Origin of the sequence: Streptomyces sp. NPDC050625 (genome assembly GCF_040654755.1) — a bacterium.
GTDB lineage: Bacteria > Actinomycetota > Actinomycetes > Streptomycetales > Streptomycetaceae > Streptomyces.
In genome coordinates this window covers 283496-341166 of sequence record NZ_JBFAIQ010000007.1, presented here as the reverse complement: position 1 = coordinate 341166, position 57671 = coordinate 283496, and the positions used below count along the sequence as shown (strand labels likewise).

The window sequence follows — 57671 nt, the reverse complement described above, 5'->3', positions numbered from 1 at the left end:
AGCACCACCACGCCCCCGATGATCAGCACGATCCCGGCGACCTTCGCCACGCTCAACCCCTCGCCGAACAGCATCAGTCCGATGACCGCGATGGTCGCGGTGCCCACCCCGGCCCAGATCGCGTACGCCGTGCCGATCGCCACGGTCTTCAGCGTCTGGGCGAGCAGGGCGAACGAAAGCACATAGCCCACGGCCGTCAGCAGCGAGGGCCAGAGCCTGCTGAAGCCGTCGCTGTACTTCATCGCGGTCGTGGCCGCGACCTCGGCGGCGATGGCGCCGGCGAGCAAGAGGTATCCCATGTGTACAAGCGTACATAACCCGACGACGGCAGTACATCCATGAACGACCTCGCCGCATCCACAAGGGCTTCGATGACACGCGTAGCTGCCGTACGGGGAACACACTCCGTACATCCACGGGTAACTCTGAGCGAATAGAACTTCCGCGACCAGTCGCGCTCATGTACGTCCAGGCACCAACCAGCTCCACCCATCCGCTCGTTGAAGGGACGCACATGGACAGAAAGCTCGGGCTCACGGTCCGCGGGGCGGCAGCCGGGCTGCTCGCCTCGGCCTCGCTGATGGCACTGCCGTCCGCCGCGCACGCGGCGACCTACACGATCTCCGCGATCCAGGGCACGACCCGGATCTCGCCGTACAACGGCTCGACGGTCACCACGACCGGTATCGTCACCGCGATTCGTTCCACCGGCTCCTCGCGCGGCTTCTGGATCCAGAGCGCGAGCGGCGACGGCAACGCGGCGACCAGTGACGCGATCTTCGTCTACACGGGGTCCAGCACGCCGAACACGGCGGTCGGCAACAGCATCACGATCACCGGCAGGGTCTCCGAGTACATCCCCGGCGGCACCTCGTCCGGCAACCAGTCGCTCACCGAGCTGGGCAGCGCGAGCTGGAGCACCAACTCGACCGGGAACGCCCTCCCCGCGGCCGTCACGATCAGCGACGCGACCGTCCCGGCCGCCTACACCCGCACCAACAACGGCGGTTCGATCAACTCGTTCACGCTGGACCCGACGACCTACGCCCTGGACTACTACGAGTCCCTGGAGGGCATGCGGGTCAGCGTCGGCAGCACGCCGGTGGTCGGACCGACCAACGCGTACGACGAGATGTGGGTCAATGTGAAGCCCGCGCAGGTGAACTCGGCCCGCGGCGGCTCCCTGTACTCCTCCTACAACAGCCAGAACTCCGGCCGGCTGCAGATCACCACGCTGCTGTCCTCGGCCTTCCCGACGGCGACCGTGGGCGACACGATCTCCGGCGCCACCGGCGTCCTGGACTACAGCGCGTACGGCGGCTACTCCCTGAACGCCACTTCGGTCGGCACGCTCACCTCGGGCGGGGTCGGCAAGGAGACGACGGCGGCCCAGTCGCCGGGCCAGCTGTCGGTGGCCACGTACAACGTGGAGAACCTCGACCCGACCGACCCCGCCTCGAAGTTCAGCGCGCTCGCCCAGGGCATCGTGAACAACCTCAAGTCGCCCGACATCGTGGCGCTGGAGGAGGTCCAGGACAACGACGGCCCGACGGACAACGGCGTCGTCTCCGCCACCACGACCCTCTCCATGCTGACCTCCGCGATCAGGACGGCGGGCGGCCCGGCCTACTCGTACACCCAGATCAACCCGCGGAACGACTCCGACGGCGGTGAGCCCGGCGGCAACATCCGCCAGGTGCTTCTGTACAACCCCGCACGGGTGGGCTTCACCGCCCGCGGCAACGCCACCGCCAGCACCGCCAACTCGGTGACCAGCGTGGGCGGTGTGGCGCAGCTGACGTACAACCCGGGCCGGATCGCCCCGGCCGACTCGGCCTGGTCGGCCAGCCGCAAGCCGCTGGCCGCGGAGTTCACCTTCGGCGGTCAGAAGTACTTCGTGATCGCCAATCATTTCGTCTCGAAGGGCGGTGACTACGCGCTGCACAGCCAGTACCAGCCGCCGACCCGGTCGTCCGAGACGCAGCGGGGCAGTCAGGGTTCGGTGGAGAACTCGTTCGTGGACTCCATCCTGGCGGCACAGTCGGACGCGCATGTGATCGTGCTCGGCGACCTGAACGACTTCCCGTTCTCCACCGCCGTGTCCAATCTGGAGGGCGGCGTGCTGACCGACCTGGTGGACACACTGCCGGCGTCCGAGCAGTACACGTACGTCTACGACGGCAACTCCCAGGTCCTCGACCACACCCTGGTCAGCTCGTCGATCACGTCGCACGACTACGACATCGTGCACATCAACAGCGAGTTCTCGGACCAGACCAGCGACCACGACCCGCAGGTTGTACGCATCACCCCCTGAACACAGGGCGGGTGGCGGAGCAGGTAGCGGAGCAGTCCGGCCGGATCGGGCCGGACTGCTCCGCTCGTTCATGGAAACGGGTTTCTCCTCAGACGGTGATCCCCGCACAAGGGCGGCCCCGTTGCCCGGACCACGAATGTGGGTTGGTTTGATTTTCATAGAAAACGCTCGCTGAAATGGCTCCCAGCAGCCCCTCGGCTCCACTAGAGTTCCACCACTCGATCACCTCACCCTCACATCCCCGGCCGCCGCCCTGGGCGCCGCTGGAGGAACACGCATGCCCGAAACCACCCCCCACCCTCCCGGGAACCAGCCATGGCAGAACGGCTGGGTCCCCGACACCTCCCGGGCCCCCGGAACCCGAAGACTCTGGCTGGCCGGTGGGCTGGCCATCGCCACGATCGTCGCCTGCACGACCGCAATCGTCGTGAACCGCCAGGCTCCTGACGACACGGCATCCCCGGTGCGGTCCGCCGCGCCCACCGACGACGGACCCGGCCTGCTCTCCTTCGCCTCGCCCTCGTCGGGTACGACCCCCGCACCCAAGGGCAAGACCGGCATGTCGTCGGTGATGCCTCCCGCCGCCTCGGCCACCGCCACGGACGGCGACGGCGAACCGAAGTCCACGGCCTCCGCATCGCCCTCCAAGTCGCCTGCCTCACACGGCGGTTCGGGTGGCTCGGACGGCTCCGGAGGATCCGGGGACTCGGGCGGCTCGGACTCCTCCTCCGTCTGGTCGTCCGTCCGCTCGGTGAACTACCCCGACCGCTACTGGCACCTGAGCGGCGGTTACGTGAGGCTCGACCCGATCGGCTCCGTCTCGGCCCGCCGCGACGCCACGTTCAAGGTCGTGGGCGGCCTGGCCGACGGCTCCTGCTACTCCTTCGCCACGGCCGACGGCGGCTATCTGCGGCACCGCAACTTCCTGCTGCGCGCCGAGCGCAACGACGGCTCGTCCCTGTTCCGGCAGGACGCGACCTTCTGCCCCCGCGCCTCCGCCTACTCCGGCGCGGTCATGCTGGAGTCGGTCAACTATCCGGGCCGCTTCCTGCGCCACCAGAACTTCCGGCTCAAGCTGGACCCGTACCAGTACGGCGACCTGTACCGGGCCGACTCCGCGTTCCGGCTGGTCGACGGACTGGCCTGAGCGCGAGAGCGAGAACGCGAACACCAACGGGAACGCGAACACGAACGCGAACGAGTGACGGCGAGGTCCGGTGGACCTCGCCGTCACTGTTCGGCCGGTGGATCTCAGACGTTGAAGCCGAGCGCCCGCAACTGCTCGCGTCCGTCGTCCGTGATCTTGTCGGGGCCCCACGGCGGCATCCAGACCCAGTTGATGCGCAGCTCGTTGACGAGGCCGTCGGTGGCGGACTTGGCCTGGTCCTCGATGACGTCCGTCAGCGGACAGGCCGCGGAGGTCAGGGTCATGTCGACGGTCGCGATGTTCGCGTCGTCGACATGGATGCCGTAGATCAGGCCGAGGTTCACGACGTCGATGCCCAGCTCGGGGTCCACGACGTCCATCAGGGCCTCGCGGAGTTCCTCCTCCGAGGCCGGCTTCGTCTCCACGGTGTCGCTCATGCCGTCTTCCTTTCGGCGTCGGCCCCGCCCAGAGCCTGGGCCGTCGCGTCCTTCCACGCCATCCAGCTGAGGAGGGCGCACTTGACCCGGGCCGGGTACTTGGAGACTCCGGCGAACGCGACCGCGTCCTCCAGAACGTCCTCCATCGCGTCGTCCGGCTCGATCTTGCCCTTGGACTGCATCAGCTCCAGGAAGGTCTCCTGGATCTTCTGCGCCTCGGCCAGCTCCTTGCCGACGAGCAGTTCGTTCAGCACGGAGGCCGACGCCTGGCTGATGGAGCAGCCCTGGCCCTCGTACGAGACGTCACTGATCGTCGTGCCGTCGTACTTCACACGAAGGGTGATCTCGTCGCCACAGGTCGGGTTCACATGGTGCACCTCGGCGTCGCCATCCCTCAGACCACGCCCGTGCGGGTTCTTGTAGTGGTCCAGGATGACTTCCTGGTACATCGAATCCAGCTTCATGCGATCGCTAGCCAATCCCTCAGCCGAAGAAGTTCCGGACGTGCTCCAGCCCCTCGACCAGTGCGTCGATCTCGGCCGGCGTGGAGTACAGATAGAACGACGCTCGCGTGGTCGCAGGAATTCCGTACCGCAGGCAGACCGGGCGGGCGCAGTGGTGGCCGACCCGGACCGCGATGCCCTGCTCGTCGAGGACCTGACCCACGTCGTGCGGGTGGATGTCACCGAGCGTGAAGGAGATCGCCGCGCCCCGGTCCTCGGCCGTGGCCGGGCCGATGATCCTGAGGTCGGGGACCTCGCTCAGCTTCCGCACCGCGTACTCGGTGAGCGCGTGCTCATGGGCGAGGATCCTGTCCATGCCGATCGAGTTGAGGTAGTCGATCGCCGCGCCGAGACCGACCGCCTGGGCGATCGGGGGCGTGCCCGCCTCGAACTTGTGCGGCGCCGGGGCGTACGTCGACGAGTGCATCGACACGGTCTCGATCATCTCGCCGCCGCCGAGGAACGGGGGCAGGTCCTCCAGCAGCTCCTGGCGGCCCCACAGGACGCCGATGCCGGTCGGGCCGCACATCTTGTGGCCGGTGAAGGCCACGAAGTCGGCCTGGAGAGCCTGGACGTCCAGCGGCATGTGAGGAGCCGCCTGGGAGGCGTCGATGCAGACCAGGGCGCCGACCTCCTGGGCGCGGCGCACTATCGCCTCGACCGGGTTGACCGTGCCCAGGATGTTGGACACCAGCACGAAGGAAACGATCTTCGTCTTCTCCGTGATGATCTCGTCGATGTTGGAGAGGTCGAGCCGGCCGTCGTCGGTCAGCCCGAACCACTTCAGCTTCGCGCCCGTGCGCTGCGCCAGCAGCTGCCACGGCACGATGTTGGAGTGGTGCTCCATCTCCGTGATGACGATCTCGGTCTCGTGGTCCACCCGGTAGGGCTCCTCGGCCCAGCCCAGCATGTTCGCCACGAGGTTGAGCGACTCGGAGGCGTTCTTGGTGAAGATCACCTCGTCGCGGCTCGGCGCGTTGATGAACGCGGCGACCTTGTCGCGCGCGCCCTCGTACAGCGCCGTGGCCTCCTCCGCGAGCACATGCACACCGCGGTGGACGTTGGCGTTGTAGCGCTCGTAGTACTCGCTCAGGACGTCGAGCACCTGGCGCGGCTTCTGCGAGGTCGCCGCGTTGTCCAGGTACACGAGCTTCTTGCCGTCGTGGACCAGCCGGTCCAGGACGGGGAAGTCCTTGCGGATCGCCTCGGTGTCGAGGAGGCCCGGCAGCTGTGTCACGCGGATACGCCACCCTTCGTGTAAGCCTCGTAGCCCTCGTCCTCCAGCTTGTCGGCGAGCTCGGCACCGCCGGACTCGACGATCCGCCCGCCGGAGAAGACGTGGACGAAGTCGGGCTTGATGTAGCGCAGGATGCGCGTGTAGTGCGTGATCAGCAGGGTGCCGACCTCGCCGGTCTCACGGACGCGGTTGACGCCCTCGGAGACGATCCGCAGAGCGTCCACGTCGAGACCGGAGTCCGTCTCGTCGAGGATCGCGACCTTCGGCTTGAGCAGTTCGAGCTGGAGGATCTCGTGGCGCTTCTTCTCACCGCCGGAGAAGCCCTCGTTGACGTTGCGCTCGGCGAAGGCGGGGTCCATGTTGAGGCGCTGCATGGCCTCCTTGACCTCCTTCACCCAGGTGCGCAGCTTGGGGGCCTCGCCGCGGATCGCGGTGGCGGAGGAGCGCAGGAAGTTGGAGACCGAGACGCCGGGGACCTCGACCGGGTACTGCATCGCGAGGAACAGACCGGCGCGGGCGCGCTCGTCGACGGACATCTCCAGGACGTCCTCGCCGTCGAGCAGCACGGTGCCCTCGGTGATCGTGTACTTCGGGTGACCCGCGAGCGAGTAGGCGAGGGTCGACTTGCCGGAGCCGTTGGGGCCCATGATGGCGTGCGTCTCGCCCTGCTTCACGGTGAGGTCGACGCCCTTGAGGATCTCCTTCGTGGCGTTGTCGGCCTCGACGGTGACGTGCAGGTCTCGGATTTCAAGCGTTGCCATGGGTGCCTCAGGACTCCTGGGTGAGGGAGACGAGCACGTCGTCCCCTTCGATCTTTACGGGGTATACGGGGACGGGGCGCGTCGCGGGGAGGCCGGACGGCTTGCCGGAACGCAGGTCGAAGCTGGAGCCGTGCAGCCAGCACTCGATCTGGCAGTCCTCCACCTCGCCCTCGGAGAGCGAGACGTTCGCGTGGGAGCAGATGTCGTAGATGGCGAACACCTCCCCCTCGGTCTTCACGACCGAGACCGGCGTGCCGTCGAGTTCCACCCGCTTCGGGGTGCCCTCCTCCAGCTCGCTCAGCCCACAGGCGCGTACGAAGGGGCTCATGCGACCGACGCCTCCAGCTCCTCTTCGATCTTGGCGAGCAGCCGCTCCTCGATGTCCGCGACACCGATCTGCTGGACCAGCTCGGCGAAGAAGCCACGGACGACGAGGCGGCGGGCCTCGTGCTGCGGGATGCCGCGGGCCATCAGGTAGAAGAGCTGCTCGTCGTCGAAGCGGCCGGTGGCCGAGGCGTGGCCGGCGCCGACGATCTCGCCGGTCTCGATCTCCAGGTTCGGCACCGAGTCGACGCGGGCACCGTCGGTGAGGACCAGGTTGCGGTTCATCTCGTACGTGTCCGTGCCCTCGGCCTTGGCCTCGATGAGCACGTCACCGATCCACACCGCGTGCGCGTCGTCGCCCTGGAGCGCGCCCTTGTAGACGACGTTCGACTTGCAGTGCGGGGTGTTGTGGGTGACCAGCAGGCGGTGCTCCTGGTGCTGCCCGGAGTCGGTGAAGTACAGGCCGAACAGCTCGGCCTCGGCGCCGGGGCCCGCGTAGGTGACGCGCGGGTGCAGCCGGACGAGGTCGCCGCCGAAGGTCACGACGACCGACTTGAAGGAGGCGTCCCGGCCGATGAGGGCGTTGTGCTGGGCCACGTGCACGGCCTTGTCGTCCCAGTCCTGGACGGAGACGACGGTGAGCTTCGCACCGTCGCCCAGGACGTAGTCGACGTTGGCGGCGAGCACCGCGTCACCGGTGTGGTCGATGACGACGACGGCTTCGGCGAAGGCGCCCAGCTCGATGACCTGGTGGCCGTAGGCGACCCCGCCCTGGCCGTGCACGGCGATGCGGATCGGCTCGGTGAGCACCGTCTCCTTGGGGACGGTGACCACGCCGGCCTGCTCGAACGCCGAGTACGCCTGGGCGGCGACGCGGTCCACCGGGGTGCCCGCCCGGCCGATCCGCGCGTCGTCGCGGCCGACGGTCTCGACGGTGACGCCCTCGGGGGCCTCGACGGCGACCTTCACGCCCGTGCCGTTCGCGACGGCGGTGCCGTCGTGCAGCCCGCGCAGGCGCTCCAGCGGGGTGAACCGCCACTCCTCCTCGCGGCCGTGCGGGACCGGGAAGTCCGTCACGTCGAAGGACGGGGGCGCGCTCATGCGCGTGGCGACGGTCGACTCGGCGGCCACCGCGATCTGGCCCGCGGTGGTGGAGCCCACGGGGATGTTCTGAGCCTCAGCCATGGCTGTCGGTCTGCTCGCTTTCTTACGTGAGTGGCTTGATGGGACCGGCGGTGGGCGTTTAGCCGACCGCGCCTTCCATCTGGAGCTCGATCAGCCGGTTGAGCTCAAGGGCGTACTCCATGGGCAGCTCCTTGGCGATCGGCTCGACGAAGCCGCGCACGATCATCGCCATCGCCTCGAACTCGGACAGACCGCGGCTCATCAGGTAGAAGAGCTGGTCCTCGGAGACCTTGGAGACGGTCGCCTCGTGGCCCATGGACACGTCGTCCTCGCGGACGTCCACGTAGGGGTACGTGTCGGAGCGGGAGATCGTGTCGACCAGCAGCGCGTCGCAGAGCACGTTGGACTTGGAGCCCGCGGCGCCCTCGCCGATCTCGACCAGGCCGCGGTACGAGGTACGGCCGCCGCCGCGCGCCACCGACTTGGAGACGATGTTGGACGAGGTGTTCGGCGCCATGTGGACCATCTTGGAACCGGCGTCCTGGTGCTGGCCCTCACCCGCGAAGGCGATGGAGAGGGTCTCGCCCTTGGCGTGCTCGCCCATCAGGTAGACGGCCGGGTACTTCATCGTCACCTTGGAGCCGATGTTGCCGTCGATCCACTCCATGGTCGCGCCCTCGTAGGCCACGGCGCGCTTGGTGACCAGGTTGTAGACGTTGTTCGACCAATTCTGGATGGTCGTGTAGCGGCAGCGGGCGTTCTTCTTGACGATGATCTCGACGACCGCGGAGTGCAGCGAGTCCGACTTGTAGATCGGCGCCGTGCAGCCCTCGACGTAGTGCACATAGGCACCCTCGTCGACGATGATCAGGGTCCGCTCGAACTGACCCATGTTCTCCGTGTTGATACGGAAGTAGGCCTGGAGCGGGATCTCCACGTGGACGCCCGGCGGGACGTAGATGAAGGAGCCGCCCGACCACACGGCGGTGTTCAGCGACGCGAACTTGTTGTCACCGGCGGGGATGACGGTCCCGAAGTACTCCTTGAAGAGCTCCGGGTGCTCCTTCAGCGCGGTGTCGGTGTCCAGGAAGATGACGCCCTGCTCCTCCAGGTCCTCGCGGATCTGGTGGTAGACGACCTCCGACTCGTACTGCGCGGCGACACCGGCGACCAGGCGCTGCTTCTCCGCCTCCGGGATGCCCAGCTTGTCGTAGGTGTTCTTGATGTCCTCGGGCAGGTCCTCCCAGGACTCCGCCTGCTTCTCCGTGGAGCGCACGAAGTACTTGATGTTGTCGAAGTCGATGCCCGACAGGTCCGAGCCCCAGTTCGGCATGGGCTTCTTCTCGAAGAGCCTCAGGCCCTTGAGGCGCAGCTTCGTCATCCACTCCGGCTCGGACTTCTTCGACGAGATGTCCCGGACGACGTCCTCGTTCAGACCGCGCTTCGCCGCGGCACCGGCCTCGTCGGAGTCGGCCCAGCCGTATTCGTACTTGCCCAGGCCCTCGAGTTCGGGGTGAGCAGTCTCCGTGGGGAGAGTCATGCGGGGTTCCTCCCGGCCGTGCTTGCAGATGCGTCAGTGGAAATCTTGGGGATGAACGTCGTGCAGACGCCGTCGCCGTGCGCGATGGTGGCCAGTCGCTGGACGTGCGTTCCGAGCAGCTCGGCGAAGATCTCCGTCTCCGCCTCGCAGAGCTGGGGGAACTGCTCCGCGACATGGGCGACCGGGCAGTGGTGCTGGCACAGCTGTTCGCCGACCGGTGCGGTGCGCGCCGTAGCAGCGTACCCGTCGACGCTCAAGGCCTTGGCCAGGGCTTCGGCGCGTTTGTCGGGGGTGGCGCCCTCGATCGCCTTGCGGTACGCGCTCGCCTGTGCGGCGATCCGGGCGCGGGCGAAGGCGACGACCGCGTCCTTGCCGCCCTCCTGGTCGGCGATCCAGCGCAGCGCGTCCGCGGCGAGCGTGTCGTAGGACTGGTCGAAGGCGTCGCGACCGCAGTCGGTGAGCGCGAAGACCTTGGCGGGGCGACCGCGGGTGCGCGCCCCGTACACACGCTGTTCGCGCGCCTCCACGACCTCGTCCGCGGTCAGCGCGTCCAGGTGGCGTCGTACGGCCGCCTGGGTCAGTCCCAGACGTGCGGCGAGCTCCGCGACGGTCGACGGGCCGTGGTCCAGGATGGACCGCGCGACGCGGTTGCGTGTCGAGCGCTCACCGGTCGCGAGCTCTTCATGAGGGGCCCCCATGGGGGTCTCCGGAGCCTCGCCGACGTTTTTCACAACGCCATTGTTGCGTAATTCCTCAGAGACTGACAAGCCGCGTCCGTTCGGGCGGGCGGTGCCCTACGTCACTTAGGCATACCTAATCCGACCTGCGGAAACGATCTTTGATCGATCAAATCGGTGGCACCGGCGAGGCTCTTGGGGAACACTGCCGAACCATGCCCATGCCCGCTCCGACCGGCCCTCTTGTCACTCGCGACACGCTCGCCGCACAGCTGCGCGGGCTGGGTGTCGAGACCGGCGAGACCCTGCTGGTCCACTCCTCCCTGAGCGCACTCGGCTGGGTCTGCGGCGGCGCCGTCGCCGTCGTCCAGGCGCTGCTCGACGCCCTCGGCCCGGACGGCACGCTGGTCGTCCCCACCCAGTCCGGCGACCTGTCCGACCCGGCCCTGTGGGGGAACCCTCCGGTGCCCCGGGAGTGGTGGCCCACGATCCGGGCGTCGATGCCCGGGTACGACCCCCTGACCACCCCCTCCCGCGGGGTCGGCGTGATCCCGGAGACCGTACGGACCTGGCCGGGCGCCCTGCGCAGCGCCCACCCGCAGACGTCCTTCGCGGCCGTGGGCCCGCGCGCGGCCGGGATACTCGACGGCCACGCTCCCGACTGCCGGCTCGGCGAGCGCAGCCCGCTGGCCCGCCTGGAACGGCTGGGCGCCCGCGTGCTGCTCCTCGGCACCGGCTACGACACCTGCACCAGCTTCCACCTCGCCGAGTACCGGATACCGGCCCCGCACGTCGAGGTCGGACGGCCGGTGCCCGGCGGTGGCTGGGAATCGGTGATCGAGGTGTCGATCGACTCGGACCGGTTCGACGAGCTCGGCCACGACTTCGAACGGGACCGGCCCGTCGTCTGCGGGACGGCCGGGGCGGCCGACGTACGGCTGTTCCCCGTGGCGGACGCCGTCGCCTACGCGGAGAAGTGGCTGCCGCTGCACCGACCCCGTGCGGAGGAGTTTCTGTACCCGCCCGTCTGAGTGACACGGCACCTACCTAGACTCTTGAGCCATGCGAAGTGAGCCCGTGGTCCAGGTCCAGGCCCTGGTGAAGCGGTACGGCACGAAGACCGCGGTGAACGGCCTCGACCTGGTGGCCCAGGCGGGAGTGACCGCCGTACTCGGCCCCAACGGGGCGGGAAAGTCGACCACGGTCGAGACCTGCGAGGGGTACCGGAAGCCGGATGCCGGCACGGTGCGCGTCCTGGGCCTCGACCCGGTGCGGCAGTCCGCCGAGCTGCGGCCACGCATCGGCGTGATGCTCCAGTCCGGGGGCGTCTACTCGGGCGCGCGGGCCGACGAGATGCTGCGCCACGTGGCCAGACTGCACGCGCATCCGCTGGACGTGGACGCGCTCGTCGAACGGTTGGGCCTCGGCAGCTGCGGCCGGACCTCCTACAGGCGCCTGTCCGGCGGACAGCAGCAGCGGCTCGCGCTCGCCATGGCCGTCGTGGGGCGGCCGGAGCTGGTGTTCCTGGACGAGCCGACGGCCGGCCTGGACCCGCAGGCCCGCCGGGCCACCTGGGACCTGGTGCGGGACCTGCGCGCCGACGGTGTCTCCGTGATCCTCACCACCCACCACATGGACGAGGCCGAGCAGCTCGCCGACGACGTCGCGATCATCGACGCGGGCCGGGTGATCGCCCAGGGCGCCCCCGAGGAGCTGTGCCGCGGCGGCGCCGAGAACACCCTGCGCTTCACCGGCCGTCCGGGCCTCGACGTGAGTTCCTTGCTCAAGGCGCTGCCCGCCGACTGCACGGCCGCCGAGCTGACCCCGGGCTCCTACCGGGTGGTCGGCAAGGTCGATCCCCAGCTGCTCGCCACGGTGACCTCGTGGTGCGCCCAGCACGGCGTGATGCCGGACCGGATCTCGGTCGAGCGGCACACCCTCGAAGACGTCTTTTTGGAGCTCACAGGCAAGGAGCTGCGCTCGTGACCACCGTGGGTGCCTACACCCCCAAGCCCGGCGCGGCACCGCTGCCCCGCATGATCGCGGCCCAGTCGGCGCTGGAGACCAGGATGCTGCTGCGCAACGGCGAGCAGCTGCTGCTGACGGTCGTGATCCCGACGCTGCTCCTCGCGCTCTTCAGCTCCGTGGACATCGTCGACACGGGCGCGGGCAAGGCCGTCGACTTCCTCGCCCCCGGCATCCTCGCCCTCGCCGTGATGTCGACCGCCTTCACCGGCCAGGCCATCGCGACCGGCTTCGAGCGCCGCTACGGCGTGCTGAAGCGGCTGGCCTCGTCCCCGCTGCCCCGCTGGGGCCTGATGGCGGCGAAGACGGCGTCCGTGCTGGTCACGGAGATCCTCCAGGTCCTCCTGCTGACCGTGATCGCCCTAGCGCTGGGCTGGTCGCCGCACGGCAACCCGCTCACCGTCCTGCTCCTGCTCGTCCTGGGCACGGCCGCGTTCTCCGGGCTCGGTCTGCTGATGGCCGGCACGCTCAAGGCGGAGGCCACGCTGGCCGCCGCCAACCTGGTCTTCCTGCTGCTGCTCATCGGCGGCGGCGTGATCGTCCCACTGGACAAGTTCCCGCCGGCCGCCCAGGACGTGCTGGGTCTGCTGCCCATCTCAGCGCTGTCGGACGGACTGCGGGACGTGCTCCAGCACGGGGCCGGGATGCCCTGGGGCGACCTGGGAATCCTCGCCGTGTGGGCGGTCGTGGGCCTGGCGGCGGCCGGAAAGCTGTTCCGCTGGGAGTGACCCTCCGGGAAACGGCTCCGGGCGTGCCCCCCTGAGAGTGACCCTCGTGAAAGCGTGCACAAGCGGGCGCCTACGATGGTGCGCGTGCCAAAGCTGACCCGCGCCGACGTCCAGGCGGCCCTGCGCAACCCGCTCGCCTTCATCGCCGAACGCTGGACCCCGCACCCCCGGACGGTCCAGCGGGCGGCCCTCTCCGCTCTCGTCATGGGAGTGATCATCGTGGTCACCGGCGGTGCCGTACGGCTGACCGGCTCGGGCCTGGGCTGCCCGACCTGGCCCACCTGCACCGACGACTCGCTGACCACCACCAGTGCGATGGGCGTCCACGGAGCCATCGAGTTCGGCAACCGCATGCTGACGTACGTGCTGTGCGCGGCCGTCGGCTGGGCGATCATCGCCGCGCGCTCGCAGAAGCCGTGGCGGCGTGGCCTGACCCGGCTCGGGTGGGCCCAGTTCTGGGTGGTCATGGGCAACGCGGTGCTCGGCGGGATCGTGGTCCTGGTCGGCCTCAACCCGTACACGGTCGCGGCCCACTTCCTGCTCTCGTCGGCGCTCATGGCAGTCGCCACGGTGATGTGGCAGCGCACCCGTGAGGGTGACGGGGCGCCGCGGCCGCTGGTCGGCAAGGCGGTCCAGCAGTTGGTGTGGTTCCTGGTCGCCGCGTCCGTCCTGCTCATCGCCGTCGGCACGGTGGTCACCGGGGCCGGCCCGCACGCGGGTGACTCCAGCGAGGTCGACCGGATCCCGATCGACTGGGAGACGGTCGCCAAGCTGCACGCGGTGCTCGCGTGGATCGTGGTGACGCTGACCTTCGCGCTGTGGTTCGTCCTGAAGGCGGTGGACGCGCCCAGGGGTCCGCTGGACCGGACCCGGGAGCTGTTCGTCGTGCTGCTGGCCCAGGGCGCGCTCGGCTATGTCCAGTACTTCATGCACCTGCCCGAGGCCCTGGTCGCCCTGCACATGCTCGGCTCGTCCGTGATGTGGATCTGGGTGCTGCGCGTACTGCTGTCGCTGCGGGAGCGTCCGGACATGACGGCGGACCTGCCCGGCCCCACGGCGGAGGCGCCGATCGGCACGCGCGCGTAAGCCGTCCTACGCCGTCATGAGTCATCCGTACGCCGTCAGAGTCATCCGTCAATCGTGATGAGTCATCCGTACGCCGCCACGAGTGCGTCGATGGCCGGTCCCAGGTAGCTCCGGGTCAGCTCGCTTCGGCGGGCCGTCCACTCCGGGGTCGGGGGCAGCGGGTCCGCGTATCTGCGGCGCCTGACGTCCTCGACCACCTCGGTCGGCGCGCCGAGGCCGGGCAGCAGGTCGAGGGACTCCCGCTTGGAGATCAGCCGGCCCTCGCGCAGGGTGACGGTCGCGCGGGCGAAGGTCACCAGTCCCAGGTCGACCCAGATGTCCTGCTTCCACAGGCGTGCCCTGTCGACGGCAGGCCGCCAGTACTCGCGCTGGTCGCGCACGACGAAGTCGTGCAGCTCCCGGTCGGACACGGGTGGCAGCAGGCCGGCCGGGGGCCGTCCGTGCAGCACCCGGCCGAAGGCGTGCAGCTCGCGCCGGGTGACCGGGGTGACCGTGCGCCGCAGGATCTGGTCGTGCGCCCAGGTCAGATGTTTGTGGCCGGTGTCGTCGAGCCTGTCCGCGCTCAGGTAGCTGCAGTGCAGCTTGACGGCGAGCGGCTCGACGCGCAGGGCGCGGTGCAGGGTGACGACCTTGCGTACGGTGCTCAGGGTCGTGGGGCGCTCCAGCACCGCGATGAGGTCCAGGTCGCTGCGGCCCTCCTGGTAGTCGCCCCCGGCGAGGGAACCGTGTGCCCAGACGGCGACGGGAGCGAGCGGCGCGAGGCTCGTGAGGAACCGGTCGAGTAAGGCGTCGGTCTGCATGCGCCCAGTCTGTACAGCTCAGTCCACCCCGTACACCCGCCGGGCGTTTCCGGCCGCGACCAGGTGGGCCACGCGCTGGGCGTCCGTCAGCGACCAGGCGCCCTCGGCGACCCAGCCGCCCAGCACCCGGCCCAGCGCCTCCCGGAACAACCGCGCGCCCACCACGTGCAGTTCCGGCAGGCCGTGCGCTCCGCTGGAGAAGAGGATCTTGCCGAACGGGGCCAGTTCCAGGATCTCGGCGAGGATCGTCGCCGCGCGGGCGCCGGTACGCACGAGCGCGGCGCCCGAGTCGGCGAACACATGCGGGAAGACGCCGGCGAGGTGGGCCGCGTGGCGGTGGTACGGGTAACCGTGCAGCAGGACCAGGTCCGTGCCCAGGCCCGCGGTGGCCCGCACGAAGTCCGTCAGCAGCACCGGGTCCGTACGGTCGATGCGCGCCCCCGGCTCCGCGAGACCGGCGTGCAGCTGGAGCGGCAGCCCCGAGGCGACCGCGATCCACAGCAGATGTCTGAGCAGGACCGGGTCGCTCAGCTCGCCGCCGACCCGGCGCCCCGCCAGCCAGCGGCCCGCCGCGCCCCGCACCTCCCCCGGTCCGGGCGGCTCGGGCGCCAGCGCGAGCCCGTGCCGTACCCCCGCGACGGAGGTGAAGGCGACGGCGTTCGCGGCGGCTCCGTGCACCGACTCGGCGAGGTTGGTGAGGAACGACTCGACGGTCCCGGAGGTGTCGGCGACCTGTTCGGCGAGGAGTTCCAGGCGCACGATCTCGCGTGCCTCGGCGTCACCGGCGGAGGCCATCTCGGCGGGGCCGGTGAGGTCGCCGGGCAGCCCCGTGTCGACCAGATAGGTCGTGATCCCGCTGCCGCGCAGCAGCCGCCGGCCCACCTCCGCCACGCCGAGTTCACGGCGCCGGGCGAGATAGCGGGCGGGCGGACAGTGCGGCTCCAGGCCGAGCAGCGGGGGGCACCAGCGGCGTACGGCGAAGCCCGTCTGGGTGTCGAACAGCGTGGTGCCGGGGGCGGGCGGCCCCTCGGTGCGGGCGAGCTGGGCCTCGAACGTGCCGAGTCCCAGCTCCGTCCTCAGTACGCCGTGGCAGTACTGGTCCACCAGGGACGGTGTTTCGATCATCCGGGCTCCCCGTGTGACTGGACCTCGTCCTCTCCAAGGTCCTAACGGGTGAACCGGGTGTCAGGTGTTGCTCGAAGCTCCGGGTGTTGCGGAGCTTCAGCCGTTGCTCGGACCGCCGAGCTGGATTCCGGCCATCCGCTTCCACTCGTAGGGGCCCGTCTTCACCTTGGCGGCGAACTCGCCGTCGAACGCCTCGTGGACGGTGATCCCGGACTTCTGCACGGCCTTCTCGGCGATCTCGTACGAGGGCGCCACCAGGTCGCCCCAGCCGCCGTCCTCGCCGACGAGCACGATCCGGGCGCCGCGCTCACCGATGTAGGCCACCTGGCCCTCGGCACCGCCGTGCGCCTTGGAGAAGGCGCTGATCCGCTGCGCGAGCCGCGCCACCTTGCGCTCGGCCTTCGAGTCAACCTGCTGCGTGTCTGCCATGGTCAGGATGCTACCGATGGGTAGATCAAACGGCGACGGGTGGGCTGCGTGGCCTTGACCACCCAGCCCACCCGTCAGGGAGATCTCGGAGGGGGGTTACCGCAGGAAGGGGTCCACCGCCACCGCGACGAACAGCAGCGACACATAGGTGATGGACCAGTGGAACAGCCGCATCTCCTTCAGCTTCACGCCCGTCACCTCGGCCTTCGCGCGGTTCTGCAGGGCGTGCGCCTCCCAGAGCCACCAGCCGCCCGCGATCAGCGCGACCAGCAGGTAGAACCAGCCGGTGTAGCCGAGCGGGGTCAGCGTCAGCGAGACGGCCACCATCACCCAGCTATAGATCACGATCTGCCGGGCGACGACCTTGTTGGAGGCGATGACCGGCAGCATCGGCACGCCCGCGCGCGCGTAGTCGTCCTTCACCTTCATCGACAGCGGCCAGTAGTGCGGCGGTGTCCAGAAGAACATCACCAGGAAGAGGACGATCGGCGCCCACGACATGGAGTCGGTGACGGACGACCAGCCGATCAGCACCGGCATGCAGCCGGCGATGCCGCCCCACACGATGTTCTGCGACGTACGCCGTTTGAGGATCATCGTGTAGACGACGACGTAGAAGAGGAGCGCTCCGAGCGACAGCCAGGCGGACAGCCAGTTGACCGCGAACCCGAACAGCAGCGTCGAGACGACGGCCAGCGTGATGCCGAAGGCGAGGCACTCGCGCGGGCTCACCACGCCGGTCACCAGCGGACGCTGCGACGTACGGTCCATGACCGCGTCGATGTCACGGTCGATGTACATGTTCAGCGCGTTGGCGCCGCCCGCGGAGAGGTAGCCGCCGATGCACGTGATCAGCACCAGGCCGAGATCCGGCACGCCCTGCTGCGCGAGGAACATCACCGGAACGGTGGTGATCAGCAGCAGTTCGATGATCCGCGGCTTGGTCAGCGCCACGAAAGCCTTCGCACGGGCCCCGAACGGCCGGTGGCTCGGGCTCTGGCTCGCACCGAGCACCCCCGCTGGACGGGATTCGACGGCCGTCACGCACACCCCTGACAGAGACATCCCAGCGAGCCTCCCGTGTGAAGTGCGGGTAAAGGGCTCGCGCGTACCACGCCACTGTAGACGTTGCCCATACCTCGTCCTTCGCGGGGGTGGGGTCGTGTTGGCAGGGGTCGTTCACCTGCTGCTCAGGGCCCTGCTCATCGGTCGTACTGAGGCTCGATTGAGCAGTCAGATGAGCGGCTCCGTATTCATGTGCCGAATGCGATCCGGAATGGCCGGGAGGCGGATCCCCCTAAGGCCCGGCAGTCTGGAATGGCTCGAAAAAACGCACGTCTTCACGGGGGTAGGCTCAGCAAAGGCCGGTGGGCACCCAGTGCACCGGCAGCCGGTGGGCGCGCGCCCGGACGACCGGCGACCGACTTGTGGAGAGGAGCCCTGACTCAGGGTGAGCACCAAGCCGACCACCACAGACCTCGAGTGGACCGAGCTGGACCAGCGGGCCGTGGACACCGCCCGCGTCCTGGCCGCAGACGCCGTACAGAAGGTCGGCAACGGCCATCCCGGTACGGCGATGAGCCTGGCTCCGGCCGCCTACACCCTCTTCCAGAAGGTGATGCGGCATGACCCGGCCGATCCCGAGTGGGTCGGGCGCGACCGTTTCGTGCTGTCCGCCGGCCACTCGTCCCTGACCCTCTACACACAGCTCTACCTGGCCGGCTTCGGCCTGGAGCTGGACGACCTGAAGTCCTTCCGCACCTGGGGCTCGAAGACCCCGGGCCACCCGGAGTACGGGCACACCAAGGGCGTCGAGACGACGACCGGCCCGCTCGGCCAGGGTGTCGCCAACGCGGTGGGCATGGCGATGGCCGCCCGTTACGAGCGCGGTCTGTTCGACCCGGACGCCCCGCAGGGTGAGTCCCCCTTCGACCACTTCGTGTACGTCATCGCGGGTGACGGCTGCCTCCAGGAGGGCATCTCCGCCGAGGCGTCCTCGCTGGCCGGCCACCAGGAGCTCGGCAATCTGATCCTGCTGTGGGACGACAACCACATCTCGATCGAGGGCGACACCGAGACGGCCGTGTCCGAGGACACCGTCAAGCGGTACGAGGCGTACGGCTGGCACGTGCAGCGCATCGCCCCGAAGCCGGACGGCGACCTGGACCCGCACGCCATCTACAACGCGATCGAGGCCGCGAAGAAGGTCACGGACAAGCCGTCCTTCATCGCCATGCGCTCGATCATCGCCTGGCCCGCCCCGAACGCGCAGAACACCGAGGCCGCCCACGGCTCGGCGCTCGGCGACGACGAGGTCGCGGCCACCAAGCGCGTCCTCGGCTTCGACCCGGAGCAGACCTTCGAGGTCTCCGACGAGGTCATCGGCCACACCCGCCAGGCCCTCGACCGGGGTGCCCAGGCCAAGGCCGAGTGGGAGAAGTCCTTCCAGCTCTGGCGCGACGGCAACGCCGAGCGTGCCGCCGAATTCGACCGCATCAGCAAGGGCGAACTGCCCACCGGCTGGGAGGAGAAGCTCCCGGTCTTCGAGCCGGGCAAGGGCATCGCGACCCGCGCCGCCTCCGGCAAGGTGCTGCAGGCGCTCGGCGCGGTGATCCCCGAGCTGTGGGGCGGCTCCGCCGACCTCGCCGGGTCGAACAACACGACCATCGACAAGGACAGCTCGTTCCTGCCGGCGGACAACCCGCTGCCGGAGGCGAACCCGTACGGCCGCACGATCCACTTCGGCATCCGCGAGCACTCCATGGGCGCGGAGATGAACGGCATCGCCCTGCACGGCAACACCCGCATCTACGGCGGTACCTTCCTCGTCTTCTCCGACTACATGCGCAACGCGGTGCGTCTGTCGGCCCTGATGCACCTGCCGGTGACGTTCGTGTGGACCCACGACTCCATCGGCCTCGGCGAGGACGGCCCGACCCACCAGCCGGTCGAGCACCTGGCCTCGCTGCGCGCCATCCCGGGTCTGAACATCGTCCGCCCGGCGGACGCCAACGAGACGGCGATCGCCTGGCGCGAGATCCTCGGCCGCTACACCAAGGAGTTCGGCAAGGGCGCCCCGCACGGCCTCGCGCTGACCCGTCAGGGCGTGCCGGTGTACGAGCCCAACGACGACGCCGCGCGCGGCGGTTACGTCCTGTTCGAGGCCGAAGGGCCTGAAGGGCAGAGCGCAGCGCCGCAGGTCATCCTGATCGCCACCGGTTCCGAGGTGCACGTCGCCGTCGAGGCACGCGAGCAGCTCCAGGCCGACGGGGTGCCCACACGCGTGGTGTCCATGCCGTCGGTGGAGTGGTTCGAGGAGCAGGACCAGGGGTACCGGGACTCGGTGCTTCCGCCGTCCGTGCGGGCGCGCGTCTCGGTCGAGGCGGGCATCGGCCTCACCTGGCACAAGTACGTCGGGGACGCCGGCCGCATCGTTTCCCTGGAGCACTTCGGTGCTTCCGCCGACGGCAAGGTCCTCTTCCGGGAGTTCGGCTTCACTGCCGAGCACGTCGCCGCCGAGGCGAAGGAATCGATCGCCAAGGCCCGGGAATCCCTCGCCGCCGCCCAGCGCTGACGCTCATATACGACACGTAGGAGATGTAATTCCATGACAGACGCACTCAAGCGCCTCTCCGACGAAGGCGTCGCGATCTGGCTGGACGACCTGTCGCGCAAGCGGATCACGTCCGGCAACCTCGCCGAGCTGATCGACGAGCAGCACGTCGTGGGCGTCACCACCAACCCGACGATCTTCCAGAAGGCGATCTCCTCGGGCGACGGCTACGAGCAGCAGGTCGCGGACCTCGCCGCCCGCAAGGTGACCGTCGAAGAGGCCATTCGCATGATCACCACGGCGGACGTCCGTGACGCCGCCGACATCCTGCGTCCCGTCTTCGACGCCACCGAGGGTCAGGACGGCCGTGTGTCGATCGAGGTCGACCCGCGTCTGGCGCACAACACGAAGGCGACGGTCGCCGAGGCCAAGCAGCTGGCCTGGCTGGTCGACCGCCCCAACACGCTCATCAAGATCCCGGCCACCAAGGCGGGTCTGCCGGCGATCACCGAGGTCATCGGCCTGGGCATCAGCGTCAACGTGACGCTGATCTTCTCGCTGGAGCGCTACCGCGAGGTCATGGACGCCTACCTCGCCGGTCTGGAGAAGGCGAAGGAGCGCGGCCTCGACCTCTCGCTGATCCGTTCCGTGGCGTCCTTCTTCGTGTCCCGTGTGGACACCGAGATCGACAAGCGCCTGGACGCGCTGGGCACCCCCGAGGCCAAGTCGCTGCGCGGCAAGGCCGCGGTCGCCAACGCGCGGCTCGCCTACCAGGCGTACGAGGAGGTCTTCTCCTCCGACCGCTGGAACGCGCTGGAGAACGCGGGCGCGAACAAGCAGCGTCCGCTGTGGGCCTCGACCGGTGTCAAGGACCCGGCGTACAAGGACACCCTGTACGTCGACGACCTGGTGGCGCCGAACACGGTCAACACCATGCCGGAGGCCACCCTGGACGCGGTCGCCGACCACGGCGAGATCCGCGGCGACGCCGTCGGCGGCACCTACGAGCAGGCCCGTGCCGAGCTCGACGCGGTGGAGAAGCTCGGGATCTCCTACGACGACGTGGTCCAGGTCCTGGAGGACGAGGGCGTCGAGAAGTTCGCGGCGTCCTGGAACGACCTGCTGAAGTCGACCGAGGCCGTACTGGAGCGCCTCTCCCCCTCGGAGGGCTGAAACCTTGTCGAGCAGCAACCCGCTGCGTGACCCCGCAGACCGACGGCTCCCGCGTATCGCGGGGCCGTCGGGCCTGGTCATTTTCGGCGTCACCGGCGATTTGTCACGTAAAAAGCTGATGCCCGCCGTGTACGACCTTGCGAACCGTGGTCTGCTTCCGCCGGGTTTCTCGCTGGTCGGGTTCGCCCGCCGCGAGTGGGCGAACGAGGACTTCGCGCAGGAGGTCCACGACGCCGTCAAGGAGCACGCCCGTACGCCGTTCCGCGAGGAGGTCTGGCAGCAGCTCATCCAGGGGATGCGCTTCGTCCAGGGCACCTTCGACGACGACGACGCGTTCGAGCGGCTGCGCGCCACCATCGACGAGCTGGACAAGGCACAGGGCACGGGCGGCAACTTCGCCTTCTACCTCTCCGTGCCGCCGCGCTCCTTCCCGGTGGTCATCCAGCAGCTGAAGAAGCACGGCCTGGCCGACCAGGAGGGCGGTTCCTGGCGGCGCGCCGTCATCGAGAAGCCCTTCGGCCACGACCTGAAGTCGGCCGAGGCGCTCAACAAGGTCGTGCACGAGGTGTTCGAGCCGGACCAGGTGTTCCGGATCGACCACTACCTCGGCAAGGAGACCGTCCAGAACATCCTGGCGCTGCGCTTCGCCAACACCATGTTCGAGCCGATCTGGAACCGGTCCTTCGTGGACCATGTGCAGATCACGATGGCCGAGGACATCGGCATCGGCGGCCGCGCCGGCTACTACGACGGCATCGGTGCCGCCCGTGACGTCATCCAGAACCATCTGCTCCAGCTGATGGCGCTGACCGCCATGGAGGAGCCCGCCTCCTTCGACGCGGACGCGCTGGCCGCCGAGAAGACCAAGGTGCTCGGCGCGGTACGGCTGCCGAAGGACCTGGGGCGCAGCACCGTCCGCGGGCAGTACGCGGCGGGCTGGCAGGGCGGCGAGAAGGTCATCGGCTACCTCCAGGAGGAGGGCATCGACGGCAAGTCGAAGACCGACACCTACGCCGCGATCAAGCTGGAGGTCGACAACCGCCGCTGGGCGGGCGTCCCCTTCTATCTGCGCACCGGCAAGCGCCTCGGCCGCAGGGTCACCGAGATCGCGGTGGTCTTCCAGCGGGCCCCGCACTCCCCCTTCGACCACACGGCCACCGAGGAACTGGGCCAGAACGCGGTCGTCATCCGCGTCCAGCCCGACGAGGGCATCACGGTCCGCTTCGGCTCCAAGGTGCCGGGCACCTCGATGGAGATCCGGGACGTGTCCATGGACTTCGCCTACGGCGAGTCGTTCACGGAGTCCAGCCCGGAGGCGTACGAGCGCCTCATCCTGGACGTACTGCTCGGCGACGCCAACCTCTTCCCGCGCACGGAGGAGGTCGAGCTGTCCTGGCAGATCCTCGACCCGATCGAGGAGTACTGGGACCAGCACGGCAGGCCCGCGCAGTACCCGTCGGGCACGTGGGGTCCCGCGGAGGCCGACGAGATGCTCGCACGAGACGGACGGAGCTGGCGCCGGCCATGAAGATAGACCTCACGGACACCACGGCCAGCAAGATCAACAAGGCGCTGGTGCGGGGCCGCCGCGCCATCGGCACCCCGGCCGTGGGCATGGTCCTGACCCTCGTCATCGTCACCGACGAGGAGAACGCCTACGACGCCCTCAAGGCCGCCAACGACGCCTCGCGCGAGCACCCCTCGCGCACGCTGGTGGTCATCAAGCGCGTCTCCCGCTCCCCCCGCGACCGTACGTCGTCCCGGCTGGACGCCGAGGTGCGGGTGGGCGCGGACGCGGGCACCGGCGAGACGGTGGTGCTGCGGCTGTACGGCGAGGTGTCCGACCACGCTGACTCGGTCGTCCTGCCGCTGCTGCTGCCGGACGCCCCGGTCGTCGTCTGGTGGCCGGTGAACGCCCCGCTGGACCCGGCCAAGGACCCGCTGGGCGCGCTGGCGCAGCGCCGGGTCACCGACACCTACGCGGCCGAGCAGCCGGTACGGGAGCTGTCCGCCCGTGCCGACGCGTACACGCCCGGCGACACGGATCTTTCCTGGACCCGCATCACGCCCTGGCGCTCGATGCTGGCGGCGGCCCTGGACCAGGTCCTGTGCGAGGTGAAGGCCGCCGAGGTGGAGGGCGAGGAGTTCAACCCGAGCTGCGAGCTGCTCGCGATGTGGCTGGCCGACCGGCTGAACGTGCCCGTCAAGCGGTCGCTGTCGTCCGGCCCCGGTCTCACCGCGGTCCGTATGGACACCAGTCAGGGCCCGATCGCCCTGGACCGCGCGGACGGCTCGCTGGCCACGCTGTCCATCGAAGGCCAGCCCGACCGTGCGGTGGCGCTCAAGCGGCGTGAGACGGCCGAGCTGATCGCGGAAGAGCTGCGCCGGCTCGACCCGGACGACACCTACGCCTCGGCACTGCGCTACGGCGTGGACCGGCTGACCGGGGTGCCCGGGCAGACGCCGGCCGAGTCCTTTGCCGAGGAGTCCGCCGTCGCGCCCGCGCAGAAGACGGCCGCCAAGAAGTCCACTGCTTCGGCTCCCGCGAAGAAGGCGGCGAAGTGAGCACCCCGCAGCTGGTCGTGCACCACGACAAGGATCTGATGGCCCAGGCCGCCGCGGCCCGGCTGATCACCAAGATCGTGGACGCGCAGTCCTCGCGGGGCTCCGCGTCCGTGGTGCTCACCGGCGGCCGCAACGGCAACGGGCTGCTGGCCGCCCTGGCGGCCGCCCCCGCCCGGGACGCCATCGACTGGGGCCGCCTGGACATCTGGTGGGGCGACGAGCGCTTCCTCCCGGAGGGCGATCCGGAGCGCAACGTCACCCAGGCCCGCGAGGCGCTCCTGGACGCCGTACCGCTGGACCCGAAGCGCGTGCACCCCATGCCCGCGTCGGACGGTCCGTACGGCGCCGACGTGGACGCGGCGGCGGCCGGTCACGCGGAGGAGCTGGCCCGCGCGGCCGGTCCGGAGAACCACGGGCTCGTGCCGACCTTCGACGTCCTGCTCCTCGGCGTCGGCCCGGACACGCATGTGGCCTCGCTCTTCCCGGAACTGCCCGCGGTACGGGAGACGGAGCGCACGGTGGTCGGCGTCCACGGCGCCCCCAAGCCTCCGCCGACCCGTGTCACCTTCACCCTTCCGGCGATCCGGTCGGCGCGTGAGGTGTGGCTCCTGGCGGCCGGCGAGGACAAGGCGAACGCCGTGGCGATCGCCCTGTCGGGCGCGGGCGAGATCCAGGCCCCGGCGGCCGGCGCGTACGGCCGCCGACGCACCCTGTGGCTCCTGGACGCGGCGGCAGCCGCGCAACTGCCCCGCTCCCTGTATCCGCCGGCGTCACCGTAGGCCCCAGAAGCCGTCCCAGGGGGCTCCGCCCCCTGGACCCCCGGCCTGTGCCCACCCACCACCCGACTCGGTAGGCCGAAAGGCGGCCGACAGGCATCCCGGCCCGTCCGGCGTTTGAGAACAAGACCGTTCGGGCCGAGGCATTTCAGCCCGTCCGGCGTTTGAGGACGAGGCCGTTCAGGCCGATCGGGGGTCCAGGGGGCGGAGCCCCCTGGGGATGGGAACGGGTAAGGGCGGCGGGGGCGAAGAAAACTACTTCACCGACCCCGCCATCACCCCCTGCACAAAGTGCCGCTGGAACGCGAAGAACACGATCACCGGCACGATCAGGGACAGGAACGCCCCGGGTGCCAGGACGTCGATGTTGCTGCCGAACTGGCGGATCTGTGACTGGAGTTGCACCGTCAGCGGCTGTGAGGAGCTGTCGGCGAAGAGCAGGGCCACCAGCATGTCGTTCCAGACCCACAGGAACTGGAAGATGGCGAGGCTGGCGATGGCCGGGCGGCCCACCGGCAGCACCAGGCGGGTGAAGATACGCCATTCGCTGCCGCCGTCCATACGAGCCGCCTCCAGCATCTCCTTCGGCATCTCGGCGAAGTAGTTGCGCAGCAGGAACACCGCGAAGGGGAGTCCGTAGGCGACATGGAAGAGCACGACGCCGGGGATCGTGCCGAACAGGCCCAGTTGTCCGAAGAGTTTGGCGACGGGCAGCAGGCCGATCTGGACCGGCACCACCAACAGGGCCACCACCAGCAGGAAGAGCGGCTCGCGGCCGGGGAAGTCCAGCCAGGCGAAGGCGTATCCGGCGAGCGCCGCGATGACGACGACCAGGGTCGTGGCCGGCACCGAGATCAGCACCGTGTTCCAGAACGCCTGTGTCATACCGGAGTTCTTCAGCAGCGCCGAGTAGTTGTCGAAGGACAGCTGCCCGGGGCTCGCCAGGGCCGTCCACCAGCCGCCCTTGGCCGTGTCCTGCGCCGACCGCATCGAGGAGACGAACAACCCCGCCAGCGGCGTCAGCCAAACCAGGCCGATCACCACGAGGAACGCCTGGACCAGGCCGTTGCCCAGACCGCGCCTGATCGCGTTCATCGCCGAGTTCATCGCTGACTCCTTCGGAAGCGGCGGACGTTGAAGACCATCGCGGGGATCACCAGGAGCAGCAGCAGCACACCGAGCGCGCTGCCGAGACCCTGGTTGTTGCCGCCACCGAAGGACACCAGCCACATCTGCGTCGCGAGCACCGTGGCGTCCTCCTGCACCGGGCCGGGCGCGATGATGTAGACGAGGTCGAAGACCTTCATCACGTTGATGACGAGGGTCACGAACACGACCGTCAGCACGGGGGCGAGCAGCGGCACCGTGATGCGGCGGAAGACCTGCCACTCGTTCGCGCCGTCCATCCGGGCCGCCTCCAGCGTGTCCCGTGGCAGGGTCGCGAGACCCGCACCGATCAGGACCATCGCGAAGCCGGTCCAGATCCACAGGTACGCCCCGATGATCGCCGGGGTGACGAGTGCCGGCCCGAGCCAGGAGATGCCCTGGTAGGGCGGCGCGAAGTTGGAGGCCGGCAGCTTCACCGTGTACGAGCCGTCGTCGAGGCCGGCGAATCGGAAGGAGCCGTCGGACGCGGTCGTCGTGCTCGCGACGGACCGTCCGTCGCGTGTCGCCTCGACCTTCACTCCGGGCAGCCCGCTCTCCTTCGGGTCGACCCTGCCCTGCTTGCCTCCCCCGCCGGGTGTGAAGTCCAGGTAGACAACGCCGCGCAGCTCGCCGGGGGCCGCCTTGTGCGAGGCCGCCGGATAGGCGGGCGACGCGCCCCGGGGCAGGTCCTTGGGCAGCACGCCGACCAGCCCGAGGGCCACCGAGTCACCCGGGGACAGGGCGGCGTCCGTCAGGTATGAGCCGTCCTGGCCCCGGGTGAGTCCTTGTCCGTCGCGCGCCCGTGCCGTCGGGTACGACGAGGTGCCCTCGAAGGCGTCGTGCACCGAGACCACGGCGGCGTTGAGGACGCCCTTGTTCGGGTCCTCGTCGTAGGCGAGCCGGAAGATGATGCCGGCGGCGAGGAAGGAGACCGCCATCGGCATGAACAGCAGCAGTTTGAACGCGGTGGCCCAGCGGACCTTCTCCACCAGGACGGCCAGGATCAGGCCGAGGCCGGTCAGCAGGGCCGGGGCGACCACGACCCAGATGGCGGTGTTGCGGATGGCCTTGACGGTCGCCGGGTCGCGGAACATCTCGGTGTAGTTGTCGCCGCCGACGAACCGGTCGCCGGACGCGTCGAAGAAGCTGCGTCCGACGGAGAACAGCACCGGGTAGACGACCAGCGCGCCGAGCAGGAGCAGGGCGGGGAAGACGAAGAGCAGGGCGACGATCCGGCCCCGCCGCCGGGTGCGACGCCTGCGGGTCGCACCGGCGGCGGACGGGCTCGCCTCTTTGTGTACGAGCGTGGTGGTGGTCATCGGGGGTCAGTCCTGGTAGGCCTTGGCCGCCGCGGACTCCAGCCGTGCCGCGGTGCCCTTCGGGTCGGACGGGTCGCGCAGGAAGTCCTGGAGGAGCTTCCACTCGCCCGCGCCCTTGGTGCCGCCGAAGGCCGCGGGTGCCTGGTCGGACATGTCGAAGCGGACCGAATCGCCCGCCTCCACGAGGGACTTGGCGGTCGCGCGGGTGACGTCGTCGCCGTAGGAGGCGAGGTCGAGCTTCTTGTTCGGGGACAAGAAGCCGCCGGCCTTCGCCCAGACGGCCGCGGCCTCGGGGCTCGCGAGGTACTCCAGGAGCTTCATCCCGGCCTTGGCGTTCTTGCCGTCCTTCAGTACGACGGCCGCGTCGCCGCCGCTGACCACGGGCGCCGTACCGCCGTCGACCGCCGGGAACGGGAAGAAGTTCGCGTCCTTGCCGATCTCCTTGTTGAACTGGTCGTGTGCCACACCGGCGACGAAGTCGCCCTCGTAGACCATGCCGGCCTCGGGCTTGGGCCCGAACACCTTCTCCACCGAGCCGGGGAAGTCGGTGTTGAGGGCCTCCTTCTGGCCGCCCGCGATGAGCTGCTTGTCCTTGAACAGCTTGCCGAGCGTGGTGAGCGCCTGGACCACGCTCGGGTCGGTCCACTTCAGCTCGTGGGCGGCGAGGGCGTCGTACTTCTCGGGTCCGGCCTGAGAAAGGTAGACGTTTTCAAACCAGTCGGTGAGCGTCCAGCCGTCCTGCCCGGCGACGGAGAAGGCGGCGAGGCCGGAGTCGGAGACGGTGTGGCCGGCCTTCAGCATGTCGGCGTAGGTCGTCGGCGGCTTCACGCCCGCCTGGGTGAGCGCGTCGGGGCTGTACCAGACGGTCGACTTGTGGGCGGCCTTGAAGTACAGGCCGTACAGGGTGCCGTCCACGCTGCCGTACTTCTTCCACACGGGCGCGAAGTCGGCGTCGACGGTCTTTTCGGTGGTCGACGAGAGCGGCTTCAGCCAGCCCTTCTTCGCGAACTGCTGGAGCACGCCGACCTGCGGGACCATCACGACGTCGGGGGCGTTGCCGCCCTCGATCTTGCTGCCGACGACGGTGGAGACGTTGTCGCCGGTGGACACGAACTGCGTCTTGGCGCCCGTCTTCGCGCTGAACGCGTCGAGCACCTTCTGGAAGTTCTTCTGCTCGCTGCCGGACCAGACGCCGGCCACGGTGACGGTCTGGCCGTCGAGCGCCTTGTCGCCGCCGCCCGCGGAGACCGGGCCGCTGCCGCCGCAGGCGGTCGCGCCGAGCCCGAGGACGAGGGCGGTGCAGCCGGTGAGCAACGTGGTACGTCGTCGCATCATCGTTGATGTCCCTTCAGGGGTGGGAAACTGACGAGGGTGGAGCGGGGAGGGATCAGAGGCCGGTGCCGTCGCTGATCCACCAGGCGGCCGTGGAGCCGGGGAGCACCCCGGCCGGGCAGGGACCGCTGGACAGCAGGGGTGTGCCGGAGACCGGCGCGGGGGTGGGGGCCGTACCGAAGTTGACGGCGCAGACGAGGCCGTCGCCGCGGACGAAGGCGAGCACGCCGGGTGGGGTGTCCAGCCAGCGCAGGCTGCCTTCTCCCAACTGGGGCAGCGCGGCGCGCAGTTGGAGTCCGTCGCGGTACAGGTGCCAGAAGGAGCGGGTGTCGGCGAGGGCGCGGTCGGTGGCGTACTCGGCGAAGTACGACGGCTGCGGCAGCCACGGTTTGGCGCTCTCGGCGCCGGAGGTGAAGCCGAACGGGGAGGCCTGCCCGGACCAGGGCAGCGGCACCCGGCAGCCGTCACGGATGCGGGCGCGGCTCCCGGTGCGGCGGAAGATCGGGTCGGTGAGCACGTCGTCGGGCAGGTCGACGACCTCGGGCAGGCCCAGTTCCTCGCCCTGGTAGATGTACGCGGCTCCGGGCAGCGCCAGCATCAGCAGCGCGGCGGCGCGGGCGCGGGCGGCGCCGAGGCCGCTGCCTTCGGTGGCGGGTTCGCCGTAGCGGGTGACGGTGCGGACCTGGTCGTGGTTGTTGAGGACCCAGGTGACCGTCGAGCCCGTGCCGGCTATGTCCTGCATGGCCTCGGAGATGACCTTGCGGAAGGCGTCGGCGTTCCAGGGGGCGCCCAGCAGGTCGAAGAAGAAGGCCTGGTGGAGCTCGTCCGGGCGGACGTACTCGGCGTGTTCGCGGGCCGTGGGGACCGAGACCTCGCCGACCAGCAACCGCTCGCGGCCGTCGCGTGCCGTGTACTCCTCGCACACCGCGCGCCAGTGCCGCCACACGTCGTGCACCTCGGGCCGGTTCCAGGCGAGCGGGTTGACCGAGTCGCGGCTGCGGGCGTCGGCCTCGGGGTCCGGGGAGTCGGGCAGCCCGGGGTGCTTGTAGAGGCCGGCGGCGACATCGATGCGGAAGCCGTCGACGCCCCGGTCCAGCCAGAAGCGCAGGACGCGGTCGAACTCGGCGGCGACCTCGGGCTCGCGCCAGTTCCAGTCGGGCTGCTGCGGCGTGAACATGTGCAGGTACCACTGGCCGGGGCGGCCGTCCGCCTCGGTGATCCGGGTCCAGGCCGGGCCGCCGAACATGGCGTGCCAGTTGTTGGGCGGCTCGCTGCCGTCCGGGCCGCGGCCGTCGGCGAAGTGGAAGCGGGCGCGGGCCGGGCTGCCGGGGGCGGCGGCGAGTGCCTCGCGGAACCACCGGTGCTCGCTGGAGCAGTGGTTGGGGACGATGTCCAGGAGCACCTTGATGCCGAGCCGCCGGGCGGCGGTCACCAGCAGGTCGAACTCGGCCAGGTCGCCGAAGAGCGGGTCGACGTCGCAATAGTCGGCGACGTCGTAGCCGTGGTCGTGCTGGGGCGAGGGGTAGAACGGGCTCAGCCAGATCCCGTCGACACCGAGCTTCTTGAGGTACGGCAGTCCGGCCCTGACGCCGGCCAGGTCGCCGATGCCGTCGCCGGTGCTGTCCAGAAAGCTGCGGACGTACACCTGGTAGATCACTGCGTCGCGCCACCAGCAGCGGTACTTGCTCAACATGCATGCATGTTAGGTAGGCGTATCGCGGGGGTGTCAATGAAGAGAACAGAGGCTACTGCCTAGTTGGGGCAACAAATACGGACTTATCGGGGCGCTTTCGCGACAGATGAGATGTCCGCGTTACCTAACACGTAACTAGCGAGCACATAGCTAGCGGCTGGAGACGGCCGCCAACTCCCGGGCCAGTCGCCGTACCGCGCTCTCGGGCGTCTGGTGCCCGGTCAGCGCGTCGTGCACGACGGCCTGCACCACCAGGCTGACCTGGTCGTAGTGCGGGCTCTTGGGGCGCGGGGCGGCCGCGAGCACGGCGGCGCGCAGGGTCGGCAGATAGGGGAACCGCCGGACCAGTTCGGGATCGTCGTAGAGCGAGGCGCGCACCGGCGGCAGCGCGCCGCGCGTGAGGACCTGGCGCTGGACGCGCTCACCGGTCAGATACGCGATGAGCCGCGCGGCCGAATCGGGGTGCCGCGCATGGGTGTTGACGGCCAGGTTGGAGCCGCCGAGGACACTTGTGCCGGGACCGTCCGGACCCGGCAGCGGCACGGCGCCGACCTCGCCGGCCACCTTGGAGCCCTTGGCCGAGGCGGCGACGTACGCGTAGGGCCAGTTGCGCAGGAAGAGCAGCCGGCCGTCCTGGAAGGCCTGCCTGGACTCCTCCTCCTTGTACGTCAGCGCCTGTCGCGGGATCCAGCCCTCGCGCACCCCGCGCGCCAGGAACCCGATGCCCTCGCGCGCCGCGGCGGAGTTCACGGTGACCCGGGCACCCTCGTCGCCGAGGATCGAGCCGCCCGCCGAGTACACGGCCTCGGCGGCATTGACGGTGAGGCCCTCGTACGGCAGGAACTGGCCCGCGTAGCCGTCGAGCCCGTGCTTCGGCGCGATGGTCTTCGCGTCCCGCTCCAGCTCGGCCCAGGTGCGCGGCGGTGGTACGCCCTCCTCGGCCAGGACGTCCTTGCGGTACAGGAGCAGCCCGGCGTTGGTGACGTACGGCACGGCGTACAGCTGTCCGTCGTAGGTGGCCGTGTCGACGACCGGCGGCAGGAAGGTCCCCAGCGGGAAGCGGTCGCGCGGCAGCGGGCGGATCCAGCCGGCCGCGGCGAACTCGGAGGTCCAGTTGACGTCGATGTTGAGGACGTCGAAGCGGCTGCGGTCGCCGCCGCGCAGATCGGTGGTCATCTGCGCATGGGTCTCGTCGGCCGAGTCCGGGAGCTCGACGAGTGTGACCTTCTCGGCGGGGTGGGTGCGGTTCCAGCCGTCGAGGAGCGGGGCGAGATAGCCGGTGAGGTCCCCCGCGGTGGCCAGAGTGAGCGGGCCGCGGCCACCATCGCCGCCACCCTCGTCTGCCCGCGCGCCGGAGGTGACATAACCGGTCAGGACCACGGCGAGGACGAGGAGACCCCTACCGGCGGTGTGGATCCACCGCATAGGTTCCTCCTTGCACACCCGGCACCGGGCAGCGTCGCCCGAGTCAGAGGCCATGTATACCTGTTAGGTATGGGCGATACTAGGGCCTGGAGCACATTTGACCGGACAGGAGGACAGCACGAGTGCGCCTTGCCCTCCTGGCACTCCTGGCACGCGGCCCGGCCCACGGCTACGAGCTGAAGCAGGACCTTGAGCAACTGCTGGGCTCCGCGTACCCTCAGCCGAACGTCGGCCAGATCTACGTGACCCTCGGCCGCCTCGAGAAGTCGGGACTGATCGAGGGCGAGGACGTCGAGCAGTCCAGCCGGCCCAACAAGAAGGTCTACCACCTCACCGAAGCCGGGCGTGAGGCGCTGCGCGTCTGGTTCGAGGAGCCCGAGGACGAGCCGCGGGTCCGGGACGAGTTCTTCATGAAGCTCGCCCTCGCCCCGCAGACCGGCCTCGCCGACCAGATCACCCTCATCAACAAGCAACGGCGCCAGTACCTCAACACCATGCGCAACCTGTCGAAACTCGCCGCGGCCGAGAGCCGGGACAACCGCATAGCCCACCTGCTGATCGAGGGCGCCATGCTGCATCTGCAGGCCGACCTCGACTGGCTGGAGCGGTGCCAGGAGGAACTGGAGGAGATGGAGTGAGCGACCGTCCCGCTCCCGACCACCCCGCTCCTGTGCTGCGCGCCGAGGGCCTGGTCAAGACCCACTACGGCGAGGGCGCGCCCGCGCATGCCGTGCGCGGCGTCGGTCTTCGTGTGACGCACGGCGAGTTCGTGGCCGTCACGGGCCCCTCGGGCGCCGGGAAGTCGACGCTGCTGCATCTGCTCGGCGGGCTGCAGCGGCCGGACGCCGGCAGCATCTGGCTGGACGGCGAGTGCACCGACGCCTACAGCGAGGCGCGCTGGGCCGTCGAGCGCAGGAAGCGCATCGGGATCGTCTTCCAGTTCTTCAACCTGGTCTCCAACCTGTCGGTCGCCGACAACGTCGAACTGCCGGCCCTGCTGGCCGGTGTGGCCCCGAAGCGGGCCCGGGCCGAGCGCGAGGAACTGCTGGCCGAGCTGGGTCTTGAGGGCAAGGAGCGCAGCATGCCGGGTGAGCTGTCCGGCGGTGAGCAGCAGCGGGTCGCGCTGGCCCGGGCGCTGGTCAACCATCCGCCGCTGCTGCTCGCGGACGAGCCCGCGGGCAGCCTCGACAGCAAGGGCACCCGCGAGGTCATGCGGCTGCTGTCGCGCTTCCACGAGCGTGGCCAGACCATCGTGCTGGTCACCCATGACGCCCGGCTGGCCAGCGCCGCGGACCGGGTGATCAGCTTCTTCGACGGCCGGATCGCCGACGACGCCGCACTGGACGGCACACCGACCCGGGGTGCCGGGATCTCGGGTGTGCTGGAGCTGAAGGACTGACGGCGGTGTACGACGAGATGTCGCGGGTGAGTCGATCCGCCCGGCGCGGACCGAGGGGCTGAGCCGGTGCGGGCCACCTTGCGCTGGGCGCACTCCGATCTGCGCACGCACCGCGGTGAGGCGCTGTTCATGGTGCTCGCCACCGCCGGCATCGTCGCCTCGCTGCTGCTGGCCACGGCCCTGTTCGGGTACGCGACCAACCCCTGGCAGCGGATCTTCAACCAGGCCCGCGGCGCGCACGTCTGGATCCATGCCTCGACGTCCGCCGACACCGCGAGGCTGGCCCGGTTGGACGGGGTCGAGACCGTCGCCGGTCCCTATGCCACGGAGTCCGTCACCGTCTCCTCGCGCGGCACCCGCGCCGCCGTCGAGCTGCGTTCCACGCCCGAGCGCCTCGCCGTGGACCGCCCGCTGCTCACCTCGGGCCACTGGCTACGGCCCTCGGACCCGAACGGGGTGGTGCTGGAGAGCCGGCTCGCCCGGGCCCTGCTGGCCGAGCCCGGGGACACACTGAGCCTGCCCGGCACGGCCCGGACCCTGACCGTCGTGGGCATCGCCGACAGCCCCGAGCCCCGCTACCGCCCCGGCGAGCAGCCTGGGCTCGTGTGGGCGCCGCCGGGCGCCGTGCGCGATCCGGGCGTCCAGGTCGTCGGGCTGCGGCTGACCGACCCCGACGACACCGACTACGCGGTCCAGCGGGCGGTCACCGTGCTGGGCTCCGGCGCGGTCGGCGAGGTGTCCACCTGGCAGCAGGCGCGGGCCGAGGCCCAGGGCGACAGCCGGCTCTTCGGCCAGGTGCTGGGGCTGTTCGGCCTCGGCGCGCTGGCCGCTGCCGGGTTCGCGGTGCACGGTGCGATCGGCACCCGGATCCGGGGCCATCTGCGCGACATCTCGGTGCTCAAGGCGATCGGCCTCACGCCCGGCCAGGTCGTACGGATCTTCCTGCTCCAGCACGTCGCGTACGCCGTCGTCGGCGCCGTGGCCGCGGGGGCGCTGATCCAGGGGCCGGGCCGCCTCGTCCCCGGGCGGCTCGGTGACGCGGTGGCGGTGTGGCAGGGGCTGCCGGGACAGACCGTGGCCCTGTTCGCGGTGCCCGTCGGCGCGGTCCTGTTCATCGGGCTGACCACCGGGCTCGCGGCGTGGCGGGCCGGGCGGGTGTCGCCGGTGCCGGTGCTGCGGCCCGCGCCCCAGTCCGGCGGACGGCTGACCGGGGTGGCCCGGAGCGCCCTCGGACTGCGACTACCGCCCGCGCTGGTCCTGGGCTGCCACAAGGTGTTCACCGGGCGCCGCCGGTCGCTGGCCACGGTGGCCCGGCTGGCGCTGCCGCTGTTGCTGATCGTGGTGGCGCTGAGCGCGTGGACCACCATCGACCGGTTCCACAGCAACCCCGAGCGGATGGGGCTGCCCGCGGCGCTCACCGTCCGGACCGACGGCTCCCTGAGCGACGGGGACGCCCGGGCGCTGATGACCGCCGACCACCGGGTCGCCGCCGCCTACCCCGGTGTCGAGGTGCCCGCCCTGGTGCCCGGCCAGACCGCCACGATCGCCCTGCGGGGCCTCGGCACCCGTCAGGACCCGTACCCCTACGCGCTCGCCGAGGGCCGTCGCGCCGGCGGGCCGGACGAGGCCGTGGCCGGGCAGGGGCTGCTCGACCTGCTGGACGTGCGAGTCGGCGACTGGGTGCGGATGACCGTGGGCGACCGGCCGCAGATCCTGCACATCGTGGGCCGCAGCATCGAACCGGAGAACGCCGGCCGGGTCGTCTCCACCTCGCTGGACACCCTGCGCGAGAACGATCCGCAGCTGGCCCCGACCCTCTACCAGCTGCGGCTGCGGGCGGGCGCCGCCCCGCACCGGGTCGCGGCCGACCTGGCCTCGGCCGGCCGCGGGCACCTCGACGTGCACGCCGTGCCGAACCCGGCCGACGGGCTGTCCCCGCTGCGCGGAGTCGTCGCCGGGCTGGTGGCCGTCCTCGCCCTCATCGGGGCCGTCGAGCTGCTCACGGCGATCGGCGGGACCGTCCGCGAGAGCGAGCGGGACCTGCTGGCGCTCAAGGCGATCGGCATGTCCCCGCGGCAGATCACCGCGATCACGGTGACGGCGACGAGCTGCACGGCCCTGGCCGCGGTCCTGGCCGCCACGACGCTGGGCCTGCCCCTGGCCCGCGGGCTGATCGACGCCCAGGGCAGCGCCAGCGGCATCGGCGCCGGAATCGCCCAGTCCCCCTCCCTCGGCCTCCTCACCGCACTCGGCGCGGCAGCAGTCCTGGGAGCCGCAACCCTCTCAGCCCTACCCGCAGCCCGAGCGGCCCACCACCGACTGGCAGACACACTGAGCGCCGCCGCCTGACCAGACGCACAGGCCGCGGCCGCGCCAGGCCACGACCCACCACGGGGCCACCCGGGACACCCCAGCTGAACGAAGCCCGGAGCAGCACCCCCGGCATCGGCGCCGGAATCACCGGTCCCCTCCCCCGGCCTCCTCACCGCACTCGCCGCGGCAGCAGTCCTGGGAGCCGCAACCCTCTCAGCCCTACCCGCAGCCCGAGCGGCCCACCACCGCCTGGCAGACACACTGAGCGCCGCCGCCTGACCAGACCCACAGGCCGCGGCCGCGCCAGGCCACGACCCACCACGGGCCCGCCCAGGACACCCCCAGCTGCACGAAGCCCGGAGCAGCGGCGGCGGGATCGCCGGTCCCCCATCCCCAACCCGCTGACCGCACTGGCCGCGGCCCCGGTGCGCCGACGCGCATACCCAGCAGGAGGAGCCACCGCGATCTCCGCCCCAGGGCAGCACCAGCTGCGCGGGCGGCCGGCGCTCTCTCCGCCCTCCCTGCAGTCAGGGCCAACCGTGGTCCGTCCCGTCACCGCCCTCGTGCTGCCCCGCGCCCGGGGCAGCACGCGCGGTCCTGGGTCAGGCGCGGCCGCGCAGTTGCCGGTACTTGGTGACCAGGGCCTTGGTGGATTCGTCCAGGCCCGGTACCTCGGCGCCCTCGGTGAGGGCGGGCTCGACGCGCTTGGCGAGGACCTTGCCGAGCTCCACGCCCCACTGGTCGAAGGAGTCGATGTTCCACACCGCGCCCTGGACGAACACCTTGTGCTCGTAGAGGGCGACCAGCTGGCCGAGGACCGACGGGGTCAGTTCGCGGGCGAGGACCGTGGTGGTCGGCCGGTTGCCCTTGAACGTCTTGTGCGGCACCAGCTCCTCGGGGACGCCCTCCGCCCGGACCTCGTCGGCGGTCTTGCCGAAGGCCAGGGCCTGGGTCTGGGCGAAGAAGTTGGCCATGAGCAGGTCGTGCTGGGCCTTGAGTTCACCGTTCAGCTCGGCGACCGGCTCGGCAAAGCCGATGAAGTCCGCCGGGATCAGCTTCGTACCCTGGTGGATGAGCTGGTAGTACGCGTGCTGCCCGTTGGTGCCGGGCGTGCCCCAGACGACCGGACCGGTCTGCCAGTCGACCTCCTGCCCGTCCCGCGCCACGTACTTGCCGTTGGACTCCATGTCCAGCTGCTGCAAGTAGGCGGTGAACCGGGACAGGTAGTGGCTGTAGGGCAGGACGGCGTGCGACTGGGCGTCGTGGAAGTTGTCGTACCAGATGCCCAACAGGCCCAGAAGCAGCGGCACGTTGGACTCGGCCGGTGCGGTGCGGAAGTGCTCGTCGACCAGGTGGAAGCCGTCGAGCATCTCGCGAAACCGGTCCGGGCCGATGGCGATCATCAGGGACAGGCCGATCGCCGAGTCGTAGGAGTAACGGCCGCCGACCCAGTCCCAGAACTCGAACATGTTGGCCGTGTCGATGCCGAAGTCCGCCACCTTCTCGGAGTTCGTCGACAGCGCCACGAAGTGCTTGGCGACGGCTTCCTGACTGGCCTTCAGCTCGGTGAGCAGCCAGTTGCGGGCGGAGGTCGCGTTGGTGATCGTCTCGATCGTGGTGAAGGTCTTGGAGGCGATGATGAACAGCGTCTCCGCCGCGTCCAGGTCGCGGGTGGCCTCGTGCAGGTCGGCGCCGTCCACGTTCGACACGAAGCGCACCGTGAGGCCGCGGTCGGTGAAGCTGCGCAGCACCTCGTAGGCCATCGCCGGGCCCAGGTCGGAGCCGCCGATGCCGATGTTGATCACGTTCTTGATGCGCTTGCCGGTGTGCCCGGTCCACGCGCCGGAGCGGACGCGGCCGGCGAAGTCGCCCATCTTGTCGAGCACGGCGTGCACCGCGGGGACGACGTTCTCCCCGTCGACCTCGATCACCGCGTCACGCGGGGCGCGCAGCGCGGTGTGCAGCACCGCGCGGTTCTCGGTGACGTTGATCTTCTCCCCGCGGAACATCGCGTCCCGCAGACCGAAGACGTCGGTCGCGGCGGCCAGCTCCCGCAACAGCCGCAGCGTCTCGTCGTTGACCAGGTGCTTCGAATAGTCGATGTACAGGTCACCGACCTGGAGCGTGTACCCGGCGCCGCGTCCCGGATCGGCGGCGAACAGGTCCCGCAGATGGGTGTCGCCGAACTGTTCCCGGTGCTTGGCCAGAGCGGTCCACTCGGGCGTCTGGTTGAGCCTGGTACGGCCGTCTGCGTTCATTTCGGACTTCAGCCTTCTTTCCTGCAACCTGTCCTGGTGCGTACCTGCCCCGCTGCCGGTCCCAACCTAGTTGATCAGCGGGTCACGTGAGCTGTTGTGGCGCCGTCCTCCGGGGCAACAACAGGTACGTCCGGCTTGCGTGCCGGTATCAACGAGGCGACCGCCAGGGCGAAGAGAACCGCGGCCAGCAGGGCCGGTGCGTTCAGTCCGTACGCGCCGGCCACGGCTCCGCCGAGAAGCGCGCCGACGGGGGCTCCGGAGGTGGACGCGGTGCGGAAGGCCGAGGAGACACGGCCCACCATGGACGCCGGGCTGCGTTGCTGCATCAGCGTGACCTGGTTGACGTTCCAGATCATGCCCATCGCGCCGAGCAGCAGCATGCCGGCGAACAGGGCGGCCAGGTGCCGTACCGAGCCGACGAGGAGCAGGGACGCCGTCTGGACGGTGCCGGCCACCAGCAGGGCCCGGGCCCGCCCGGTGCGGCGCGCGACGCGCTGGGCGACGAGACCGCCGACGAGGCTCCCGGCGGCGTACGCCGTCATGGCGGCGGCGTAGGCGCCGTCGCTCCCGTGCAGCCAGCGCGTCACGTGCAGCACCAGGGTGGCGATCAGGGCGCCCATGCCGATGTTGCACAGCAGCGTGGCCAGGCAGATGGCCCGCAGCACCCGGTCGCGCCACAGTTCGCGCAGGCCCGCGGCGATCTCCGCGCGCAGAGTGCTGCCCGCCGGGCGCGGCTCCCGCCGCGGCGGCCGTATCCGCAGGGAGGCCACCAGGGCCGCGGCCACCAGATAGGTGCCCGCGTCGGCCGCGAACGGCATGCTCGCCCCGGCCGTCAGCAGCAGCGGCACGAACGGGCCCGCCAGCAGGCCGCCGGCGAGCTGCTGACCGGTCATCAGACGGGCGTTGGCCCCGCCCAGGGCCTCGCGGTCGACTATGGACGGCAGCAGGGCCGTGGACGCGTTGTCGAAGAGTGTCTGGAGAGTGGTCAGCGTGAAGGCGAGGGCGATCAGCAGGGGAACCGAGGCCTGTCCCAGACCCACGGCGAGTGCGAAGCCGCCGACGAGCACGCCCCGCACCGTGTCCACGGCCCACATCGCCCGCCGCTGGTCGACCCGGTCCGCCACGGCCCCGCCCAGCAGTCCGAACAGTAGCCAGGGCACATAGCCGCAGGCGGTGACCGACGCGACGACCAGGGGCGCGTCGGTGATCCGCACGGCGAGCAGGGGCAGCGCGGACGTCCGTAAGGCGTCCCCGAAGCGGGAGACCACGGCGGCCGTCCACAGCCGCCCGAAGCCCCCGCGCCACGCGGGCGCGGTCCTGCCCGCCGTCCCCCTCACGGTTCACCCATGCACAACCGTAAGAGGCGCCACTGACAATCGGTCGGCGGCCGGTGCTGCCGAAACGGCTCCGGCCAGGCACCCATGGGCACCCGGCCGGTCACAACTTCTAGATCTCTCCGCGCAATTTGGCGAGCGCCTCGGCGAGGATCGCTTCACCGTCCGCGTCGCTGCGCCGCTCCCGTACATACGCGAGGTGCGTCTTGTACGGCTCGGTGCGCGGCGGGTCCGGCGGGTTGTCCCGGTCCTGACCGGCCGGGAAGCCACAGCGCGGGCAGTCCCAGGTCTCGGGAACCTGCGCGTCGCTGGCGAAGCTGGGCTGCGTCTCGTGCCCGTTGGAGCACCAGAAGGAGATGCGCAGACGCGGCGCGGACTCGCCGCGCTCGGCCTCGCCCATCGGCCCCGCCCCGACCCGGCTTCCTCGGATCGCGTTGCCACTTGCCACGGTGTAACTCCCTGCGTGATGGTGCCGCGAAGCGAGTCGGCGTTTCGCTTCGTTGCGAGCGCCTCAGTCTACGTAAGGCCCAACGCGCGTCCAGTGATTGGAGTTACAGGCCCCATACCTAGACGCAAGCCCCATGATAGGCCGCGCTCAGGAGCGCGTACCGAACATGGGGCCTTACGTACGGAATGTGCGTGCTTGTGAGAAGCTGATCAGCTGCTCGTCGGCGGTCAGCTGCTCGTCTTCATGAGCAGGCCGAGCACGACGATGCACGCGAACCACAGCAGACCGACCACCACCGTGATGCGGTCGAGGTTGCGCTCGGCGACCGAGGAGCCACCGACGGACGACTGCATGCCGCCACCGAACATGTCGGAGAGGCCGCCGCCCTTCCCCTTGTGCATCAGCACCAGCAGCATCAGCAGCAGGCTGAAGACGATCAGGGCGATCGAGAACCCCAAAACCACGGCTGGACCAACTTCCTCGGATTCGGATGGACGACGGGGGCCGGCAGACATCCACCAGCCCCCGCAAGGGTACGACGAATCGCCGTTACCGCATACTCACAGGTCGCGTCACTGGTCGCGGAACCGCACGATCTTGACGAACTCGTCCGCGTCCAGCGAGGCCCCGCCGACCAGGGCGCCGTCGATGTCGGCCTGCGCCATGATCTCGGCCACGTTTCCGGCCTTGACGGAGCCGCCGTACTGGATGCGGACCTTGTCGGCCAGCTCCTGCGTGTACAGCTCGGCGATCTTGCCGCGGATGGCGGCGCAGACCTCCTGGGCGTCCTCGGCGCCGCAGACCTTGCCGGTGCCGATGGCCCAGACGGGCTCGTAGGCGATCACGATGGTCTCCGCCTGCTCGGCCGGGAGGTCCTTCAGACCACCCTCGACCTGCGCAAGCGTATGACCGACGTGGTTGCCGGCCTCGCGGACCTCCAGCTCCTCGCCGACGCACAGGATCGGGGTCAGGGCGTGCCGGAAGGCGGCCTTGACCTTGGCGTTCACCAGTTCGTCGGTCTCGTTGTGGTACTGGCGGCGCTCGGAGTGCCCGATGGCCACGTAGGAGCACTTCAGCTTGGCCAGCATCGGGCCCGAGATCTCGCCCGTGTAGGCGCCGGAGTCGTGCGCCGAGATGTCCTGGGCGCCGTACTTGATCTTGAGCTTGTCGCCGTCGACCAGGGTCTGCACGGAGCGCAGGTCGGTGAAGGGCGGCAGGACGGCGACCTCGACGGCCTCGTAGTCCTTGTCGGCCAGGGCGAAGGCGAGCTTCTGGACGTGCGCGATGGCCTCGAGGTGGTTGAGGTTCATCTTCCAGTTGCCCGCCATCAGCGGCGTGCGCGTGCTCATGTAGGTCAGTCCTCCAGTGCGGCGAGGCCGGGGAGCGTCTTGCCCTCAAGGTATTCGAGGGAGGCGCCGCCACCGGTCGAGATGTGGCCGAATGCCTTCTCGTCGAAGCCGAGCGTACGCACGGCCGCGGCGGAGTCGCCGCCGCCGACGACGCTGAAGCCCGTCGATCCGACGAGGGCCTGGGCGACCGCCTTGGTGCCCTCGGCGTAGTCGGGGTGTTCGAAGACGCCCATGGGACCGTTCCAGAAGACGGTCTCGGCGTCGGCGAGCTTCGCGGCGTACAGCTCGCGGGTCTTCGGGCCGATGTCCAGGCCCTCCTGGTCGGCGGGGATCTTGTCCGCGTCGACCACGGTGTTCTCGGTCGGAGCCTTGGCCTTCAGGTCCGGGAACTCCCGGGCGACCACGACGTCCACGGGGAGCAGCAGTTCGACGCCCTGCTTCTGAGCGCGCTCCATGTACTCCGTGACGGCCGGGACCTGGTCCTCCTGAAGGAGGGAGATGCCGACCTCGTAGCCCTTGGCCTTGAGGAAGGTGTAGGCCATGCCGCCGCCGAGCAGGAGGCGGTCGGCCTTGGCGAGCAGTTCGTCGATGACGGCGAGCTTGTCGGAGACCTTGGCGCCGCCGAGCGCGACGACATAGGGGCGCTTGACGTCCTCGGTGAGCTTCTTGAGGACGCCGACCTCGGTGGCGATGAGGTAGCCGGCGTAGTGCGGCAGCCGGGCCGGGAGGTCGTACACGGAGGCGTGCTTGCGGTGCACGGCACCGAAGCCGTCGCCGACGTAGATGTCCGCGAGGGCGGCCAGCTGGTCGGCGAAGGCGCCGCGCTCGGCGTCGTCCTTGGACGTCTCGCCGGCGTTGAAGCGCAGGTTCTCGATGACCGCGACCTGGCCGGGCTGCAGGCCGTTCACCGCGTCGTGGGCGGCGGGGCCGACGGTGTCCTGGGCGAACGCGACCGGGGCGCCGAGGAGTTCACCGAGCCGCTCGGCGGCGGGCAGCAGCGAGAAGGCCGGGTCCGGGGCGCCCTTGGGACGGCCCAGGTGCGAGGCGACGACCACCTTGGCGTCCGCGTCGGCGAGGGCCTTCACGGTGGGCAGGACGGCGCGGATACGGCCGTCGTCGGTGATCACGCCGTCGGCGAGCGGCACATTGAGGTCGGCGCGGACGAAGACCCGCTTGCCGGCCACGCCTTCCGCGAGAAGTTCGTCGATGGTCTTCATGAGGGGACTCCTGAGGAGGGCTCTTGATCGTAGGAGGGCTGATCGACCGTACATAGAGGGCCGATCCGCACGTGCGTCAGGGCTCGGGCAGCGCGACGTTGCGCTGCCCGAGCCCTGCTGTCACATCAGGTGCCTGCTCTGCCGATCAGAGCTGGTTGCCGACGAAGACCGTGAGGTCGACGAGGCGGTTGGAGTAGCCCCACTCGTTGTCGTACCAGCCGATGATCTTCACGTTCTTGCCGTCCTGGACCATGGTCAGGGACGAGTCGAAGGTGCAGGACGCCGGGGCGTTGACGATGTCGGAGGAGACGATCGGGTCCTCGGTGTAGTCGAGGAGGCCCTTGAGCTCGCCCTCGGCGGCCTTCTGGAAGGCGGCGTTGACCTCTTCCTTGGTGACCTCACGGCCGAGCTCGACGACGAGGTCGGTGACCGAGCCGGTCGGGACCGGGACGCGCATGGCGATGCCGTCCAGCTTGCCCTTGAGCTGCGGGAGCACCAGGGCGGTGGCCTTGGCGGCACCCGTCGTGGTCGGGATGATGTTCTCGGCGGCGGCACGGGCGCGGCGCAGGTCCTTGTGCGGGAAGTCAAGGATGCGCTGGTCGTTCGTGTACGCGTGCACCGTGGTCATCAGACCCTTGACGATGCCGAAGTTCTCGTCGAGGACCTTCGCCATCGGCGCCACGCAGTTGGTGGTGCAGGAGGCGTTGGAGATGACGTGGTGGTTCGCCGGGTCGTACTTGTCCTGGTTGACGCCCATCACGATGGTGATGTCCTCGTCCTTGGCCGGAGCCGAGATGAGGACCTTCTTGGCGCCGCCGGCGATGTGCTTCGCGGCGTCTTCCTTCTTGGTGAAGATGCCGGTGGACTCGATGACGATGTCGACGCCGAGCTCGCCCCACGGGATGTCGGCGGGGTTGCGCTCGGACAGCACCTTGATGGTGTGGCCGTCGACGGTGATGGTGTCGGCGGTGTGGGACACCTCCTGCTTCAGACGGCCCAGGATGGTGTCGTACTTCAGCAGGTGGGCGGTGGTCGCGGTGTCACCCAGGTCGTTGACAGCCACGATCTCGATGTCTGCGCCCTGCTCCAGCAGCGCGCGGAAGTAGTTGCGACCGATACGACCGAAGCCGTTGATGCCTACGCGGATCGTCACGAACCGATCTCCTCGTTGGTACGCCGGCCATGCGGTGCCGGCGAGCTGTATTTGGGATGTCCCCGACCACCCCCGACCCTACCTCCCTGAGGCTCCCGAGGTGACATTCAGATGCCTCATAGACGGCAGGGCGGTCCGTACCCGTCAGTAGGGGTACGGACCGCCATTCTTCGGGGGGTTGATCGCCCCGCCATGTCAGGAAATGACGGTGCCTCTCGGCGGTGTTGTCACTCGTTCGTGAGCGGGTCGGCTCACTTGTCGAGTGACGCCAGCGCCTTCTTGACCAGTGCCGTCCGGTCGGCCGCCGCGGGGACCTGCTCCAGACCGAAGCCCAGCAGCACGGTGTCCTTCGTGGTGACCGCTCCGTACGTCTTGAACAGGGCTCCGGCGCGCGTCCAGTCCTTCAGGACCGCCGGACTGCCGGGGGGCGGTCCGGCCACGCTCCAGGGACCCAGCGACGACTCGAAGCCCTCGGTCTCCTTCGCCGTGCCGCCGACCACCAGCGAGGCCTCGTCGGCGAGGACGCCGTGCCCGCCGCTGCCGGGGTCGGTGATGTAGCTGATGGAGACCTGGACGGACCTGCCCGCGTAGGCGCTCAGGTCGAAGCCGACCTGCTGCCAGCCGCTGGAGCTGCCGGTGAGGCTGTTCCAGGAGCCGGTGGTGCCGGTCGCCGTGCAGGCGTTGTCCGCGAGCGTCAGATAGTGCTTGAGCCACGGGTGCTCGCCGATCAGGAATCCGGCACCGCACTCCGCCGGGACGGCGGTGCTGGTGGCGCCGCCCGTCTCCGGCAGGGTCGTCCAGTCGTCCGCGCCCACGGTGTGCGCCTCGGCCACGGCGTGGTCGTAGCCGGGCTCGGTGTCCCACAGCAGCCGGGTGCTCAGCGTCGGCTTGTCGGCGGCGCTCACGCCGCTGAGGTCGATGGTGCGGGTGAGCCGCTTGTAGGCGTCGTCGGTGTGGACCGCGGCGGCCATGGAGGAGCCCGCGTACGGTCCGTACGGGTTGACGGTCCCGGCGAACTGCCCCGCCCCCGCGCTCGCGAACTGCGGGTACCTGTCCGCGGACAGCTCGTCGGAGGTGACGCCGTAGGTGCCCGCCTTGTCGAGTGGATTGCCGGGCGCGTCGCCGAGGGCGCCGGTGTAGCCGTCGAGGTTGCCGGTGCCGGTGAAGCCGGTGGCTCCGGGGATCGATGTGCGCGAGTAAGCGCCCAGGTAGTACTGGCTGAAGTCGTTCGACGGGGTGCCGTCGGCGAGTTTCACGCTGCCGCCGGCCAGTTCGCCCGCCTCGATCAGCCTGCCGCCCTCGTTGAGGTAGGCGCGCAGCTGGAGTTGGGTGGCGTTGCCGGGACCGCTCGCACCGGAGTAGTGGGCGACGGTCCTGAAGTACTTCAGTACGCCGAGCGCGTCGGGCGCGCCCTGGGTGGCGACGTCCCAGACGATGGCCTTGCGGCCGTTGGCCTCCAGCGCGTCCACGTACTTCTGGGCCTGTGTGGCGGCCGCGCCCTCCTCGGCGACCACGAGGGTGTCGGCCCGGGGCCGCTCGGCGACGGTGTAGGTGAAGCGCGAACTGGAGACCTTCTTGCCGCTCCCGGCCCTGCCGGTGAACCACACCTCGACCTTGTCGCCCGGCCTGCCGTCCTCGACCTTGGCCCGGTACTCGTCGAAGTAGAGGTTGTCCTCGCCGCCGTAGGTCTCGCCGCCCTTCCAGGGCTTGAGCGCCCGGTGCTGCGTACGGCCGCCGTTGACGCGGTACTTGAGCTCCTTGTCGCGCACGGACTTCCGTACGACGACCGAGACCTGCTGGTCGGCGCCGCGCGCGTACGACGTGGAGAACGTCGCCGGGGTGAAGTCGGCGGCGCTCATACCGACCGAGGAGGCCGGCTGGTCGGGGTGGTCGGCGGTCTCGGCGACGGAGAGCGCGAACGGGATGTTCTTCTGGAACTCCTGCTGGATCAGCTTCTCGTCGTCGGGGAAGTTGAAGACCGACCGGCAGTCGGAGGCCTTCCAGGCGTCGTTGGGGTCGAGGTCGGACGCGGTCTGGCAGGTCGACATCTCGGGGGTGAACATCGCCATGCCGTTGACGTTGGACGCGTGGCCGTCCGCTTCGCCGTTGGTGGTGTACAGCTCCGAGGAGACCTGTGGGTGGTAGCCCGGGACCGCGGAGTGGTCGGGGGTGCCTGCGAGTGCCTTGTAGAGGACGTCGTCCGGGGTCGGGGTGGCCACCTGCCAGCCGACGCCGTAGAGGAGGAGCTCGGCGGCCGAGTGGTAGTTGATGCCGTAGGTGAAGCCGACGCGCTTCTCGAAGCGGTCCAGCGCCCGCGTCTCGGGCTCGGACCCGGGGCTCGCGCCGCGATAGGTCTCGCTGGTCGGGTTGGGGGACGAACCCTCGTCGTCGTAGCCCCACTTGTAGGCGAAGTTGCGGTTGAGGTCGACGCCGTCGCCGGCGGAGATGACGCCGTCGCCGTTGACGTCCCGCAGGTTCTTGCGCCACAGGCGGGTGCCGGCGTTCCGGAAGGTGTAGTCGTAGCCGTCGGGGTTGGCCGAGAGGACGAACCACAGCTCGGTCGAGTCGACGATCTTCTTGATCCGCTTGTCCGTCTTGTAGTGGTCCAGGTAGTAGTGCATCAGACGCCGGGTCATCTCCGGCGTGATCCACTCGCGCGCGTGCTGGTTGGACACATACAGCACGGAGGGCTTCGAGCCGTCCTTCGACTTCTTCGCGTTCCTGGTCAGTTTGAGCGCGAGGATGTGCTGGCCGTCGACGGTCCTGCCGATGGACTCGACCTTGGTCAGGCCGGGGTTGGCCCGGGCCGTCCTGACGATCTCCTCCTTGAGTCCGCCGCTGCCGCTGTAGGGGCGGAACACGCCTTGGGACACGCCCTCGACACGCGCCTCGGCCCTGGCCGACAGTGTGTGCTCGGTGAGGGCGACGCCCTGCTTCTCCAGCTTCTCGGCCTGCTGGTCGGTGAGGTAGACCTCCACGGCGGTCCGGCCGCTTGCGGTCATCTGCTCGCCCAGTTCATGACCGTCCTGGCCGGCCTGGAGCAGCAGAGGTAACTGCTGCTGGGTGACTTCGGCGCGGAAGACCTTGATCTCGGCGCCGTCGTCCGCGGTGGCCTTTCCGGTACTTCCGCTCTGTGCCTGGGCGATGGGTGCGAGGCCGGCTACGCCGAACAGGAGCGCGCCGACAGCGAGGATCGATCTCGCTCTACGTCTCATGAACCCCCCTAGCCTGGTCCGCCACAGCAGCGAACTCATGCCAGGCTCATGACAGTCCATGATCGAGTCAAGGGCGCCTCATGGCCACCCGAAACGCCGGTGCCGACACCCGAACGGGCGCCGGCACCGGTAGTTGACGGCCTTTCAGTCACCCGGCCAGGTTGTCGGCCAGTTCCTCGGAGAGGTTGGCCTCGGTCCCCGGGATGCCCAGGTCGGAGGCGCGCTTGTCGGCCATCGCCAGCAGCCGGCGGATACGGCCCGCGACGGCGTCCTTGGTGAGCGGCGGGTCGGCGAGCGCGCCCAACTCCTCCAGGGAGGCCTGCTTGTGCTCCATGCGCAGCCGGCCGGCGGCCGCGAGGTGCTCGGGGACCTCGTCGCCGAGGATCTCCAGGGCACGCTGGACGCGGGCCCCGGCGGCGACGGCCGCGCGCGCGGAACGGCGCAGGTTGGCATCGTCGAAGTTGGCGAGCCGGTTGGCCGTGGCCCGGACCTCGCGGCGCATCCGGCGCTCCTCCCAGGCGAGCACGGACTCGTGCGCGCCGAGGCGGGTCAGCAGGGCGCCGATCGCGTCACCGTCGCGGACGACGACCCGGTCCACGCCCCGGACCTCGCGGGCCTTCGCGGCGATCGACAGCCGGCGTGCGGCGCCGACCAGGGCGAGCGCGGCCTCCGGGCCCGGGCAGGTCACCTCCAGGGAGGAGGAGCGGCCGGGCTCGGTCAGCGAGCCGTGTGCCAGGAAGGCACCGCGCCAGGCGGCCTCCGCGTCACAGGTGGCCCCGGAGACCACCTGCGGGGGCAGGCCACGGATCGGGCGCCCCCGGCCGTCGACGAGTCCCGTCTGCCGGGCCAGCTGGTCGCCGCCCGCGACGACGCGCACGACGTACCGCGAGCCGCGGCGCAGTCCGCCGGGCGCCATCACGATCAGCTCGGAGCTGTGGCCGAAGATCTCCAGGATGTCCCGCTTGAGGCGCCGGGCCGCCATCGCGGTGTCCAGCTCCGCCTCGATCACGATGCGCCCGCTCACCAGGTGAAGGCCGCCGGCGAACCGCAGGATGGCGGAGACCTCCGCCTTTCTGCAGCAGGTCCGGGTGACGGGAAGCCGGGAGATCTCGTCCTTCACCGCTGCCGTCATCGCCATGGGCCGATCCTTCCATGCATCCGAAAAATACGGTCGTACGCGGCGGCCAACAGCTCCGGGTCGTGCCGCGGAGAACCGTCGGTCCGGGCCACCGGCGCCAGCTCGACCGCGGCTCCGAGCCGCTCGGCGGCCTCGGTGAGCGAGTCGCGGTCGGGCACGGCGGCCTCGTCTGCCAGCACCACGTCCAGGGCGAGTTTAGGGGCGTGTCGCCCCAAAACCTCCAAATGACGCTGCGGGGAGAAACCATCGGTTTCTCCGGGCTGCGGGGCGAGGTTCAGCGAGAGCACCCGGCGCGCCTTGGTCTCCGTGAGGGCGTCCAGCAGCTCGGGCACCAGCAGATGCGGGATGACCGAGGAGAACCAGGAGCCGGGGCCGAGCACCACCCAGTCCGCGTCCAGGACCGCCTCGACGGCCTCGGGCACGGCGGGCGGGTCGTGCGGCACCAGGTGCACGGACTGCACCTCGCCGGGCGTGAGGGCCACGGTCGCCTGGCCGCGCACGGTGTCCACGTCCTCCGGCCGGTCCGGATCATGCCCCTTGACCAAGGCCTGGAGCTCCAGCGGCACGGCGGACATGGGCAGCACACGCCCATGCGCGCCGAGCAGCTTGCCGACCAGGTCGAGGGCCTGGACATGATCGCCGAGCTGCTCCCAGAGCGCCACGATCAGCAGGTTGCCGACCGCGTGGTCGTGCAGGTCGCCCTGGGAGGTGAAGCGGTGCTGGATGACCCGCGCCCAGGTCTGGCCCCAGTCGTCGTCGCCGCACAGCGCGGCCAGGGCCTTGCGCAGATCACCCGGGGGAAGCACGCCCAGCTCGTCGCGCAGACGCCCGCTGGAGCCGCCGTCGTCGGCCACGGTGACGACAGCGGTGAGATCGCCGGTGATCCGGCGCAGTGCGGCGAGCGAGGCGGACAGGCCCATGCCGCCGCCGAGGGCGACCACCTTGGGCTGGGCGCCGCGCCGGCGGGGCCGGCCGCCACGGGCCTCGGCCGGGCGGCCCGCGCGTGCCTCGGGGACCACCCGGCGCAGCCTGCTCAGCCGCGGAGTACGTGCCGTCATTCCCGTCCCATGTCCCGGTGCACGACCACCGTCTCCACGCCCTCGGCCGCGAGGCGCGCGGCGAGCTTCTCGGACATGGCGACCGAGCGGTGCTTGCCGCCGGTGCAGCCGATGGCGATGGTCACATAGCGCTTGCCCTCACGGCGGTAGCCGGCGGCGATGAGCCGCAGCAGCTCGGCGTACCGGTCCAGGAACTCCTTGGCGCCGGGCTGGTTGAAGACGTACGCGGCGACCTCCTCGTTGAGGCCGGTGTACGGGCGCAGCTCCGGGACCCAGTGCGGGTTGGGCAGGAACCGCATGTCCGCGACCAGGTCGGCGTCGACCGGGAGGCCGTACTTGAAGCCGAACGACATCACGGTGGCCCGCAGCTCGGGCTCCTCGTCGCCGGCGAACTGGGCGTCCATCTTGGCGCGCAGCTCGTGCACATTGAGGCTGGAGGTGTCGATCACCAGATCGGCGTCCCCGCGCAGCTCGCGCAGCAGCTCGCGCTCGGCCGCGATGCCGTCGACGATACGACCGTCGCCCTGCAGAGGGTGCGGACGGCGGACGGACTCGAAGCGGCGCACCAGGGCCTCGTCGGAGGACTCCAGGAAGACGATGCGCCGGGTGACCCCCTTGGTGTCGAGGTCGGCGAGGGACTGGCGCAGGTTGTCGAAGAAGCGGCGGCCGCGCACGTCGACGACGACCGCGATCCTGGCCACATTGCCCTGGGAGCGCGCGCCGAGCTCCACCATGGTGGGGATGAGCGCGGGCGGGAGGTTGTCGACGACGAACCAGCCGAGGTCCTCCAGACACTTGGCGGCCGTCGACCGGCCCGCTCCGGACATGCCGGAGATGATCACCAGCTCGGGGATGGCCGCCTCGGGGACCCCGGCCGCCGTGATGTCCGTACTCACCTGTGCTCCGCTTTCCCCGGCGACGTCCTGTGCCGCCTGCCGCGGCTGTTCCTCGCCCGTTTCCGTGTGCGCCCGATCTCGCTCCGCTGTGGGCTGTTCTTCGTGCTCGGTCATCTCTCCTGCCCCCGTCGTTCGTCCGGGGCTCCCGCGGTCACGGGATCCCCCGAGGCACCCGCCGTCGTTTCGGGTTCCTCGTCATCAATGATCTCTCCGGTCGCCGTGTTCACGGCGGGCGCGGCCGGAGCCGCACCGGCCAGGGCCGCGGCAATGGTCTCGGCCGTCTTCCGGCCTATGCCGGGCACCTCCTGGATCTGCTCGATTGTGGCCGACCGCAGCTTCTTCACCGAACCGAAGTGCTTGATCAGCGCGTGTTTGCGGGTCTCGCCGAGGCCCGGCACCTCGTCCAGGGGACCCGCGCGGAAGCGCTTGGCGCGCTTGGCCCGCTGATAGGTGATCGCGAAGCGGTGCGCCTCGTCACGGACACGCTGGAGCAGATAGAGGCCCTCGCTGCTGCGCGGAAGGACGACCGGGTCGTCGTCGTCCGGCAGCCAGACCTCCTCCAGGCGCTTGGCGAGGCCGCAGACGGCGATGTCGTCGATGCCCAGCTCGTCCAGCGCCCGCTTGGCGGCCGCGACCTGCGGCTGCCCGCCGTCCACGACGACGAGCTGGGGCGGGTAGGCGAACTTCTTGGGACGGCCGTCGTCGTCCTTGAGGCCATTGCCCGGCTGACCGTCGGTCCCGGCGTCGTCCTCCACCCACTCGCCGGTCCGCTCCTTCTCGGCGAGGTAGCGCCGGAAGCGGCGGGTGATCACCTCGTGCATGGAGCGGACGTCGTCCTGGCCCGCGAAGCCCTTGATCTCGAAACGGCGGTACTCGCTCTTGCGCTGCAGGCCGTCCTCGAAGACGACCATGGAGGCCACGACGTCGTCGCCCTGGAGGTGCGAGATGTCGTAGCACTCGATCCTGAGGGGGGCGCTGTCCAGGTCGAGCGCGTCCGCGATCTCCTCCAGCGCCCGCGAGCGCGTGGTGAGGTCGGAGGCGCGCTTGGTCTTGTGCAGGGCGAGCGCCTGCTGGGCGTTGCGCTCGACCGTCTCCATCAGGGCCCGCTTGTCGCCGCGCTGCGGGATGCGGAGCGAGACATGGGAGCCGCGGCGTCCGGTCAGCCACTCCTGTACGGGCTCCACCGGGTCGGGCAGGGCCGGGACGAGGACCTCCTTGGGGACGGCGTCCCCGGTCTCCTCGCCGTAGAGCTGCTGGAGGGCGTGCTCGACCAGGGCGGCGGTGGTGACCTCCTCGACCTTGTCGGTCACCCAGCCGCGCTGACCGCGCACGCGTCCGCCGCGCACATGGAAGATCTGGACGGCCGCCTCCAGCTCGTCCTCGGCGACGGCGATCAGGTCCGCGTCGGTCGCGTCGGCGAGCACGACCGCGTTCTTCTCCATGGCCTTCTTCAGGGCCCCGATGTCGTCGCGCAGGCGGGCGGCCCGCTCGTACTCCATCTCCTCGGCCGCCTCCGTCATCTGCTTCTCCAGGCGGCGGAGGTAGGTGCCCGTCCGTCCGGCCATGAAGTCGCAGAACTCCTCGGCCAGTTCACGGTGTTCCTCGGCGGAGACCCGGCCCACACAGGGCGCCGAGCACTTGCCGATGTATCCGAGCAGGCAGGGGCGTCCGGTGCGGGCGGCGTTCTTGAAGACGCCGGCCGAGCAGGTGCGCACGGGGAACACCCGCAGCAGCAGGTCCACCGTGTCACGAATGGCCCAGGCGTGCCCGTACGGCCCGAAGTACCTCACGCCCTTCTTCTTGTGACCGCGCATCACCTGCACCCGCGGGAACTCCTCGTTCATCGTCACCGCGAGGTACGGGTAGCTCTTGTCGTCGCGGTACTTGACGTTGAACCGGGGGTCGAACTCCTTGATCCAGGAGTACTCCAGCTGCAGCGCCTCGACCTCCGTGGACACCACGGTCCACTCCACGGACGCGGCCGTGGTGACCATCGTCCGGGTGCGCGGGTGCAGGCCGGCCAGGTCCTGGAAGTAGTTCGCCAGGCGCTGGCGCAGGCTCTTCGCCTTTCCGACGTAGATCACCCGGCGGTGCTCGTCGCGGAATTTGTACACCCCGGGAGAGTCCGGGATCTCTCCCGGCTTGGGGCGGTAGCTGGAGGGGTCGGCCATGTCTCACACCCTACTGGCGTGGGGTGACACTCCGGCGGGGCTGTGGACAACGGCGAGGTTGTGGACAGCGACGGGTTGTGGACAGCGACGGGGTCGTGGACGAGGCGGCCGAGGTGCCGCTCACCGAGCGTGAGGGCGTCGTCGGTGCCCGCCACGCGGCCATGTCGCACGCACGGCGTCCCACGCACGGCGGGGTCGCGGCTCGGCCAGGTGGGCGTCGCGGTTGGACAGGAGGTGTTGTCGGGGCTTGGTCAACACGCTTCAATGCGGGGGAACTCGGGGCCGTGAACGACGGCGTCCGGATGCGGCGTACGGATGTGCTGACGCCCCGGCGCCGACGGGGTGGCCCCGGAGACCCGCGCGAACGGTCTGACCAGCCGTAGTGAACCTTCACAGAAAGGCCCCTTCGCATGCGGCACGCCATAGAGCACGCGGACGTCGGCACCGCGGAACTGGACACGGCCCTGCGGGGCGGCCCCTTCCATGTCGCGCTGCGCGCCGCGATAGCCGCCCGCGGACTGCCGCTCCAGCGGGTGCAGCACCATCTGTCGCGGTACGGGGTCAAGGTGGGCGTGACGAGTCTGAGTTACTGGCAGCAGGGCGCCCGCCGCCCCCAGCGCCCCGAGTCGCTGCGCGCGGTACGGGCGCTGGAGGAGATCCTGCAGCTGCCCGAGGAGTCACTGATCCGGCTGCTGGCCGAGGCGGACGGCCGCTCGGCGGGGCAGCGCCCGGCGGCCCGGTCGTACCGCTCGATGATCGAGGCCTCGGACGTCCTGGAGCGGCTCCTGGCCGAGCTGGGCTGGTCCCTCGACGGCGGGCTGCACACCCTCGGGCACCACGAGCGGGTACGGATCGGAGCCCGCCGGGAGCTGGCGGGCCGCGAGTCGCACCACATCGTGCGGGCCCACCGCGACGGCGTCGACCGCTTCGTGGCCATCCACCACGGCGACCCGGGCTGCGCGCCGGAGCGCATGGCGGTGCACGCCCTGGAGAACTGCCGCACGGGACGCGTCCGCCTGGACCGGGACACCGGCGTGCTCGTCGCCGAGCTGCTCTTCGGCACCCGGCTGCGGTCCGGCGACACCTTCCTCTTCCGGTACGCCGTCGAGGACGGCACCGCCGGACCCTCGCGCGAGTACCTGCGGGGTTTCGGCTTTCCCGGCGGTCAGTACGCGCTCCAGGTGCGGTTCGACCCGAACGCGCTGCCGATGCGCTGCCACCGGTTCGCCCAGCACTCGCCGGCCGCTCCGCGCAGCGGCCGTCAGGAGCTGCCCCTGAGCGGGCCGCACCGCTCGGTGCACCTGGTGGAGCCACGGGTGCGGCCGGGCATCGTGGGGATCGGCTGGGACTGGGACTGACGGCCTCCCCCGCTCATCCGGTGATCAGGCGCCCGGACCCGCGATGATCTTGCCGTTCGTGGCCTTGACCGGCAGCTCGCTCAACGGCACCGTGGCCGGGGCCTGCACGACCTTTCCGGTCACGGCGTCGAACTCGCTCCCGTGGCACGGGCAGATCAGCGTCGTCCCCTGAAGCTTGTTGATGGCGCACCCGGCGTGCGTACAGATCGTGCTGTACGCCTTGAGCGTGCCGTTCCCGTCCCGGCTGACCACCACGTTGTGATCCCGGTACAGCTTCGCGCTCCCCTTGGCGACCTCGCTCTCTGCGCCGAGCTCGACGGGCGCGGTCGGCGCCGCGTCCACGGTGACACCGGCCCCGACCCCCGCACAGGCGGTGAGGGCGAGGCCGGCGAGCGGAGTGACGGCGGCCCCTCGAAGGACGGTACGGCGGCTCGCTGGAGGTCGGGCGGACATCGGGTGTCTCCACTGTTCGGGGGCGGGTGGTGCAGGCCGACGATACCTGGGGCGGTCATCACGGGCCGGAGCGGGTCGAAGCGGACGGGAGTGGGCACAAGGTGGACGCAAGGCAGGGACGTAAACGTTTGCGCAAGCGTTTACGTGCGCTGCCGGGATGGGATACCTTCCCGGCCAGAAGGCCCACCGCGGCCCAGGGAAGGAACTCGATGCCCACCATGGCCGACGTCGCACGGAGCGCCGGAGTCTCCGTGGCGACCGTCTCCCACGTGCTGAACGGCACGCGTCCGGTGCTGCCCCACACCCGTCGGGCGGTGCTGGACGCGATCGACGAGCTCGGCTACACGCCCAACACGCTCGCCCGTTCCCTGGTGACCTCCCGCACCCGCTCCATCGGGCTCGCGGTCTCGGCGATCAGCAATCCCTACTTCACGGAGATCCTCCAGGGCGTCGAGGCCGCCGCCCTGGAAGAGGGCTACAGCCTGCTCATCGCCGACCCGCACGACGAGCCCGAGCATGAACGCAAGGTGGTCCAGCTCCTGCACGAGCGACGCGTGGACGGCATGATCGTCGCCCCTTCTGCCGACCCTCGACAGCTCGTCGCCTATCTGGGCCGCCACGCCGTGCCGACCGTGTTCCTGGACCGCGTGGTCGACGCCCACACCGACGGCGCCGCGCGCTTCGACCAGGTCTGCGCCGAGAACACCGACCCGATGGCCCGGCTCGTCACCCACCTCGCCGAGCGGGGCCACCGCCGGATCGGCCTGGTCGCGGGCCTGCCCGGGCTCAGCACCACCGGCGAGCGGATCACCGGCTACCGGCAGGGCCTGGCCGCCGCCGGCCTGGCCCACGACGAACGCCTCGTGGCCCCGGGCAACTCCGAGTCGGCGCGTGCCGAGCGGGCCACCTCGGACCTGCTCTCCCTCGCCGACCCACCGACGGCACTGATCACCGCCAACAACGCGATGACCATCGGTGCCCTGCGCGCCCTGCGCGAACGCGGCCTGAGCGTGCCCGACGACATCGCCCTGTGCTGCTTCGACGACTTCGCCTGGGCGGACCTGTTCTCGCCCCGGCTCACCACGATCGCCCAGCCCAGCAAGGAGATCGGCGCGCAGGCCGTCCGGGTGCTGCTCGACCGCCTGGCCGCGCCGGACCGGCCCGCCCGGACGGTGCGGCTGCCCTGCACCTTCGTCCACCGCACGTCGTGCGGCTGCCCGGAGCGGCCCGAGCGGGCCGCCGACCAGTCCAGGAAAGGAAGCGACTCGTGATCGTCGTCGCCGGTGAGGCACTGATCGACCTCGTACCGCAGGGCGCGGGTGCCCTGGCGGGCCTGAAGCCGGCACTCGGCGGCGGCCCCTACAACACGGCCGTGGCCCTCGGCCGTCTCGGCTCCCCCACCGCCTTCTGCTCCCGCACCTCGTACGACGCCTTCGGCGAGGCCCTGCTGGACGGGCTGCGCCGGGCCGGCGTGGACGTCTCCGGCGTGCAGCGCGGCACGGAGCCGACCACCCTCGCGGTCGCCACGATCGACGGGAACGGGTCGGCCGCCTACTCCTTCTATGTCGAAGGCACCGCCGACCGGCTGTTCACGGCCCCCGCCGAGCTTCCGGCCACGGCACGCGCGGTGTCCTTCGGAACCTGCTCGCTCGTCCTGGAACCGGGGGCGAGCGCCTATGAGGAGCTGATGCGGAGCGCGGCCGGGCAGGGACTCTTCACCGCGCTCGACCCGAACATCCGGGCGGGCCTGATCCCGGACGCGGATGCCTACCGGGCGCGCTTCAGGAGCTGGCTGCCGTCGGTGACGCTGCTGAAGGTCTCCGAGGAGGACGCCCAGTGGCTGGGCGGCACCCCACGCGAATGGCTGGCCGCGGGCCCCCCGGCCGTGGTGATCACCCGGGGCGGCGACGGACTCACCGTCTTCACCCGGGACGGCGCGGAGCACTCCGTGCCGGGCGAGAAGGTCGAGGTCGTCGACACCATCGGCGCCGGCGACACGGTGAACGCGGCGCTGCTGCACGGCCTGTCCGCGCAGGACGCCCTGTCGGCCGCGGCACTGGCCGGACTGGGTGCCGACGGCTGGACGCGGCTGCTGCGGTTCGCGGCGCGTGCGGCGGCGGTGACCTGTTCACGGGCGGGGGCGGAACCGCCGTTCGCCGCCGAACTCGGGGAGTTCTAGTTGCACTTTCCACCCCCTCCAGGGCCGGGGTGGCTGCTGATGGAACGAGCGGCGCCCCGCGGGGAGTTCCCGCGGGGCGCCGTTTTCCGATGATTCGTCAGGACGAGGCCGTCGGCCGGCTCACGCCTTCCGTGCCCGCGTCGTCTTCTTCGCGGGTGCCGCCTTCTTGGTGACCGCGGCCGCCTTCTCCGTCGCGGTGTTGTTGGCGGTCCTGGTCGTGCGGGCCGTGGCCGTCTTCTTCGCCGTCGACTTGGCGGCGACCGTCTTCCTGACCGCCGTCTTGCGCTGCGCCGGCACCGACGCCGCGTCGCTGATCCGGTCGGCGCCAAGGATCTCGCGCAGGAACTTTCCGGTGTGGCTGGCCGGGACCCCGGCGACCTCCTCCGGCGTGCCCTCGGCGACGACGAGACCGCCGCCGGCGCCGCCCTCCGGACCCATGTCGACGACCCAGTCGGCGGTCTTGATCACATCGAGGTTGTGCTCGATGACGATGACCGTGTTGCCCTTGTCGACCAGGCCGGACAGGACCTTCAGCAGCTTGCTGATGTCCTCGAAGTGCAGACCGGTGGTCGGCTCGTCCAGGACGTAGACCGTGCGGCCGGTGGAGCGCTTCTGCAGTTCGCTGGCGAGCTTGACGCGCTGCGCCTCACCGCCGGACAGGGTGGTCGCGGACTGGCCGAGCCGGACATAGCCGAGTCCGACGTCCTTCAGCGTGTTGAGGTGACGGGCGATCGCGGGCACGGCCTCGAAGAACTCCGTCGCCTCCTCGATCGGCATGTTCAGCACGTCGGCGATGGACTTGCCCTTGTAGTGGACGTCCAGGGTCTCCCGGTTGTAGCGGGCGCCGTGGCAGACCTCGCACGGGACGTAGACGTCCGGGAGGAAGTTCATCTCGATCTTGATCGTGCCGTCGCCCGCGCAGTTCTCGCAGCGGCCGCCCTTGACGTTGAAGGAGAAGCGGCCGGGCAGATAGCCGCGGACCTTCGCCTCGGTCGTCTCGGCGAACAGCTTGCGGACGTGGTCGAAGACGCCGGTGTACGTCGCCGGGTTGGACCGCGGGGTGCGGCCGATGGGCGACTGGTCTACGTGCACGACCTTGTCGACGAGGTCGTCGCCGTCCACGCGTGTGTGCCGGCCGGGGACGTTCCTCGCGCCGTTCAGCTCGCGGGCCAGGTGCGTGTAGAGGATGTCGTTGACCAGCGTCGACTTGCCGGAGCCGGACACGCCCGTGACGGCCGTGAACAGGCCCAGCGGGAAGGAGACGTCGATGTCCTGCAGGTTGTTCTCGCGGGCGCCGTGCACCGTGAGCCGGCGGGACGGGTCCTGCGGGCGCCGGATGTCGGGCAGCGGGATCGACTTCTTGCCGGACAGATACTGGCCGGTCTGCGACTCGGCGTTGGCCAGCAGCTCCTTGAGCGAGCCGCTGTGCACGACCTTGCCGCCGTGCTCGCCCGCGCCGGGGCCGATGTCGACGACCCAGTCGGCGACCTTGATGGTGTCCTCGTCGTGCTCGACGACGATGAGCGTGTTGCCCATGTCGCGCAGCCGGACCAGGGTCTCGATCAGCCGGTGGTTGTCCCGCTGGTGCAGACCGATGGACGGCTCGTCCAGCACGTACAGGACGCCGACCAGGCCGGAGCCGATCTGGGTGGCCAGGCGGATGCGCTGGGCCTCGCCGCCGGAGAGCGTGCCGGCCGCGCGGTTGAGCGAGAGGTAGTCCAAGCCGACGTCGACCAGGAACCGCAGCCGCTCGTTGACCTCCTTCAGCACCCGCTCGGCGATCTTCTTGTCGCGGGCGTTGAGCTTCAGCTCGCCCAGGAAGTCCGCGCAGTCGCTGATGGACATCGCGGAGACCTCGGCGATCGACCTGTCCATGATCGTGACCGCGAGGACGATCGGCTTCAGGCGCGTGCCCTGACAGGTGGGGCAGGGCACCTCGCGCATATAACCCTCGAAGCGCTCGCGGCTGGCGTCGCTCTCGGCCTCGCTGTGCCGGCGCTTGACGAACGGGACGGCACCCTCGAAGGGCGTGGTGTACACGCGCTCGCGGCCGTACCTGTTGCGGTAGCGGACCTCGATCTGCGTCTTGTGGCCGTGGAGCAGGGCCTTCTTGGCCCGCTGCGGCAGACCGGCGAAGGGGATGTCCGTACGGAATCCCAGCGCGTCCGCCAGGGCGCCGATCAAGCGGCCGAAGTAGTCCTTGGTGTGCCCGTGCGACCAGGGGTGGATGGCGCCCTCGTCGAGGGACTTGTCCTCGTCCGGGACGATCAGCTCCGCGTCGACCTCCATGCGCGTGCCGATGCCGGTGCACTCGGGGCAGGCACCGAAGGGCGAGTTGAAGGAGAAGGAGCGCGGCTCCAGCTCCTCGAAGGACAGGTCGTCGTACGGGCAGTACAGGTGCTCCGAGTACATGCGCTCGCGCTCGGGGTCGTCCGCGGGGAGGTCGACGAAGTCGAGCACGACCATGCCGCCGGACAGGCCGAGGGCGG

49 protein-coding genes (2 of these 49 running past the window's edge) are annotated in these 57671 nt (G+C 70.2%); 17 read left to right on the top strand and 32 right to left on the bottom strand.

Annotated features, from left to right (window positions below; translation table 11 throughout):
• Nucleotides 1-299, bottom strand: the 5' portion of a protein-coding gene (locus tag AB0I54_RS19565; RefSeq protein WP_363297258.1) for a multidrug efflux SMR transporter. Its footprint begins 22 nt before the window's first position; 299 of the gene's 321 nt are visible here — the first part of the coding sequence; it begins with the start codon at nt 297-299; its stop codon lies off the left edge, out of view.
• 215 nt (nt 300-514) lie between these two features.
• Here AB0I54_RS19565 and AB0I54_RS19560 point away from each other — a divergent pair, with 215 nt between their 5' ends.
• Nucleotides 515-2317, top strand: coding sequence for an endonuclease/exonuclease/phosphatase family protein (locus tag AB0I54_RS19560; protein WP_363297257.1), 1803 nt, complete (start codon nt 515-517; stop codon nt 2315-2317).
• A 277-nt stretch (nt 2318-2594) separates the two neighbouring features.
• On the top strand, nt 2595-3464 hold the full coding sequence (locus AB0I54_RS19555) for an AbfB domain-containing protein (protein ID WP_363297256.1): 870 nt from the start codon (nt 2595-2597) through the stop codon (nt 3462-3464).
• A gap of 104 nt (nt 3465-3568) precedes the next feature.
• Here AB0I54_RS19555 and AB0I54_RS19550 read toward each other — a convergent pair whose 3' ends face one another.
• From AB0I54_RS19550 to AB0I54_RS19515, 8 genes are read right to left on the bottom strand one after another with little or no spacing between them, the layout of a single operon-like run.
• Nucleotides 3569-3901 carry a metal-sulfur cluster assembly factor gene (locus AB0I54_RS19550; RefSeq protein WP_363297255.1) on the bottom strand — a complete coding sequence of 111 codons (333 nt, stop codon included), beginning with the start codon at nt 3899-3901 and terminating at the stop codon, nt 3569-3571.
• Nucleotides 3898-4365: a Fe-S cluster assembly sulfur transfer protein SufU gene (gene sufU / locus AB0I54_RS19545; RefSeq protein ID WP_363297253.1), complete on the bottom strand. Its 468-nt coding sequence runs from the start codon at nt 4363-4365 to the stop codon at nt 3898-3900. Before sufU ends, AB0I54_RS19550 begins: the two co-directional genes overlap by 4 nt.
• 19 nt (nt 4366-4384) lie before the next feature.
• Complete coding sequence (locus tag AB0I54_RS19540; RefSeq protein ID WP_363297252.1) at nt 4385-5641, bottom strand: cysteine desulfurase; 1257 nt, start codon at nt 5639-5641, stop codon at nt 4385-4387.
• Complete coding sequence (gene sufC, locus AB0I54_RS19535; protein ID WP_363297251.1) at nt 5638-6402, bottom strand: Fe-S cluster assembly ATPase SufC; 765 nt, start codon at nt 6400-6402, stop codon at nt 5638-5640. The genes AB0I54_RS19540 and sufC overlap by 4 nt, the downstream gene beginning before the upstream one ends.
• Nucleotides 6403-6409: 7 nt before the next feature.
• Nucleotides 6410-6730, bottom strand: coding sequence for a non-heme iron oxygenase ferredoxin subunit (locus AB0I54_RS19530; protein WP_363297250.1), 321 nt, complete (start codon nt 6728-6730; stop codon nt 6410-6412).
• Nucleotides 6727-7911: a Fe-S cluster assembly protein SufD gene (gene sufD, locus AB0I54_RS19525; RefSeq protein WP_363297249.1), complete on the bottom strand. Its 1185-nt coding sequence runs from the start codon at nt 7909-7911 to the stop codon at nt 6727-6729. The genes AB0I54_RS19530 and sufD overlap by 4 nt, the downstream gene beginning before the upstream one ends.
• Nucleotides 7912-7969: 58 nt before the next feature.
• Nucleotides 7970-9391 carry a Fe-S cluster assembly protein SufB gene (gene sufB / locus AB0I54_RS19520; RefSeq protein ID WP_363297248.1) on the bottom strand — a complete coding sequence of 474 codons (1422 nt, stop codon included), beginning with the start codon at nt 9389-9391 and terminating at the stop codon, nt 7970-7972.
• Nucleotides 9388-10122, bottom strand: a complete 735-nt coding sequence (locus AB0I54_RS19515; RefSeq protein ID WP_363297247.1) for a metalloregulator ArsR/SmtB family transcription factor — start codon at nt 10120-10122, stop codon at nt 9388-9390. The genes sufB and AB0I54_RS19515 overlap by 4 nt, the downstream gene beginning before the upstream one ends.
• A gap of 161 nt (nt 10123-10283) precedes the next feature.
• On the opposite strand from AB0I54_RS19515, the gene AB0I54_RS19510 reads away from it, so the two are divergent.
• The 4 genes from AB0I54_RS19510 (at nt 10284) to AB0I54_RS19495 (ending at nt 13907) form a co-directional block, all read left to right on the top strand.
• Complete coding sequence (locus AB0I54_RS19510) at nt 10284-11099, top strand: AAC(3) family N-acetyltransferase (protein ID WP_363297246.1); 816 nt, start codon at nt 10284-10286, stop codon at nt 11097-11099.
• A 31-nt stretch (nt 11100-11130) separates the two neighbouring features.
• Nucleotides 11131-12054 (top strand): ABC transporter ATP-binding protein, encoded by a 924-nt coding sequence (locus AB0I54_RS19505; protein ID WP_363297245.1) that lies wholly within the window; start codon nt 11131-11133, stop codon nt 12052-12054.
• A gap of 50 nt (nt 12055-12104) precedes the next feature.
• Nucleotides 12105-12821, top strand: coding sequence for an ABC transporter permease (locus AB0I54_RS19500; protein ID WP_363297437.1), 717 nt, complete (start codon nt 12105-12107; stop codon nt 12819-12821).
• A 75-nt stretch (nt 12822-12896) separates the two neighbouring features.
• Nucleotides 12897-13907 (top strand): COX15/CtaA family protein, encoded by a 1011-nt coding sequence (locus tag AB0I54_RS19495; protein WP_363297243.1) that lies wholly within the window; start codon nt 12897-12899, stop codon nt 13905-13907.
• 62 nt (nt 13908-13969) lie between these two features.
• On the opposite strand, the gene AB0I54_RS19490 is transcribed toward AB0I54_RS19495, so the two are convergent.
• The 4 genes from AB0I54_RS19490 to AB0I54_RS19475 form a co-directional block, all read right to left on the bottom strand.
• On the bottom strand, nt 13970-14707 hold the full coding sequence (locus tag AB0I54_RS19490; protein WP_363297241.1) for a nucleotidyltransferase domain-containing protein: 738 nt from the start codon (nt 14705-14707) through the stop codon (nt 13970-13972).
• Nucleotides 14708-14725: 18 nt separating this feature from the next.
• A complete protein-coding gene (locus tag AB0I54_RS19485; RefSeq protein ID WP_363297240.1) occupies nt 14726-15832 on the bottom strand; it encodes an amidohydrolase family protein in 1107 nt (368 codons plus the stop codon).
• Nucleotides 15833-15928: 96 nt separating this feature from the next.
• Complete coding sequence (locus tag AB0I54_RS19480) at nt 15929-16261, bottom strand: hypothetical protein (RefSeq protein WP_263207408.1); 333 nt, start codon at nt 16259-16261, stop codon at nt 15929-15931.
• Between the two features lie 96 nt (nt 16262-16357).
• Nucleotides 16358-17311 carry a heme o synthase gene (locus AB0I54_RS19475; RefSeq protein WP_363297436.1) on the bottom strand — a complete coding sequence of 318 codons (954 nt, stop codon included), beginning with the start codon at nt 17309-17311 and terminating at the stop codon, nt 16358-16360.
• 400 nt (nt 17312-17711) lie between these two features.
• Here AB0I54_RS19475 and tkt point away from each other — a divergent pair, with 400 nt between their 5' ends.
• Genes tkt through pgl form a run of 5 tightly spaced genes read left to right on the top strand, consistent with a single transcriptional unit; the run spans nt 17712 to nt 24331 of the window.
• Nucleotides 17712-19835, top strand: coding sequence for a transketolase (gene tkt, locus AB0I54_RS19470; protein ID WP_363297239.1), 2124 nt, complete (start codon nt 17712-17714; stop codon nt 19833-19835).
• 33 nt (nt 19836-19868) lie between these two features.
• Entirely contained in the window at nt 19869-20987 is a 1119-nt protein-coding gene (gene tal, locus AB0I54_RS19465; protein WP_363297238.1) for a transaldolase, read from the top strand.
• Between the two features lie 4 nt (nt 20988-20991).
• Complete coding sequence (zwf, locus tag AB0I54_RS19460) at nt 20992-22515, top strand: glucose-6-phosphate dehydrogenase (protein WP_363297236.1); 1524 nt, start codon at nt 20992-20994, stop codon at nt 22513-22515.
• A complete protein-coding gene (gene opcA / locus AB0I54_RS19455; RefSeq protein ID WP_363297235.1) occupies nt 22512-23552 on the top strand; it encodes a glucose-6-phosphate dehydrogenase assembly protein OpcA in 1041 nt (346 codons plus the stop codon). Before zwf ends, opcA begins: the two co-directional genes overlap by 4 nt.
• Entirely contained in the window at nt 23549-24331 is a 783-nt protein-coding gene (pgl, locus tag AB0I54_RS19450; RefSeq protein WP_363297234.1) for a 6-phosphogluconolactonase, read from the top strand. Before opcA ends, pgl begins: the two co-directional genes overlap by 4 nt.
• 252 nt (nt 24332-24583) lie before the next feature.
• Here the strand turns inward: pgl and AB0I54_RS19445 are convergent, their stop codons facing one another.
• The 5 genes from AB0I54_RS19445 to AB0I54_RS19425 all read right to left on the bottom strand — a co-directional run bounded on the left by AB0I54_RS19445 (nt 24584) and on the right by AB0I54_RS19425 (nt 31243).
• Entirely contained in the window at nt 24584-25423 is an 840-nt protein-coding gene (locus AB0I54_RS19445) for a carbohydrate ABC transporter permease (protein WP_363297435.1), read from the bottom strand.
• Between the two features lie 8 nt (nt 25424-25431).
• Nucleotides 25432-26793, bottom strand: a complete 1362-nt coding sequence (locus AB0I54_RS19440; RefSeq protein WP_363297233.1) for an ABC transporter permease subunit — start codon at nt 26791-26793, stop codon at nt 25432-25434.
• Between the two features lie 6 nt (nt 26794-26799).
• Nucleotides 26800-28128 (bottom strand): ABC transporter substrate-binding protein, encoded by a 1329-nt coding sequence (locus AB0I54_RS19435; protein ID WP_363297232.1) that lies wholly within the window; start codon nt 28126-28128, stop codon nt 26800-26802.
• 52 nt (nt 28129-28180) lie between these two features.
• Nucleotides 28181-29818: a glycoside hydrolase family 13 protein gene (locus AB0I54_RS19430; RefSeq protein WP_363297231.1), complete on the bottom strand. Its 1638-nt coding sequence runs from the start codon at nt 29816-29818 to the stop codon at nt 28181-28183.
• 150 nt (nt 29819-29968) lie between these two features.
• Entirely contained in the window at nt 29969-31243 is a 1275-nt protein-coding gene (locus AB0I54_RS19425; protein ID WP_363297230.1) for an ABC transporter substrate-binding protein, read from the bottom strand.
• Between the two features lie 122 nt (nt 31244-31365).
• Between AB0I54_RS19425 and AB0I54_RS19420 the strand changes: the two genes are divergently transcribed.
• From AB0I54_RS19420 to AB0I54_RS19410, 3 genes are all read left to right on the top strand, one after another.
• Complete coding sequence (locus tag AB0I54_RS19420) at nt 31366-31881, top strand: PadR family transcriptional regulator (RefSeq protein WP_263207428.1); 516 nt, start codon at nt 31366-31368, stop codon at nt 31879-31881.
• Nucleotides 31878-32642 (top strand): ABC transporter ATP-binding protein, encoded by a 765-nt coding sequence (locus AB0I54_RS19415; protein ID WP_363297229.1) that lies wholly within the window; start codon nt 31878-31880, stop codon nt 32640-32642. Before AB0I54_RS19420 ends, AB0I54_RS19415 begins: the two co-directional genes overlap by 4 nt.
• A gap of 66 nt (nt 32643-32708) precedes the next feature.
• The gene (locus AB0I54_RS19410) at nt 32709-34991 is read left to right on the top strand and encodes an FtsX-like permease family protein (protein ID WP_363297228.1); all 2283 of its coding nucleotides are present in this window, start codon (nt 32709-32711) and stop codon (nt 34989-34991) included.
• 566 nt (nt 34992-35557) lie between these two features.
• Here the strand turns inward: AB0I54_RS19410 and pgi are convergent.
• The 12 genes from pgi to uvrC all read right to left on the bottom strand — a co-directional run bounded on the left by pgi (nt 35558) and on the right by uvrC (nt 51192).
• Nucleotides 35558-37213 (bottom strand): glucose-6-phosphate isomerase, encoded by a 1656-nt coding sequence (gene pgi / locus AB0I54_RS19405; protein WP_363297227.1) that lies wholly within the window; start codon nt 37211-37213, stop codon nt 35558-35560.
• Nucleotides 37214-37287: 74 nt separating this feature from the next.
• A complete protein-coding gene (locus tag AB0I54_RS19400; RefSeq protein ID WP_363297226.1) occupies nt 37288-38550 on the bottom strand; it encodes an MFS transporter in 1263 nt (420 codons plus the stop codon).
• Between the two features lie 109 nt (nt 38551-38659).
• The gene (locus AB0I54_RS19395) at nt 38660-38995 is read right to left on the bottom strand and encodes an RNA polymerase-binding protein RbpA (protein ID WP_003976875.1); all 336 of its coding nucleotides are present in this window, start codon (nt 38993-38995) and stop codon (nt 38660-38662) included.
• 227 nt (nt 38996-39222) lie between these two features.
• Nucleotides 39223-39459, bottom strand: a complete 237-nt coding sequence (secG, locus tag AB0I54_RS19390; protein ID WP_363297225.1) for a preprotein translocase subunit SecG — start codon at nt 39457-39459, stop codon at nt 39223-39225.
• Nucleotides 39460-39567: 108 nt separating this feature from the next.
• Entirely contained in the window at nt 39568-40344 is a 777-nt protein-coding gene (gene tpiA / locus AB0I54_RS19385; protein ID WP_363297224.1) for a triose-phosphate isomerase, read from the bottom strand.
• A gap of 5 nt (nt 40345-40349) precedes the next feature.
• Nucleotides 40350-41561, bottom strand: a complete 1212-nt coding sequence (locus AB0I54_RS19380) for a phosphoglycerate kinase (RefSeq protein WP_363297223.1) — start codon at nt 41559-41561, stop codon at nt 40350-40352.
• A gap of 145 nt (nt 41562-41706) precedes the next feature.
• A complete protein-coding gene (gene gap / locus AB0I54_RS19375; RefSeq protein WP_263207468.1) occupies nt 41707-42714 on the bottom strand; it encodes a type I glyceraldehyde-3-phosphate dehydrogenase in 1008 nt (335 codons plus the stop codon).
• Nucleotides 42715-42965: 251 nt separating this feature from the next.
• The gene (locus AB0I54_RS19370) at nt 42966-45929 is read right to left on the bottom strand and encodes a M14 family zinc carboxypeptidase (RefSeq protein WP_363297222.1); all 2964 of its coding nucleotides are present in this window, start codon (nt 45927-45929) and stop codon (nt 42966-42968) included.
• Nucleotides 45930-46077: 148 nt separating this feature from the next.
• Nucleotides 46078-47067, bottom strand: a complete 990-nt coding sequence (whiA, locus tag AB0I54_RS19365; RefSeq protein ID WP_030642347.1) for a DNA-binding protein WhiA — start codon at nt 47065-47067, stop codon at nt 46078-46080.
• The gene (gene yvcK / locus AB0I54_RS19360) at nt 47058-48125 is read right to left on the bottom strand and encodes a uridine diphosphate-N-acetylglucosamine-binding protein YvcK (protein ID WP_363297221.1); all 1068 of its coding nucleotides are present in this window, start codon (nt 48123-48125) and stop codon (nt 47058-47060) included. The genes whiA and yvcK overlap by 10 nt, the downstream gene beginning before the upstream one ends.
• Complete coding sequence (gene rapZ / locus AB0I54_RS19355; protein ID WP_363297220.1) at nt 48122-49135, bottom strand: RNase adapter RapZ; 1014 nt, start codon at nt 49133-49135, stop codon at nt 48122-48124. The genes yvcK and rapZ overlap by 4 nt, the downstream gene beginning before the upstream one ends.
• Nucleotides 49132-51192 (bottom strand): excinuclease ABC subunit UvrC, encoded by a 2061-nt coding sequence (uvrC, locus tag AB0I54_RS19350; RefSeq protein ID WP_363297219.1) that lies wholly within the window; start codon nt 51190-51192, stop codon nt 49132-49134. The genes rapZ and uvrC overlap by 4 nt, the downstream gene beginning before the upstream one ends.
• Nucleotides 51193-51602: 410 nt before the next feature.
• On the opposite strand from uvrC, the gene AB0I54_RS19345 reads away from it, so the two are divergent.
• Nucleotides 51603-52550 (top strand): hypothetical protein, encoded by a 948-nt coding sequence (locus tag AB0I54_RS19345; protein ID WP_363297218.1) that lies wholly within the window; start codon nt 51603-51605, stop codon nt 52548-52550.
• 24 nt (nt 52551-52574) lie between these two features.
• Here AB0I54_RS19345 and AB0I54_RS19340 read toward each other — a convergent pair whose 3' ends face one another.
• Nucleotides 52575-53003, bottom strand: a complete 429-nt coding sequence (locus tag AB0I54_RS19340) for a Rieske (2Fe-2S) protein (protein ID WP_363297217.1) — start codon at nt 53001-53003, stop codon at nt 52575-52577.
• A 209-nt stretch (nt 53004-53212) separates the two neighbouring features.
• Between AB0I54_RS19340 and AB0I54_RS19335 the strand changes: the two genes are divergently transcribed.
• Together AB0I54_RS19335 and AB0I54_RS19330 are read left to right on the top strand one after the other, a co-directional pair.
• A complete protein-coding gene (locus AB0I54_RS19335; RefSeq protein ID WP_363297216.1) occupies nt 53213-54274 on the top strand; it encodes a LacI family DNA-binding transcriptional regulator in 1062 nt (353 codons plus the stop codon).
• On the top strand, nt 54271-55182 hold the full coding sequence (locus tag AB0I54_RS19330) for a carbohydrate kinase (RefSeq protein WP_363297215.1): 912 nt from the start codon (nt 54271-54273) through the stop codon (nt 55180-55182). The genes AB0I54_RS19335 and AB0I54_RS19330 overlap by 4 nt, the downstream gene beginning before the upstream one ends.
• A 120-nt stretch (nt 55183-55302) precedes the next feature.
• Here AB0I54_RS19330 and uvrA read toward each other — a convergent pair whose 3' ends face one another.
• Nucleotides 55303-57671, bottom strand: partial view of an excinuclease ABC subunit UvrA gene (uvrA, locus tag AB0I54_RS19325; protein WP_363297214.1) — the 3' portion only. 670 nt of this gene lie beyond the right edge of the window; only the last 2369 of its 3039 coding nucleotides appear in the window; the start codon falls outside the window, past its right edge; the stop codon is at nt 55303-55305.

Bases quoted from the DNA above. Each gene is read 5' to 3' on its own strand.
- AB0I54_RS19485 (WP_363297240.1), bottom strand. From the start codon at position 15,832: ATGATCGAAACACCGTCCCTGGTGGACCAGTACTGCCACGGCGTACTG.
- opcA (WP_363297235.1), top strand. From the start codon at position 22,512: ATGAAGATAGACCTCACGGACACCACGGCCAGCAAGATCAACAAGGCG.
- AB0I54_RS19560 (WP_363297257.1), top strand. From the start codon at position 515: ATGGACAGAAAGCTCGGGCTCACGGTCCGCGGGGCGGCAGCCGGGCTG.
- AB0I54_RS19505 (WP_363297245.1), top strand. From the start codon at position 11,131: ATGCGAAGTGAGCCCGTGGTCCAGGTCCAGGCCCTGGTGAAGCGGTAC.
- AB0I54_RS19380 (WP_363297223.1), bottom strand. From the start codon at position 41,561: ATGAAGACCATCGACGAACTTCTCGCGGAAGGCGTGGCCGGCAAGCGG.
- sufB (WP_363297248.1), bottom strand. From the start codon at position 9,391: ATGACTCTCCCCACGGAGACTGCTCACCCCGAACTCGAGGGCCTGGGC.
- AB0I54_RS19435 (WP_363297232.1), bottom strand. From the start codon at position 28,128: ATGATGCGACGACGTACCACGTTGCTCACCGGCTGCACCGCCCTCGTC.
- AB0I54_RS19550 (WP_363297255.1), bottom strand. From the start codon at position 3,901: ATGAGCGACACCGTGGAGACGAAGCCGGCCTCGGAGGAGGAACTCCGC.
- AB0I54_RS19430 (WP_363297231.1), bottom strand. From the start codon at position 29,818: ATGTTGAGCAAGTACCGCTGCTGGTGGCGCGACGCAGTGATCTACCAG.
- AB0I54_RS19445 (WP_363297435.1), bottom strand. From the start codon at position 25,423: ATGAACGCGATCAGGCGCGGTCTGGGCAACGGCCTGGTCCAGGCGTTC.
- sufD (WP_363297249.1), bottom strand. From the start codon at position 7,911: ATGGCTGAGGCTCAGAACATCCCCGTGGGCTCCACCACCGCGGGCCAG.
- sufU (WP_363297253.1), bottom strand. From the start codon at position 4,365: ATGAAGCTGGATTCGATGTACCAGGAAGTCATCCTGGACCACTACAAG.
- tpiA (WP_363297224.1), bottom strand. From the start codon at position 40,344: ATGAGCACGCGCACGCCGCTGATGGCGGGCAACTGGAAGATGAACCTC.
- pgi (WP_363297227.1), bottom strand. From the start codon at position 37,213: ATGAACGCAGACGGCCGTACCAGGCTCAACCAGACGCCCGAGTGGACC.
- whiA (WP_030642347.1), bottom strand. From the start codon at position 47,067: ATGGCGATGACGGCAGCGGTGAAGGACGAGATCTCCCGGCTTCCCGTC.
- AB0I54_RS19530 (WP_363297250.1), bottom strand. From the start codon at position 6,730: ATGAGCCCCTTCGTACGCGCCTGTGGGCTGAGCGAGCTGGAGGAGGGC.
- AB0I54_RS19490 (WP_363297241.1), bottom strand. From the start codon at position 14,707: ATGCAGACCGACGCCTTACTCGACCGGTTCCTCACGAGCCTCGCGCCG.
- AB0I54_RS19335 (WP_363297216.1), top strand. From the start codon at position 53,213: ATGCCCACCATGGCCGACGTCGCACGGAGCGCCGGAGTCTCCGTGGCG.
- AB0I54_RS19440 (WP_363297233.1), bottom strand. From the start codon at position 26,793: ATGACCACCACCACGCTCGTACACAAAGAGGCGAGCCCGTCCGCCGCC.
- AB0I54_RS19370 (WP_363297222.1), bottom strand. From the start codon at position 45,929: ATGAGACGTAGAGCGAGATCGATCCTCGCTGTCGGCGCGCTCCTGTTC.
- AB0I54_RS19555 (WP_363297256.1), top strand. From the start codon at position 2,595: ATGCCCGAAACCACCCCCCACCCTCCCGGGAACCAGCCATGGCAGAAC.
- AB0I54_RS19510 (WP_363297246.1), top strand. From the start codon at position 10,284: ATGCCCATGCCCGCTCCGACCGGCCCTCTTGTCACTCGCGACACGCTC.
- sufC (WP_363297251.1), bottom strand. From the start codon at position 6,402: ATGGCAACGCTTGAAATCCGAGACCTGCACGTCACCGTCGAGGCCGAC.
- tal (WP_363297238.1), top strand. From the start codon at position 19,869: ATGACAGACGCACTCAAGCGCCTCTCCGACGAAGGCGTCGCGATCTGG.
- uvrC (WP_363297219.1), bottom strand. From the start codon at position 51,192: ATGGCCGACCCCTCCAGCTACCGCCCCAAGCCGGGAGAGATCCCGGAC.
- AB0I54_RS19340 (WP_363297217.1), bottom strand. From the start codon at position 53,003: ATGTCCGCCCGACCTCCAGCGAGCCGCCGTACCGTCCTTCGAGGGGCC.
- AB0I54_RS19500 (WP_363297437.1), top strand. From the start codon at position 12,105: ATGATCGCGGCCCAGTCGGCGCTGGAGACCAGGATGCTGCTGCGCAAC.
- AB0I54_RS19345 (WP_363297218.1), top strand. From the start codon at position 51,603: ATGCGGCACGCCATAGAGCACGCGGACGTCGGCACCGCGGAACTGGAC.
- yvcK (WP_363297221.1), bottom strand. From the start codon at position 48,125: ATGACGGCACGTACTCCGCGGCTGAGCAGGCTGCGCCGGGTGGTCCCC.
- rapZ (WP_363297220.1), bottom strand. From the start codon at position 49,135: ATGACCGAGCACGAAGAACAGCCCACAGCGGAGCGAGATCGGGCGCAC.
- AB0I54_RS19425 (WP_363297230.1), bottom strand. From the start codon at position 31,243: ATGCGGTGGATCCACACCGCCGGTAGGGGTCTCCTCGTCCTCGCCGTG.
- AB0I54_RS19480 (WP_263207408.1), bottom strand. From the start codon at position 16,261: ATGGCAGACACGCAGCAGGTTGACTCGAAGGCCGAGCGCAAGGTGGCG.
- AB0I54_RS19495 (WP_363297243.1), top strand. From the start codon at position 12,897: ATGGTGCGCGTGCCAAAGCTGACCCGCGCCGACGTCCAGGCGGCCCTG.